The sequence below is a fragment of the Gluconacetobacter tumulisoli genome, assembly GCF_014174155.1.
Lineage (GTDB): Bacteria > Pseudomonadota > Alphaproteobacteria > Acetobacterales > Acetobacteraceae > Gluconacetobacter > Gluconacetobacter tumulisoli.
In genome coordinates, this window is record NZ_JABEQM010000002.1 from 115,344 (window position 1) to 172,470 (window position 57,127).

Below are 57,127 nucleotides of genomic sequence, written 5' to 3' on the forward strand. Positions count from 1 at the left end.
AAGCGCACCCATCGCAACCAGAACCTCGGCCCCTTCATCAATCACGAGATGAACCGCTGCATCGGCTGCTATCGCTGCGTGCGGTTCTATCGCGACTATGCCGGCGGCGAGGATCTGGCGGCCTTCGCCACCCATAACGACGTCTATTTCGGCCGCCATGCGGACGGCGCGCTGGAAAACGGCTTCAGCGGCAACCTGGTGGAAATCTGCCCCACCGGGGTCTTCACCGACAAGCCGTTCACGGCGGTCTACAGCCGCAAATGGGACCTGCGGGGCGCACCTTCGGTCTGCACGCATTGCGCCGTGGGCTGCAACACCATCGTCAATGCGCGGCAGGACCGCACGCGCCGGGTGCTCAACCGCTATCACGACGCGGTCAACCGCTATTTCCTATGCGACCGGGGGCGTTTCGGCCACGGCTTCACCGCCGCGCCGTCCCGCCTGCGCGCGCCCCTGGCCCGGATCGACGGCCGCCCGACCCCGGTACCGGCGCAGGACGCCCTGCGCCGTTTCCAGATGATGGCGCAGGACGGACCGGTGGTCGGCATCGGTTCGACCCGCGCGTCGCTGGAATCCAATTTCGCGCTGCGCGCGCTGGCCGGGCCGGCACGGTTTTCGACCGGCATGGCCGAACCGGAACACGGGCTTGCGCGTCTGGTCGCCGACCTGCTGCGCGCGACCCCCGCGCGCAACCCCACCCTGCATGACATGGAATCGGCCGACGCCGTGCTGATCCTGGGCGAGAACGTGACCGTCACCGCCCCCCGCGCCGGCCTGGCCCTGCGGCAGGCGGTGCGGCAGGCCGCCTTCGATATCGCCGACGCCGCGCGCATCCCGCGCTGGATGGACGCCGCCGTCCGCACCCTGGGGGCGGAGGCATGCTCGCCCCTGTTCGTCGCCACTCCCGGCCCGACCGACCTGGATCCGATCGCGCGCGCCACCTACCGCGCCGCGCCGGACGACCTTGCCCGCCTGGGCTTCGCCATCGCGCATGGCCTCGACGCCGCCGCCCCCGATGTCCCCGACCTGCCGGAAGACGCGGCCCGGCTGGCTGCGGACATCGCGGCGATCCTGCGCGCCGCCGCCCGTCCGCTGATCGTCGCCGGCACCCAGTACGGCACGGCGGCGCTGCCGCAGGCGGCGGCGGCCATCGCCACCGCCCTGGCGGCGCAGGGCGTCGACGCCGCCCTGTCGCTGGTCCTGCCCGATTGCGACAGCATGGGACTGGCGCTGATGGGCGGCCTGTCGCTGGACGCGGTGTGCGCCCTGGCGCGGGACGGCGGGATCGGCACGCTGGTGGTGATGGAAAACGACCTGACCCGGCGGCTGGACCCGACGGCGCTGGACGCCCTGCTGGCCGCCGTGCCGCATCTGGTGGTCGTCGACCACACCGCGACCCCCCTGTCCGCCCGGGCCGAGCTGACCCTGCCGTCGGCCAGCTTCGCCGAATGCGGCGGCACCCTGGTCAGCACCGAGGGGCGCGCGCAACGCTTCCTGCAGGTTCTGTTCCCCGACCTGCCCCTCCAGGCCGGCTGGCGCTGGGCGCGCGACCTGGCGCATGCGGCGGCCGTGGCGGAGGCCCCCGTCTGGCATGACCTGGACGATATCGTCGCCGCCATCGCCGCCGCGATCCCGTCCCTGGCCCCGATCGGCCAGGCCGCGCCCGATGCCGCCTATCGCCTGGACGGCGCGCGCCTGCGCAGCGAACCGCCCCGCATCAGCGGCCGCACCGCCGTGCGGGCCAACATCAGCGTCCGCGACCGCCCGCCCCCGGCGGCGCCGGACACGCCGCTGGCCCCGACGATGGAAGGCGCGTACGGTCCTGCCATCCCCGGCGCGCTGGTCCCCTATTACCAGGCGCCGGGCTGGAATTCGGTCCAGTCCCTGAACCGCTTCCAGCAGGAAATCGGCGGCCCGATGCGCGGCGGCGACGCCGGCGTACGCCTGCTGGACGGTACCAGGGGCGCAAGCCAGGACGGAACCCCGCGTCCGCACCCCGCCTACGCCACCGCCATCCCCGCCCCCTTCGCCGCACGGGCGGGCGAAATCCTGCTGCTGCCCGAACCCCGCCTGTTCGGGACCGAGGAACTCAGCACCCTGTCGCCCCCGATCGCCGCCCGAATCGAACCCGCCGCGCTGCGCATCGCCGACGACGGCGGCACCGCGCCCACGATCGCATTGCGCCTCGATGGCCAGACGGTGATCCTGCCCGTCATCCGCGATCCCGCCCTGCCGCCGGGCATCGCCCTGTGCCCGCCGCACATGGCCCTGCGCGCCTTCGCCGCCCCGGCCTGGGCGATCGTCCAGCCCGCCCCGGACGATGCGCCATGACGCCCCCACCTCTGGTCGTCATCGCCGGCACGCTGGCCGTGCTGCTGGGGCTGGCCACGATGCTGACCTGGGCCGAACGCCGGCTGCTGGGCCTGTGGCAGGACCGGTACGGCCCCAACCGCGTCGGGCCGGGCGGCCTGTTCCAGGCGGTGGCCGACGGGATCAAGATCCTGTTCAAGCAGGACTGGATTCCCCCCTTCGCCGACCGGCCGGTCTTCGTCCTGGCACCGGCCATCGGCATGATGACGGTCCTGCTGGCCTTCGGGGTCATTCCCGTCACCGCGCTGTGGAGCATCGCCGGCGACCTGAACGTCGGCCTGCTGTTCGTGTTCGCCACCATGGGGCTGGGGGTCTATTCCGTGGTGCTGGCGGGCTGGGCATCGAACAGCAAATACGCGCTGCTGGGCGGCATGCGGGCCGCGGCGCAGATGATCAGCTACGAAGTGTTCATGGGCCTGTCGACGATGGGCGTCGTCATGACGGCCGGGTCGTTCAGCCTGCGCGACATCGTGCAGGCGCAGGCGGGCCTGTGGTTCGTCATTCCGCAATGCCTGGGCTGCGCGGTGTTCCTGCTGGCCGGAATCGCGGAAACCCATCGCCTGCCCTTCGACCTGCCGGAAGGCGAGAACGAACTGGGCGCGGGCTTCCATACCGAATATTCGGGCATGAAGTTCGGGATGTTCTTCCTCAGCGAATATGCCGGCATCGTCCTGGTTTCCGCCCTGGTCACGACGTTGTACCTGGGCGGCTGGCAGGGGCCGGTGCTGCCGCCCGCCCTGTGGTTCGCCGCCAAGACCGGCGCGCTGGTCTGCCTTTTCATCCTGCTGCGGGCCGCCCTGCCGCGCCCGCGCTACGACCAGCTGATGGCGCTGGGCTGGAAAGTGCTGCTGCCGCTGTCGCTGCTCAACATCGTCGCGACCGGCGCGGTCCTGCTGCTGCGCGCGCCGGGCTGACGGGGGGACATGCCATGTTCGGAATCCTGCGCACCCTGTGGCTGACGTTCCTGCACCTGGGCCATCGGCGCGTCACCGTGGGCTATCCGGAAACCAGGCCCGCCCTGCCGCCGCGCTATCGCGGGCGGATCATCCTGTCGCGCGACCCCGACGGGCTGGAACGCTGCGTGGCGTGCAACCTGTGCGCGGTGGCCTGCCCGGTGGATTGCATCAGCCTGCAGAAGGCCGAGCAGGACGGGCGCTGGTATCCCGAATATTTCCGGATCAATTTTTCCCGCTGCATCTTCTGCGGATTTTGCGAGGAAGCCTGCCCGACCTACGCCATCCAGCTGACCCCGGATTTCGAGATGAGCGAGTACGTCCGTCCGAACCTGGTCTATGAAAAGGAGGACCTGCTGATCAGCGGCACCGGAAAATATCCCGACTACAGCTTCTATCGCGTCTCGGGCGTGGACATCCCGGGCAAGGCCAAGGGCGATGCGGAACGCGAGCAGCCGCCCGTCGACCTGCACAGCCTGCTGCCGTGACCGCCCTGCCGCCATGATCCTCAACGCGCCCTTCCTGCTGTTCGCCCTGGTGGCGGTCTGGGCCACGTTCATGGTGGTGACGCGCGCGGTCGCGATCCATGCGCTGCTGTACCTGGTGGTGGCACTGCTGGCGCTGGCCTGCATCTTCGACGTGCTGGGCGCGCCGTTCGCCGCGATCCTGGAAGTCATCGTCTATGCCGGCGCCATCATGGTGCTGTTCGTGTTCGTGGTCATGATGCTCAATCTCGGCCGGCCGGACCGCCTGCGCGAAAATACCTGGATCACGCCGCGCACCTGGGTCGGTCCGGGCATCCTGGCCGCCCTGCTGCTGGCCGCGCTGGCCGACGCGCTGGCGATGGCCCCGCCCGATGGCGGACCGGTCGTCGTCATCGACACGCGGCAGGTCGGGCTGGCGCTGTACGGGCCCTATGTCCTGATGGTGGAACTGGCGTCGTTCCTGCTTCTGGCCGGTCTGGTCAGCGCCTTTCGCATCGGCCGGCACATACGTGGCGAGGATGCGCCGTGACCGCCGCCCCGGCCCAGGCCCTGCTGCTGGCCAGCATGCTGTTCGCGCTGGGCCTGCTGGGCGTGCTGGTGCGGCGCAACCTGCTGTTCATGCTGATGTCGATCGAAATCATGCTGAACGCCGCCGCCCTGGCCTTCGTCGCCGCCGGAATGCGCTGGCACGCGGCCGATGGCCAGGTCATGTTCCTGATGATCCTGGCCCTGGCCGCGGCCGAGGCCGCCGTGGGGCTGGCGATCCTGCTGCGCCTGCATGCCGCCGGCCGCCCGACGCTGGACGCCGATACCGGCAACCGCCTGAAGGGATAAGGCATCATGCTCGCCCTCCTGCCGCCGCTGGCCTTCCTGCCGCCGCTGATCGTCCTGTGTCCGCTGGCGGCCGCCACGATCCTGCTGCTGTCGGCCGGGCGCATGCCAGCCCCGGCGACCCGCGTGCTCGCCGCCGGGGCGGTCGGGCTGGCGGCGGTGCTGACCCTGTGGCTGGCCGTCCGGTTCCTGTCGGCGCCGCCGCCCACGCATCGGCTGGACGTCGTGCTGTGGCACTGGCTGCGCGTGGGCGGGTTCGACGCCCGCATCGCCTTCACGCTCGACCCGCTGTCGCTGGTGATGATGCTGGTGGTGACCGGGGTGGGCTTCCTGATCCATCTCTACGCCTGCGGCTACATGCGCGGCGATCCGGACGTGGCGCGCTTCTTCGCCTGCATGACGCTGTTCGTCGCAGCGATGCTGGTGCTGGTGCTGTCGTCCGACCTGCTGTGCCTGTATGTCGGCTGGGAAGGGGTGGGGCTGTGTTCCTACCTGCTGATCGGCTTCTGGTACGCCGAGGCCGCGAACGGCGCCGCCGCGCGCAAGGCCTTCATCGTCACGCGCATCGGCGATGCGGCCCTGCTGTGCGGCCTGCTGCTGCTGGCCACCCGGGCCGGCGGGCTGGATATCACGATGCTGCTGCAACCCGGGCAGCCCGGCGGCCCGGTGGCCGAGGCCGCCGCCGCCCTGCTGCTGGGCGGCGCGCTGGCCAAGTCGGCGCAGGTGCCGTTCCAGATCTGGCTGCCAGACGCCATGGCCGGCCCGACGCCGGTGTCGGCGCTGATCCACGCCGCGACCATGGTCACCGCCGGGGTCTACCTGATCGCGCGGCTGCACCCGCTGTTCCTGGCCGCGCCGACGATCATGGCCGCCACCGCCGTACTGGGACTGGTCACGCTGCTGCTGGCCGCCGGCAGCGCGCTGGCCCAGACCGACATCAAGCGCATCCTCGCCTTCTCGACGATCAGCCAGCTGGGCTACATGTTCCTCGCCCTGGGCACCGGCGCGTGGGGGGCCGCGATCTTCCATCTGGTGACGCACGCACTGTTCAAGGCGCTGCTGTTCATGGCGGCGGGCGCCGTCATCCTGCGCGTCCATCACCAGCAGGACATCTTCCACATGGGCGGGCTGGGACGCGCGATGCCGGGCGTCTTCGCCGCGTTCGCGGCCGGGGCGGCGGCGCTGGCCGGCCTGCCGCTGGTCACCGCCGGATTCTACAGCAAGGAGGCTATCCTGCAGCAGGCCTGGCACGCCAGTCCCCTGCTGTGGGCGGGGGCGCTGCTGGGGGCCTTCCTGACCGCGCTCTATATCTCGCGCTGCGTCTTCATCGTGTTCCTGGGGCCGGTCCGCACCGCGCCCACGGGCCGGACGGAGGCGTCGATGGCCATCCCGCTGGCCGGCCTGTCGGTGCTGGCGATCACCGGCGGCCTGATCGAAATGCCCGATGCCATCGCGCCGGTGCACCTGCTGTTCCGCCTGCTGGCGCCCGTGCTCGGCCCCCCACCGGCGGAGGGTGGCGCGGAAGGGGGCGCCGGGCTGCTGCTGCTAACCGGGGCGCTGGCGCCGCTGGCCGGCATCGCCATGGCCTGGGTCCTGTGGCGTCCGCGTGCCGGGACCGCCGCCCCGGCCGCAGGCGAACTGGCGCGCGCGGCGCGTGCCGGCTGGGGGTTCGACGCCGCCTACGGGCTGCTGCTGGTGCGACCGTTCCTCGCATTGGGGTGGCTGAACCGCCGCGACCTGTTCGACCGCGTGCCCGACCTGCTGGCCGCCGCGACGCGATGGGGGGCGGCGGTGCTGGGCCGGATGCAGGACGGACGGGTCCGGCGCTATGCCGGATGGATCGCCGCCGGGACGGTCGCGGCGCTGTGCCTGGCGGTGCGGCCATGATCGCGCTGTATGGCCTGGTGCTGCTGCCGCTGGCCGGGGCCGCCGCCGCCTGGCTGGCCGGCCGGGCCTCGCCGCGCGCCCCATGGTCCGTCGCGATTGCGACCCTGGTCCTGCTGGCCGGCCTGCTGGCCTACGTCACCCATGCCGTGCCGGCGGGGGGCGGGCCATGGCTGGCCCACGTCTCCGCCCCGTGGATTCCGGCGCTGGGCATCACGCTGCGCTGCGACATGGACGGGCTGGGTCTCGTGCTGCTGTGGCTGACGGTCGCGCTCTCCTTCCCCTGCGTTCTGCTGTCGTCGCGCGATATCGCGGACGCGCCGGGCACGTTCCATGCCCTGCTGCTGGCGACCATCGCCGGGGTCGACGGCGTGTTCATCGCCACCGACCTGTTCCTGTTCTTCTTCTTCTGGGAACTGATGCTGGTGCCGCTGTATGTGCTGATCACCGTCTGGGGGCACGAGGACCGGACGCGCGCCGCCTTCAAATTCTTCCTGTTCACGCAGGGCAGCGGCCTGCTGATGCTGCTGTCGATCTTGGGCCTGGTGGTCGTGCACCAGCACCAGACGGGTGTCCTGACCTTCGATTACTTCACCCTGGCCACGACCCATCTGTCGCCCCCGCTGGCGATGGGGCTGATGCTGGGCTTCTTCGTCGCCTTCGCGGTGAAGCTGCCGGTGGTGCCGCTGCATGTCTGGTTGCCCGACACCCACACCCAGGCCCCCACGGCGGGCAGCGTCCTGCTGGCGGGGGTACTGCTCAAGACCGGGGGATACGGGCTGATCCGCTTCGTCGTCCTGCTGTTTCCCGACGCGGCGGTGCGCTTTGCGCCGGTGGCGCTGGCGCTGGGCGCGTTGGGCATCCTGTACGGCGCTTGGCTGGCGCTGATGCAGGACGACATCAAGCGGCTGATCGCCTACAGCAGCGTCAGCCACCTGGGCTTCGTCCTGCTGGGCGTGTTCTCGGGCTCGGCGCTGGGCATGGCCGGGGCGGTGGTGCAGATGGTGGCCCACGGGCTCAGCACCGGCGCGCTGTTCGTCATCGCCGGCGCCCTGCAGGACCGGCTGCACACCCGCGACCTGCGCCGCATGGGCGGGCTGTGGCCGGCGCTGCCGCATCTGTCCGCCACAGGGCTGGTCTTCGCCATCGCGTCGCTGGGCCTGCCGGGCCTGGGCAATTTCGTCGGCGAATTCCTGGTGCTGCTGGCCACCTGGCGCGTCAGCCCCCCGATCGCGATCCTGGGGGCGGCGGGGCTGGTGCTGTCGGCGCTCTATGCGCTGACGATGATCGGCCGCGCCTTCCTCGGTTCCCCGCCGGGCGACGGCTGGGCGGCCCTGCCGGATTTCGGGGCGCGGCACATGACGGTGCTGGGGGCGGCGATGGCGTTGCTGCTGGCACTGGGCCTGTATCCGCAGCCGGTGCTCGACCTGTCGCTGCCGGCACTGCCGCATGACGCGGCGCGGCCCATCGCATCCCCACCCGTCGCACCAGGGGGGCCGCGCCCATGATCGCCGCGCTGGTCGCCACCCTGCCCGACATGCCGATGCCGGTGCTGGTCCTGGCAGCGGGCATACTGGTCCTGCTGCTGGCCATCGCCTGTCGCGGATCCCGCCCGAGCGGGGCCGCCGGCGGGACGGATGACCGGACGGACGGCGGGACGGTCGCCGGGGCGATCATCTCGGCCGCCACGATCGCCCTCGCCTTCATCGGCCTGTGGTCCCCCGCCTCGCCGCCCTCCGGCGGCATGGCGCGGCTGTTCGCGGCCGATGCGTGGTTCGCCTACGGCACCGGGCTGATCCTGCTGTCGTCGGGCGGCATCCTGGCCATGTCCTGGCGCCGCATGGCGGGCGAACGCGCGGACGAGGCCCATCTGCTTCTGCTGCTGGGCACGCTGGGCGCGGTCGTCGCCGCCGGCAGCGCCAATGCCGTCGCGTTCTTCGTTGGACTGGAAACCCTCAGCCTGTCGCTGCTGGGGCTGATCGCCTATCGTCCCCGCGTGCCCGACGCCGCCGAGGCCGCCATGAAATACCTGGTGCTGTCGGGCACGTCCTCGGCGATCCTGCTGTTCGGCCTGGCCCTGGCCTATGCCGAAACCGGAGACCTGCGCTTCACCGCCCCGCCGGCCGCCAACCCGGCCGAACCGGCACTGGCCGTGGCGGCGACGATCCTGGTGCTGACCGGCCTGTTCTTCAAACTGTCGGCCGCCCCCTTCCATCTGTGGCTGGCGGACGTGCTGGACGGCGCGCCGACGCCGGTCTCGGCCTTCGTCGCCGTGGTCTCCAAGATCGCGCTGTTCGTGGCCCTGGCCCGCTATTTCGCAATGACCGACCTGACCGGCACGTCCCTGCCCGCCCAGGACCTGGCGGTCGTCGCGGTGCTGAGCATGGTCGGCGGCAACCTGCTGGCGTTCGGGCAGACGAACCTGAAGCGCCTGCTGGCCGGCTCGTCCATCGCCCATGTCGGCTATCTGCTGGTGGCGCTGCTGTCGGCGGGGCCGTTCGGCGCGGGCAGCGCCGCGTTCTATCTGGCGGCCTATGCGGCGGCCACCCTCGGCGCGTTCGCCGCCCTCGGCGCGGGGCCCGACCGGCCCGACCTGGCCGCGTGGCGCGGCATGTTCCACCGCCGGCCCGCCCTGGCGCTGGCCCTGTCGGTCATGCTGCTGTCGCTGGCGGGCATTCCGCCGGCCGTCGGCTTCTTCGCCAAGGCCTATATCGTCGCGGCCGGCGTATCGGCGCACCGGATGCTGCTGCTGGCGGCGCTGATCGTCAGCAGCATCATCGGATTGTGCTATTACCTGAACGTCGCCCGGATCATGATGGCGCCCGCCCCCGACACCGCGCCGGCAATGGCGGCGCGATCCGGCGGGACGACCGTCCTGCTGGCGGCGCTGGCGCTGGCGACCCTGCTGATCGGCCTGTTTCCCGGCCCACTGGTCCAGCGCACCACGGCGCTGTTCCTGCCCGCCGTTCCGGCAACGGAAACGGCCGCGCGCGCTCGGGGCCCATTTGAAAACATGCGCTGGTGAACCAGGGAACGGCGCGGCCTCATGCGCCGTCCGCCACGGCGCACCTATTCAGAAGGCTCTCACGACTTTCTGTACACCGGCATTCCCGCCCAGGAGGGCGCGCCTCTTGCAATAACACCGGACCATCCTATTTTCCCTTGTATATTCCAAGAGGCATCGCAATCGGCTACGCGCGCGATGCGGGGGGCTTCTGCCATGACCGCCACCGTCCTGCAGGTACTCGACCACAAGGGCCATCACGTGTTCACCGTCCGCGAGGACATGCCCGTCGGGCAGATCGCCGACGCGATGGTGCGGCACCATATCGGCGCGGTTCCGGTCACGAATGCGGCCGGACGGCTGATCGGCCTGGTGTCGGAGCGAACGCTGGTCACCGCCCTGTCCGCCCACGGCACCAATTTCGGCCGGCTGGCCGCCCGCGACATCATGATGCGCGACGTGCCGACCGCCACCCTGGACGAAAACATCATGGAGATCGGGCGCCGGATGACCGAACGCCGCACCCGCCACCTGCCGGTGATCGACGAAGGCGCCATCATCGGGCTGGTCAGCATCGGCGATATCGTCAAGGCCCGGCTGGAGGAAGCCGAACACGTGACCCACGAACTCAGCGCCTACATCCGCGACAGCGATCACACCGCTTCCGGCCCCCGGACCAACCACCGGGATGCCGTCGCCCCCGCCGACCCGCATCGTGCGCGTCCGGCGCGGACACCGGGATACGCCCGATAGCGTCACCGACAGCCGCCGCGCCGACAGCCACCGCCGATCGCCGCGTTGCGCTACGGCAGGCCCGTGCCCCCCGTTGCACCCACCACCTGTCCGGTGACGTAGCTTGCCTCGGTCGACGCCAGCTGCACATAGATCGGCGCCAGTTCCACCGGCTGGCCGGGCCGCCCCATGGGGACGTTCTCGCCGAATTTCTCCACATTTTCCATCGTCTGTCCGCCGCTGACCTGCAACGGCGTCCAGAACGGGCCGGGGGCGACGGCATTGACCCGGATGCCCTTCGCGATCAGCTGCTTCGCCAGGCCCTTGGCGTAATTCGCGATCCCCGCCTTGGTGATGGAATAATCGAGGATATTGACCGAAGGATTATAGGCGTTGGTCGACGCGGTGAAGATCATCGCCGATCCCGGCTTCATATGCGTGATCGCCGCCTTGGTCAGCCAGAACAGCGCATAGAGATTGGTCTTCAGGGTCCAGTCGAAATCCTCGGTGCTGACATCGAGGATGTCGTCGTGCGTATGCTGGCGTCCCGCGCAGTTGACGAAGATATCCAGCCCGCCGAGTTCCGACGCGGCACGGTCGACCAGCGAGGCGCAGAACGTCTCGCTGCGGATATCCCCCGGCAGGGTCACCACCTTGCGCCCGGCCGCGCGGATCAGGTCGGCGACCTCGCGCGCGTCGCTTTCCTCCTGCGGCAGGTAATTGATGGCGACGTCCGCGCCCTCGCGCGCATAGGCGATCGCGGCGGCGCGGCCCAGGCCGGAATCGCCGCCGGTAATCAGCGCCTTGCGCCCGGCCAGGCGCCCGCTGCCGCGATAGCTCCGCTCGCCATGGTCGGGGCGCGGGACCATGCGCGACGCCAGGCCCGGCCAGGGCTGCGGCTGGGCCTTGAACGGGGCGTGGGGATACAGGCCGCGCGGGTCGGCCAGCGGCGCGGCCTGCGCCACGTGCTCCTGGCCGAAAGCCGGCGACACGACGCCCGCCGCCACGCCGGCCATTGCGCCGCGAATCACCCCGCGACGGGATGTGCCGTTATCGTCACTCATGAATCCTCCTCTGCGCGGTTCGCGACGCACGCGCCGCACCGGCCGTCATGGCCATGCAGGCCACCAGACGACCGCGAACCTGTCAGAATCTGGTTTTAAATTCGTTCTGTCGGCGACGGGGGGCCACCAAGGCCGGCCATGCTCGAAAAAACATGCAGACCGGACCGCAGACAGGCCTTCCGGACCTGCCGCGCGCCACGCCGTTCGCCGAACCGCCGGCCGACATGGGGGATCGATACATCCCGCTCTTCCGATCGTTCCGGTCCGGTCGGCCGGAAAGGCCGCCGGGCGGACGTTTCGCGTGTATCAGGTGGTGTCCTCGCCCGCGGGAATGTCGTCGTCGAATGATCCGATCGCGTCGGCGGCATGCCGGCCCAGGACGATGGACTGCCCCGCGATTTTGACCGCGTCGCTCAGCGGCAGGAAATGATAGGTGCCATCGGCACTCGTCACCTGCAGGCGCGTCCGGCCTTCCACCGCCCGGGCGACGCCCACCTGTACACCGTCGGACCCGACGACGGCCATTCCTGGCCGCACTTCGTCCGCATTGATCATGTCGCACTCCTTCCCTGTCCGGTATCCGTCGCCGGCAAATCGTGAAACGATGCCGGCACGGTCCGGAATTTTCGGCCGGAACAACCTGACCGTCGGCCGTCCCTGTCCCTTCCCCGAACGGATACAGTGCGGCGAAAGTTGCGTTTTTCGATGGAACGGCCAGGATTCGCTTACGCGTCATTGCCCGGGGGCCCTTCATGCCATCACGCCGAACGATCGGCCGGCTCATGCCACTGGCCCTTCTTGTCGCCATCGGCGCGGCGATCGCGACCCATCGGGCCTGGCTGCCGGCCGCCTACGATCCGACCCGGCCACTGGACCTGACCGCCCCGCGCACCTTCATGACGCCGATCAAGCTGCGGCTGCTGTCCTCGGACCAGGGGATGTGCCAGGCGGCGCTCGCGACATCCGCGCTGCATTTGCGTCCTGTCCCCGTGGGGGGAACCGCGGCCTGCCCGGTACCGGACGGCGAACGGGTCGATGGCGGGCCGGCGCCGTCCCTGCCGGCCGGTTTCCTGGCCTCCTGCCGCCTTGCGGTCCGTTGGTCGATGTTCCAGACCGACGTGGCGGAACCGGCGGCGCGCGCGGTGTTCGGCATGGGCCTGCGCGGCATCCGCCAGGCCGGCAGCTTCGCCTGCCGCGATATCCGCGACCGCCCCGGCGCCATCAGCAGCCACGCCACCGCCGACGCGATCGACGTGTCCGCCTTCATCCTCGACGACGGACGGGAAATCCCCGTCAGCGCATGGCACGCGACGACCGCGCACGGGTCGGATCCGCGCATCGCCTTCCTCCATCGCGTCCGCGACGGCGCCTGCGGGATCTTCGGAATCGTCCTGTCCCCCGATTATAACGGACTGCACGCCGGCCACCTGCATCTCCAGGCGACCGGGTTCGGACTGTGCGACTGACCGTCCGGCCGATTTCGGGGCCCAGGACGCGCAGCCATGCGCCGAGCCGATGGATCGGGACGCGCACTTCCTTGATTTTTTTCGTTTTCTGGACTACAAAAATACGAACGCCTTCCTGTACTGTCATCATGTGAACCAATACAGGCGAAGGCCTTCATCCCGAAAAACAAAACCAACGAAACCAGATCGCCCGGGACGCCGCGTCATTTCGAACCGAGCCTTTCCCGCGCATCCCGGGCCTCGACCCGGGATGGATGACGCCTTCCCAGCATGCAGGACGGAGGATGTGCCATGACGACAGTGTTCCGGACGAAAGAGGCGAGCCGTCTCCGGCGGGCCGGGCCAGGGCTCGCCCTTGCGGCCGTCATGGGACTTGTCCCGGTCATCCCGATCGTGGCGACCCCCGCCCCGGCCCATGCGCAGGCCGCCGACGAATCGGAACAGATCACCGTCGAGGCGACGCACCACGTCCGGGTCGTCTATCATGCGCGGGACCTGCAGGACGTCACGCACGCACGGCGGTTCATCGGACGGCTGGACAAGGCGGCGCTGGTGGCCTGCGGCGACGATACCGCGATCGCGGAAGAACTCCGGCGCGCCATCGAACGGTCGGACTGCCGGCGCGACGGCGTCCTGCGGGCGATCGCGGACGTGCGCGACCCGATGCTGGACCAGGCCCTGGCCCGCTACGGACTGCCGACGTGACGCGGCGGCCGGCCGACGCCCCGCCGCCGGACGATCACCGCTTTTTTTCTTCTGCCGCGTAACAAAAAATGCCATGATCCCCCTGGCCGGCCGGAAATGCCGGCCAGTCAGGGGAAATGCCAGCCAGATGCCGATATCCGGCCCGTCGCCTTCCTTCGCCGACGAAAGCCGGCGGCTCGTCCCTGTCGCGCCCCCCGTACCCGAAATTCCCGTCCCGCAGCCGCCGTTTCCGGCCTCCCCGCTGCTGGAGGCCAGCGCCTGGCTGACGGCCATCGTCGCCAGTTCCGACGACGCCATCCTCAGCAAGACGCTGGACGGCACCATCCTCAGCTGGAACGCGGGGGCCGAGCGCATATTCGGCTATACCGCCGCCGAGACGATCGGCCAGCCCATCACCATGCTGATCCCCGAAAGCCGGCTGCAGGAAGACGCGGTCATCCTGGCCCGCATCCGGGCGGGCGAGGACGTGGACCATTACGAAACCGTGCGGCGCCGCAAGGACGGCACCCTGATCGACATCTCGCTGATGGTCTCGCCGGTCCGCGACCGGACCGGACGTATCCTCGGCGCGTCCAAGATCGCCCGCGACATCAGCGACCGCAAGCGTGCCGAGGCGCGGCGCGACCTGCTGCTGCATGAGATGAACCACCGGGTGAAGAACCTGTTCGCTCTGGTCAACGGCCTGGTCTCGCTCAGTGCCCGGTCGGCCCGGGACGTGGACGACCTCGCCATCGCATTGTCCCAGCGGATCATGGCCCTGTCGCGCGCCCATGAATTGACCATGCCCGACCTGTCCCATGCCCTGCCCGCGCCGTCGCAGACCTCGCTGCACGCCCTGCTCCTGGCGATCGTGGCCCCGCTGGACAATGACGAAGGCAGCCGCATCGCGATCTCCGGGCCGGATATCGCACTGCCCGGCGGGGTACTGACCTCCCTGGCGCTGCTGCTGCATGAATTCACGACGAATGCCGCGAAATACGGCGCCCTGTCCTGCCCGGACGGCCGGCTGGACGTCGCCATCGCCCGGACGGGCGACATGATGGAACTGACCTGGACCGAAACCGGCGGCCCGCCCGTCACGCCGCCGGCGCCCGAGGTCGGATTCGGCAGCCGGCTGGAACGGGCCACGGTCCAGGGCGCGCTGCAGGGACAGGTGCATCGCGAATGGCTGCCGGCCGGCGTCGTCATCACGCTGTGCATCCCGCTGGCGCGCCTGGCGCCCTGACCTCCCGCCACGTCCTCTCTTTCATGTGAGGGAACGGGCCCGCCTCCCCCGCGCTGGCTTCAGACAGGGCGGGACCGCACGCGGGCGACGACCGCGCACGCCGGTCGGCTCCGGCCGCAGAAGGGGCACGGCATGCGCCCCTTCCTCCCTGACGATTCACGGCACTCCCCCCTGGCACACCCGGCAGACGGAGAACGACGATGACCGACAATCCCCTCGACATGTCCCCGACCCGCGACGCCCGCATCCGCGCCCGGGCCCGCCTGCTCTGGCAGGAAGACGGATGCCCCGACGGCGGCGACACCGCCTATCTGGAGGCCGCCCGCGCCCTGATCGGCATCGCGGACAGCGCCGGTGCCGGACAGATCCGCCCGTCCGACGAACAGGACGGGGTGGAAGATGCCTTCCTGCAGGACAATCTGGGCGAATTTCCCGGCCGGCTGACCGACCAGGGCGACGACCGCCTGGTGCCTTTCCCCACCCGTCGCCAGGCGCATATGGCCGCGAGGGATGAGGGCGGCATCATGGGCGAACTGGACGGAAGGACGATCGCGATCCTGGCCACCGACGGCGTCGAGGAGGTGGAACTGACCGAACCCGTCAAGGCTCTGCGCGACGCGGGCGCCCGCACGGTGCTGGTGGCGCTGCATTCCGGCCAGATCCAGGCCATGAAAGCCGATGTCACGCCAACCAGGCGGTATGACGTCGACCTGCCGGTCGCCCAGGCGGCGGCGGTGGAATTCGACGGCCTGGTGCTGCCCGGCGGCACAACCAGCCCCGATCACCTGCGGATGGATGACGACGCCGTACGGTTCGTGCGGGAATTCGTGCAGGCCGGCAAGCCCATCGCGGCGATCTGCCATGGCCCCTGGACCCTGATCGACGCCGGCGGCGTGAACGGCCACACCATGACCTCGTGGCGGTCGCTGCGCGCCGACCTGACCAATGCCGGCGCCCATTGGGTCGATGAATCGGTCGTGACCGACGGGATGCTGGTCACTTCGCGCAATCCCGGCGACCTGAAGCTGTTCTGCCCGGCCATCGTCACCCTCTTCGCCGGCGCGGCGGCGCACCCCGCCTGACCCGGCCCCGCGGCGCGAGGACCGTTCCCATGACCGCCCGAAGGACACACCCCGCGCGGCGCCGGCGATGGTCCGCCGACGTCACGCGGCACAGCGACGCACTGGACCTCGAACCCGGCGTCTTCGCCAGCGACGACCCGCACCAGATCGCCGAATCCCTGAAGCGCTCGGCCGAGGCCAGCACGCGGCGCAAATCCTCCCCGTTCCGTTCGGCGATGTCGATGCTGGTGTTCTACACCAACCGCGCGGGCCGGCATCTGTCCCAGGCGCGGCTGCAGACCCTGGATCGCGCGAAGACGGAACTGCGCCGCCTGTTCGGCCGCCCCGGCTGACCTACGCTTCTTCCCGTCGATGGCAGCCCTTCGGCAGGCAGCCTGGACGCGGCGGAAAGCTGCCGCCGGCACGGTAAAGAAGCGATAGCCGGCGAAGGGCGGACGCCAATCCTTCACGCACGCGGACCAGCGGGCCATCGGTGCTTCCGCCGCCGGGTGATCTGCCGGGCCGTGTCGGCAGGATGACCGACGCCGAAGGTGCATAAGGCGCATGCGGTCCATCTGGCGGCAATCCGGCGGATGCGGGATACTTCACGTCCACCGCCGGATCCCCCAGGCGGTGTCCTGACGCGAAGGCAGGACCGTTCGCGGCACCATCGACGCCGATTTTCAAGGATCGCTCAACCGGACGGGGTCACGCGCCACGCCACCCCATCCGACGATCCTCCCTAGCCCGCCTTCTTCGGCCGGGTCGCAGCCCCGCCCAGCGCCCCGCCCTTGCGGGACGATTCGTGGGAGACCGGATGCCCCCGCCCCGACCCGCTCTTCTTGCCGCCGCCGGTTTCCTTGTTCACCGTGGCCCAGGCCCGGCGCTCGGCCTCCTGCTCATCGACGCCACGCTGCTCGTAGCCGGCCTCGATATGCTCCGCCTGTCGCTTCTGCTTGTCGGTGTAGGATGATTTGTCTCCGCGCGGCATGACACATGCTCCCTTGCGATTGATATCGCCGGTCAGACGGCGTGAACCCGGCTTTCACGCTCCCAGAACCGCAGGGCGCGGCAGGCCGTGACGAATCCCGCGACATCGCCGGCTTTCGCCAGCGGCAGGATCCCCCCGTCCATGTCCTGCGTCCGGATCCCCGCGCGCTTCATCAAGGGCTGGGCGGCGGCGGCATAGCCGATGAATTTCGCATGGGCGAAGGCATCCGCGACGAAATCGCGGGCCGTCGCTTCCTCGCACAGCACTGCCGTTCCCTCGGCGGACGGCAGCAGGATCACCGCGTCATACAGTACCGAGGGGGCACCCTTGATCTTCTGTCCGGCGGGGATGCGGACGCCGGCGCTCGTCACCACGCCACCGACCTGCGGCGCGACCAGTTCGACATTCGCCCCTTCGTCATCCGCCGCCTTCATGACGGCGTCCAGCAGGGCGGCATCGACGCCATCCGTTACCAGCACACCGAATTTACGGCCGGCGAAATCGGCCGGCCCGTTCTTCAGGATGCTCAGCGCGGGCGATGGCGGCAGGCCGTCCAGCACCGGACGCGCCGGGGCCGGGGCCTCGGGCAGGCCGTCCAGGCCCAGGCCTTCTGCGACGGCGGTGGCCAGTTCCAGGTCGACATGGACCAGATGCCCCACCATCCGCTGCCGGATGGCCAGGGTTTCCACCTTGCTCAGCTCAAAGGTGAAGGCCTGCTGGATATGGACCTGCTCCGTCGCCGTCTGGCTGAGGTAGAACTGCCGGGCCTGGCTGTAATGATCGGCGAACAGCTCGGACCGTACCCGCGTCTTCACGCCGTCCTCGTGCGCCGGGAACGACGTGAACCCCCGGGCCGCGTCCTCGCGCGGGCCGCCCTGCGCGCCGCCCCAGGAATTGGGTTCGTAATTGGCCCGGCCCTTCGGGTTGTGCATCGCCATGTGCCCGTCCTGCTGGAAATGATGAAACGGGCATTTGGGCGCGTTGATCGGAATATGCGTGAAATTCGGACCGCCCAGCCGCTTGACCTGGGTGTCGAGATAGGAAAAGTTCCGTCCCTGCAACAGCGGATCGTTGGTGAAATCCACGCCGGGCACGATATTCTGCGTGCAGAACGCAACCTGTTCGGTCTCGGCGAAGAAATTGTCGACCACGCGATCCAGCACCAGGCGTCCGACACGACGCACCGGGACCAGTTCCTCGGGGATCAGCTTGGTGGGGTCCAGCACGTCGAAATCGAAACTGTCGGCGAAATCGTCGTCGAACAGCTGGACGCCCAGTTCCCATTCCGGAAAACTTCCGGCCCCGATCGCGTCCCACAGGTCCCGGCGATGGAAATCCGGGTCCGCGCCATTGATCTTCACCGCCTCGTTCCAGACCACCGACTGCAGGCCCATCTTCGGCTTCCAGTGGAATTTGACGAAAGTCGACCGGCCGGCCGCGTTCACCAGGCGGAAGGTATGGACGCCGAATCCCTCCATGAAACGGAACGACCGGGGCAGCGCGCGGTCCGACATCACCCAGAGCGCCATGTTGACGCTTTCCGGCGACAGGGAAATGAAATCCCAGAAATTGTCATGCGCCGACTGCGCCTGCGGAAAGTCCCGGTCGGGTTCCGGCTTCACCGAATGGATGACATCGGGAAACTTGATGGCGTCCTGGATGAAGAAGACCGGGATATTGTTGCCGACAATGTCCCAGTTGCCTTCCTTCGTGTATAATTTGACCGCGAACCCCCGCACGTCGCGTGCCAGGTCGAACGATCCCTTGCTGCCGGCGACGGTGGAAAACCGCACGAAGGCCGGCACCCGCTCGCCGGGCCGCTGCAGGACATCGGCCCGCGTCACGTCGGACAGCGAATCCGTCAGTTCGAAGAACCCGTGGGCGCCGTACCCGCGCGCATGGACCACCCGTTCGGGGATGCGTTCGTGGTCGAAATGGAAAATCTTTTCGCGAAAATGAAAATCTTCCAGAAGAACCGGCCCGCGCGCCCCGGCCTTCAGGGAATTCTGGTCGTCCGCGACCGGCGCGCCCTGCTGGGTCGTCAGGATCGGAACGTCGCCACCGGCCCCCTGGTGGGTTTCCCCCCCCGTGCCACGCGTGATGCGTTCGGTCCCGATGGTGGCGCGCGTACGGGCGTTATCCGGTGTTTTCGCAGTCATGAACGGTTCTCCGGTTCGATCGGGCTGGCGGGGCGGAATCGGCCCCTTGATGCCTCATGACTCGGGAACAACGTGACGCAGGGACATGGGTTGCCCTGTCGCGGGCGCCATGCTGCCTCTTCCGTCACGCATGTGTGACCTCAATCGTTTTTCCGGAACCATGGTATCCGGGCCCGGTTCGGTTACGCGAAACGTGCATCGACCGGCCATTCCCGGCCGGACCGCTCCGTTTCCGACAGAGGAGACCCGCAATGTTCCGTTCCCACCCCGTCGCCAGGCTGATCCTCGCAGGGCTCCTCGCGGGAGGCGCAACCGGCGCCCTGCAGCCCGCGTCCGCGCAGACCTCCGACACGTCGCCCCCCGCTGGCGCCACGCCCTCCGCTCCCTCGCCCGCCCCATCGCCCGGGCCTGGCGCCAACCGGTCGACCGTGCAGCCGTCGGAACGGCTGCCGACCTGGCCCAACCAGAAGCGCGAACAGGTCTCCCCTACGCCGGCATCGCCGGGCACCAGTCGTCAATCGCTGTCCGCCGAGCAGGCGAAGCGACAGGCCCACCACACGATCCCGGGCACGAACACCGTTCCCGGTACGACGGGGCAGCCACGCAGCACCACGCCGCCCCAGCCGTAACGCCGGGCGACTACGGACACGACGACGGCGCCTACCCGGACCATGCCGGGCGGGCGCCGTTCGCCGGCCGGTTCAGGCGGCCATGTGGGTCAGCCGTTCCTCGGAAATGGTCGACAATTTCTTGTCCGCGCTCTTTTCTTCCTCCAGCGTTTCATGGAGGAGGGCCGCGCAATCCGGATGGCCGAGTTCCTTGGCCCAGGCGATCAGCGTCCCATATCGCGTGATCTCGTAATGCTCGACCGCCTGCGCGGACGAGGCGATCGCCGCGTCGAGGACGCTCTTGTCGTCGACCTCGTCGGAAATCTCGTCAGCTTCGTCGAGGATGCCGTCGATCGCCGGACATTTGACGGTCGAGAGCGCGACGCCGTGCATCTGGAACACCTGTTCCAGGCGCGCGATATGCGTGCGTGTCTGCTCCAGATGATCCCGCAGACAATCCTTGAGCTCCATTGACGACGCCTTGTCGATCATCGCCGGCATGGTGCTCGCAATTCTCCTTTCGGCATAAAGGATGTCCTTCAGCTGGTGTACGAACAGATCGTTCATCGAGTGGATATCCCGCGTGAAGAGTCCCATGATCTTTCCTCCTGACTGGCCGGACGTCCGGAACGCAATGCCGTTCGCCCCAGGCATGCCGCATGCCCTGGCGGAAAAATCATCATGTAGACACATGATGTAAAGCCCTTTTGACGAACACGTGAAATACGAAACCATGCGATTTTTCGACCCTTTTCCGGCCATGCCGGATAACCGACCGTTTCAAATGAATAATTTTTATTTTCCCTTGTTATATCATTTGTTTCACGAATTTTGTCATGTCCGTGGATTTGAGAAAAACGGGCGACATATTGAAATGCCGATCACGCGCCCGACTCCCTCCCCTCTGGGAGAGCATGCGTCCTGATGATAATAATGCGAAGTATTTCGATCATGACTCGTCTTTTCCAATATTTATCCGACGACCCGGCCACCCGGGTGGCCGAACGCGGCCATGGCACGGGCAAGACGCAGCATCATCCCCGCAAATTCGTCCAGGACCGGAAAAAGGCGGCGGCCGGGCGCAACGGCGGCCATCACTGACGCCATGCCCATAGGCCGGGGGGCCGGTGGCGCCCGCTCCCCGGATGCAGATACCCTCTCTATCCTTCGGTCGGCGCTACCTGGCCGTCCCGCTGGGCCTCGGTGACCAGGCGGATAACCTCCTCGTCCTCGACCTGGGCGAAATCGCGATAATACGCGCCGACGGCATAAAGCGGGCGCGGCTGCATCAGGCAGACGATGTCGTCACACTCGGCGGCGAGGGCCGCAATGCTGTCGGGCGGCGCCACCGGCACCGCCAGGATCAGGCGCGCCGGCCGCGCCCCGCGTACGGCCTGCAACGCCGCCCGCATGGTGCCCCCGGTCGCGATTCCGTCGTCGACGACGATCACGGTCCGCTCCGCCAGGGGCATCGGCGGCCGTCCTTTCAGGTACAGCCGGCGCTGCCGTGCGATTTCCCCAAGCTGGCGCTGCACGATGTCGCGGATCGCCCGGGTCCCGACCCCGAATTCCCCCACCAGCACCCGGTCCAGCACGATATGCGGCGCGGCGCCGTCCACAACCGCCCCCAGGCCGTACTCCTCATGCCCCGGCAGGCCGATCTTGCGCACGAACAGCAGGTCCATGTCGGTGTGCAGCGCCCGCGCGACCTCGAACGCTACCGGAACGCCGCCTCGCGGCAGCGCCAGGACAAGGGGGCGAGACGCGGCATAGGGCAGAAGGGCGGCGGCCAGCGCACGCCCGGCCTCCTGCCTGTCGCGAAACGGTTCCCGGCGGTCGGACATCGTCCTGTGGTCCCTCCTTCGCCTGCCCCGGGGTTACAGGCCGAACGGCCAGGTTTCCGGGGCGCCGTGCGGATGCGCGTGTCCCAGCGGCGTGACGGCCCGCGTTTCCTCGAACCAGACCCAGGCATCGAACTGCTCGGCCAGCGATGCCTCGAAATAATGGCTCGCCAGCTCGGTTTCGGGGCGATAGATCACGCCGATCGCCCGCTCGCGCAGCGGCCCGCGCAGATGCGCCCGCAACGGCGCCCGGCTGTCCCGCCAGTCCGTCAGGCTGCGCGGATGGCCCGCCCGGGCGAAGGCGTGTTCATAGCTGTCGAACCGCGCCGGGCGCACGTTCTTCACCTCCATGTCCCCGTCCCAGTCGCTGGCGGCCGCGACGGTGCCCCGGTCGGTGCCGAAGCCGATCAGCACGGCCTCGTCGCCATGGGCCATGCGGCACAATTCGCCGATGTTGAACTGGCCTTCCCACCCCATCGCAGTCGCGGCGGCATTGCCGACATGCGAATTATGCGCCCAGATCACGGCCTTCGCCGCATCGCCCCGATGGGCCAGCAGCGCCTGGATGGTCCCGAACATGTGCCGGTCCCGCAGGTTCCAGCTTTCGGTCGCGCCGCGATACATGACCCGGTAATACAGTTCGGCGGCACGGACGATGCGCGCGTTCTGCACCGCGTCGAACCAGGCCTCGCCATCGTGGTGCAGGTAGCGCAGGCGATGGATCAGCAGGTCGCGCAGCTGCGCCACCACCGCGTCCTCGCAACTGTCCTGCCCCCGCCCGATCACCGCCCGCCCATACCGGGCCGGATCGTCCTGCCATGGCGTCAGGCGCGCATAGCGCCGCCGGGCGAACGCCGCCGCGTCGGGATCGACATGGTCGAGATAGGCCAGAACGGCATGGATCGATTCACCCAGGCTGTACAGGTCGAGCCCGTGAAACGACACGCGCTCGGCCTCCGCCCGGGTTTCGTTGTGACGACGTAGCCAGTGCACGAAGGCGGCCACATCCTCGTTGCGCCACATCCAGGTCGGAAACCGGGTGAAGGCCGGTCCGCGCCACGGACGGGGCGCCCGATGCCGGGCATAATCGTCGATCCGCGCGCCGTCGGGCCAGTCGGCCTCGACCGCGACGATGGTGAAGCCATGATGTTCGACCAGCCGCCGGGTGATGGCGGCGCGCGCGCGGTAGAATTCCGACGTGCCGTGCGTCGCCTCGCCCAGCAGGACGACCCGGGCATCGCCGAAGCGATCGAAGGCCGCGCCGAACGCCTCGGCGTGATCCAGGCCCGGCAAGGGTTCGCCATGGTCGCGCAACGCCTCGACCAGGCCCGCGGAACCGTCAGGACGGGCCCCGCTCCGAACGGATATATCGGCCATAACAGGCCCCTTTCCCCCGTCGCATATCGGGGTACATGCAGCGCCCCATGACGGTGGGCACGCGCCGGCCGGAATGCAGGGGCACCGGCCATCACGAAGCGCGGAGCGACAGGGGGCCGCCCCTCTTATCAACACAAAGTGAGAGTCCGATTGGAAGACATGTTTTGTCTTGCTATTTCCAGAACCGGCCATTTATCAATATAAAGTATTTTTTTATATTTGTTAACGCCGATATTTAAAAACTTCCCTCTTTATTTTTCTACTTATTACTTACTTTCATTCAATACAGAATACTTTCATCTCGCGCATTCAAGAAAAACGAAGCCGACATGTCGGTTTTCGCCCAAAATTCCTGTCTTCTCCAAATTTGAATGACCCGCAACCGGGAGTCCGAAATATGAATAAGGAGTTCTCCGCAATAACAGGAGACGATACGACACCGGCATTATCCATCATCCCATCGCCCGACGATTCACCCATCCTGTCACCCATCCTGACCGCGAACCCCCATATCGATCCGCTCGCGGCGATCGCGCCCCGGACCGCGTTTCCGTCGCTGGCGGACGATGTTCTGGCCCGCATCGCCGACGACATGAACCGGCAGGGGTTCGGCGTCGCGACCGATTGCATCCATCCCGACGACCTGTCCGCGCTCCGCCGCTTCATCGAACAGGCGGTCGCGGCGGCCGGCGGCGAGTATGTGGCCTTCACCGGCCACGACAGCATCCGGGGCACCTTCCTCGAAACCCTGGCCCTCTCCCCCGAATTCATGCAGGCCTGCAGGACGATCTACCGGCACGGCACCGGCAGGACCCCGCCGACGGTGCCGTTCTACCAGGTCCTGCGGTGCCTTTCCGGAAAGACCGGTGAAAGGCACGCCTTTTTCTTTCATTACGATTCCTACGTCATCACCGCCCTGGTTCCGGTCATCATGCCGACCGAAGGCAAGCGCGGCGACCTGATGATGCTGCCCAATACCCGCCGGATCAGGACGACCTATTTCCGCAACCTGGTCGACAAGATCCTGCTCGACAACAAGGTGACGCAGGTCGCGCTGAGGCGGCTGATCTCCTGGGGGTACCTGCGCCCGACCCGGGTGCGCATGCGTCCGGGGAACGTCTATTTCTTCTGGGGCTACCGGTCCGTGCACGCAAACGAACCGTGCGATCACGACAAGACCCGGGCAACGGCCCTGTTTCATTACGCCAATCCCCATGCCGGCAGCCGCCTGCGCGGCGTGGCGCGCGGCACGCCGGCGCCGTAACCCGCACCGGCACGCGGAACCATGCGCATTGCCCATTTCCAGGGGAACGGAATGCCGGCGCCCGGCATGGCGACCGCCAATTCCACGGGTACGCACCGCCAGCCGTCTTTCCGGCGCCCGCGCCCTGCCCGCCTGAACATGGCGCGACGATTGATCGCGGCACTCCTGGCGGCGGCCCCCGCCCCCGCAGCCGCGGCGGTGCCGGAGGCCGCCCCGGGCGCCGCCTACGGCCCGGAACTGGAGGGATTTTCCTATCCCTACCCCGTCGCCTCGTACCGCTTCCCGTCGCAGCGCCAGACCCTGCGCATGGCCTATATGGACGTCCGGCCCGACCGGCCGAACGGGCGTGTCGCGGTCCTGCTGCACGGCAAGAATTTCTGCGCCGCGACGTGGGAGGCAACGATCGGGGTCCTGTCGCGCTACGGCTACCGCGTCATCGTTCCCGACCAGATCGGCTTCTGCAAATCCAGCAAGCCGGCCGCCTACCAGTTCAGCTTCCAGCAGCTGGCGCGGAACACGCACGACCTGCTGGACAGCCTGGGCATCCGGCAGGCGACCCTGATCGGCCATTCGACCGGCGGCATGCTCGCCATCCGCTACGCGCTGATGTACCCGGCCGCGACGCATCAACTGGTCCTGGTGGACCCGATCGGGCTGGAGGACTGGAAGGCCCGCGGCGTTCCCTCGCGCAGCGTGGACCAGTGGTATGCACATGAACTGCGGACCAGCGCCGACAGCATCCGGCAATACGAAATCCAGACCTACTATGCCGGCCAATGGCGGGACGGGTATGAAAAATGGGTCCAGATGCTGGCCGGCCTGTATCGCGGCCCAGGCAGGGCAGCCGTGGCCTGGGATTCGGCCCTGCTCTACGACATGATCTACACGCAGCCGGTCGTGTACGAACTGGGCGCGCTACGGGTGCCGACCGTCCTGATGATCGGCGACAAGGACAGGACGGCGATCGGAAAGGACGCCGCCCCGCCCGATGTCCGCGCACAGATCGGCAATTATCCCGCCCTGGGCCACGCGGCGGCGCAGGCTATCCCGCACGCGACGCTGGTGGAATTTCCGGACCTGGGACATTCCCCGCAGCTTCAGGACCCCTCCTCCTTCCATGATGCGCTGCTGAAGGCGCTGGACAACGCCCCGTCCCCCGCACCGTGACACGCGCCCCCGGTCACGCCGCATAGGCGTAGGCTCCGCCCCGCTCCACCGCCCGCCGATAGGCCGGGCGGGCGTGGATGCGCTCCAGGAAGGCAGGAAGGACAGGACCGGCGTCGCCTGTTCCGGCCCGGACGGCCGCGGTTTCCACCGGAAAGCTCATCTGGATGTCCGCGGCGGTGAAGGCGTCGCCGGCAAACCAGGCCCGTGTCGACAGTTCGCGGGTCCAATACTCCATATGAAGCCGGAGCTGCGGCCCCAGAAAGCGCGCCTGCACGGCCCCTGCGATGATCCTGACGACCGGCCGCAGAAAAAACGGCGCCTGGCTCGGCAGCATGTCGAAAACCCCCTTCATCAGCAGCAGGGGCATGGCCGACCCTTCGGCATAATGCAGCCAGTAGGTATAACGCAGCCGATCCGCCGTGCCGGCCGGCGGGATCAACCGTCCCTTCCCGTATGTTTCGATAATATACGTGATAATGGCACCAGATTCCGCGATGACCGTGTTGCCGTCGACCACGACCGGCGACTTGCCCAGCGGATGGATCGCACGCAGCGCCTGCGGCGCCTGCATCGTCTTCGGATCGCGCTGGTAGAACCGGATGTCGTAGGGCAGACCCAACTCCTCCAGCAGCCAGAGCACACGCTGCGAACGGGAATTATTCAGGTGATGCACGATGATCATCGATCGATCCTCCTGCCTCAAGACCCGGCGCCGGCATCGGCATAACGGGGACCGCGCATCCGGGTTGCCGCACCGCGCGGCCGGTCCGGAGCGGCGTAACAGAACCTTGTGCGCGCCGGTCGTCAACTTGCGCGGGTGAAACCCGTTCAGATCGTATCGTCAACCCACCAGACCTGATTGACCGGTAGATATTATGCAGATCACACATCATCGGCACACGCACGATGACGATGTGCCATTCGACCTCTGGCTGCGGCGAGAACTCCACGTCCTGTTCGACGCGGTCGCCCACGAACCCGTCCCGCCCGACCTTCTCCGCCTGGTCGAGCAGGGATCCGATGACCGGTGCCTGCAGGAACCATGCCGGTCCTGTTGACGGCGAACGGTCCGAAGAACCGCACGTCCCCGGCCGTCCATGAGCACGCGATCAGATGGAATGGAATGCATCGCGTGCCCTTGTTCCACAGGGGTACGCGCTTCCCTGCACTCCTTCACGCATTCAGGGCTTCCCGCTGCCGCGTCCTTTCCGCTCGACATGTCTCCGCCGTGTCCGCACTCCATCGATCCTCGACGCCAGCGTCCGAAGGGCTGCGGCCATGCTGCCGACAATGGTCGCCAGCAGCCTGACCCGCCGCTCCGCATCCTGCGGGCTGTATTTTTCGAGGGAGGTCACGATCTCGTCCAGCGTCCGCTCGACGGCGGCAAGGCGTCTTTCCAGGTCGGCGATCATGCTGTTTTCCAAGTCCACCATGCCCCCGAACGACGCCGGATCGTGACCGGCCAGTCCGGCGTCCTTACCCCGCACCGCCGGGCCGCCCGGCACCGGCCGCGATCCTGGTCTGGCGTTCGATCCATTTCTGCGCGTTGATCTTTCGCACCGGATCGAGCCTGCGATAGAGCATCACAAGGTCATGCTCGTCCGGCGACAGGACGGCCTCGATCTTCTCGTCGGCCATGCCCGTCAGCAGCGCCTCGGCGTCCACGCCAAGGATCCGCGCCAATTCGGCAAGATGTTTCTGGGCACCCCCCTCGCGCCCGGTTTCCCAGAATGCGATGGCCGAGCGCGACAGGCCCAGCCCGTCGGCCAGTTGCTGCTGGCTGAGCCCCGCGATTTTCCGAAGGATCCGGATCCGCTTGCCCAGTTCGGCGCTGGGGGAAGCCTTCCGGCCGGCCTCCGGATCGATACCCTGCAACCGGGCCTTCGCCTGCCGGACCCATTGCCGGAAACCGCCCTGGCTGACCCGCGACGGCGGTGATCCCGGCCCTTCGCCCGGGTCCCGATACAGCACGCCGTCGCGCAGCACGTCGACGACGACGCGCGACGGGCTGCCACGACCGGTGGGTGTCCAGATCTGGCCGGGCTGGAGGACGACGGCGTACTGCATGGCCAGGGCGACGTCCGGAAACCGGCCCTGGCCGGCGGGCCGCCCCCCGAACGCCTGTCAGCCCGCGGCTCAGCCGTGCCGGGCGCTGGCCAGGCCCTCGTCGTCGCGCACCACATACGGACCCGCCGCAAGGATCTTCACCGCCAGCAGCCCGATCGTGCTGGGCCGGCGCGCGCCCAGCGGCAGAAGCGCATTGCCGTCCGTCCAGCGGCAGGACGCACTGTCCGGCACGTGCCATCCGGCAAAGTCCCCGGCCGTCAGGTGATCATCGATCCGACGGGTGACATCGGCGTCGAACAGGGTGACCTCCCCCACCAGCACCCCGAGTTCTCGCCGATCGTCGAGGAACGGTCCCACGACGTCCGACGGCCTGCCGGCCCGCGAGACGATGCGGACCTGCGCGATTTCGGACGGGATCATGAACACGGCATGGCCATTGGCCTCGCGCGCCTGGCGGATAATCCGGCCGGTTTCCGTCACCAGATGCAACCCGGCATCCTGCGTCGTCTCCGGCGCGGCCGTCACGCGGGGCAGGCCCAGGGATACGGCACGGTCCTCGATCCGGCGGAACAGGGGCTCCACCACCTCCCGCGCCACGCAGAGCGGCGCTGCCGCGTCATCCGCCCAGGTCTTGCGCGGGCCGAACGGGCCGACAACCACGCTCCCCTCCTGGACCGGGCGAAAGGACTGGCGGTTTCCAGTCGCGAGGTAGCTTTCGGTTAGCAGGCCATCGGCCGTGACGACCGAATGCTCCTCCGTCTCGATATGGTAGACATCGAAACTGCTCAGGGATGTCTCGACAATGATCGACCGCCCGTTCACCAGCATGCGGGCCGGGATCATCCGGCCATCGACATACAGGCAATGTTCCGGTGTCACCAGCAGATCCTTGACCGGCATGCCCTCGGCGAAGGCATCCTTGCGGATCCGCACCGGATATTCGTCCCGGCCGGCGGCCGTCACACGCTGCATGCCGACCCAGATGATGGTGCGCACGACGTCGCGCCCCTCGACATGGGCCAGAACCGCATCGCCGATCCGCATGTCCTCGACGGCGCATGTCCCGTCCGGCGTGGCGATCAGCGTGCCCGGCAGGAAGCAGGTAATGATGCCGTTGGCACCATCGGACTGGGTGAAACTCTTCGAATAGCTCGTGATGTTCCCGAACAATCCTTTATGGGCCGTTCCTGTTCCCTTCAGGTTGAACGGATCTCCCTGCAGCGTAATGGTCCGTCCCGCACCCAGAAGGCCGAGCAGGCTGACACCATCGCCGATCGTGGTCGTGTTGGTCGCGACATCATAGGACGCGGAAATACTCGTCAGGGGAACGACCTGACCGAGCACATTGACGGTGGGTGGGAAATCCATCACGAAATTGGCGGGAATCGTGGTGGTCGGGTTTCCATTCGCATCCACGAAATCCACCGGCACATTCAGGACCCCCAGCGAAAGCCCGGTCGGATCGACCTTGATCTCGCCGCCGGCAGGCCCGACGGTCACGGTGCTCAGCGCCCCCACCCCGATCACATTGCCTTCGAGCTCCAGGATACCGCCATCGACGGTCAGGCTGGTCGCGGCCCCGACCCCGATCAGGCCGCCACCGACCTGCGCCGTGGCGCCGTTTTCGACGGTAACCGACGACAGCGCATTGATGCCGGTCAGGTTCGTCAGATTGACGACGACAGGATCCCCCGCGGGCGTTTCAGAATTTTTCGTGACGAGGATGGCACTGATCGCGTTCAGCCCGACCACGCCCGACAGGTCGCCGGAGCTGTATACGGTCGCCGTGCCGGCGTTAATGGAGACCAAAGCCGTCATGGACTTCCTCCTCGGATTCTGGGGATCTCTGCAATGACAGAAAAATACAAACAACAATCTGAGTCAAATAATTAAAGCCGAATGTTCCAAGTATTTAACTGACAAAATTTAATTACATGACGAAATACTTAATCATATATTTACCTTTCCATGATCGGGACATCATCGACCGATCGCGGTGGCAAAACCCCTCGTGGGGCCGGTGCCCTTTATCAGAGATCAGATCTTATGGAGAGGGCGACGGGCGCGGATCGGCCGGCGACACCAGCGCCGGATTGCCGCCTGGGGGCAGCCGTCGCCCTGCGTCGCCGCTCCGCCAGGACGGCATCGCACTCCACGAAAGGCAATGAAGGCGAGCGCCGGGGGGCGCAAGCAGCCATGCGCCGTTTCGATCCCCCGCCGCACGCCTCCCCTTTTGCTGCGGCGAAGACGCCGAGGAAGGCCGCAGCATGGCGGTCAGATGGGCGGACAGGCGCCCTCACCGGGCCTCATCCGGATGCCCGCGATGCCGGGGCAATCCTCGATTGAGGGAACGGCCCCGTGGGGTCCGGGGCCGCCCCATGCGGCTCAGGGCAGGTCTTCGTCCCGGTCGCGGACCCAGGCATCCAGATCCAGGAACGCCTCGACCATGCGCTCCACCGCCACGGCGCGGGTCGGCACGTCCGGCTGCCGGGTCCGCCAGGAATCGACCAGTTCCAGGACGGGTTCCCCCAGGCTGAAGCTGGCTGTCTCGGTCTCGGCGGGGGCGTGGTCGGGGCGGGCGGTCAGGGCCGAATGCAGGCCCGAAACCTGCGCACGCAGCGCGGTCAGGTGCGACAGGATCTCGATGGAGGTCAGATCAGGCATGGCCATATTCTCCGGAACCGCAGGGCATCGCGGACAATCCGCTCTTCAGCCCCTATCGCCCTGCGATGCGAATGGTTCCACCAGCCGGCCGGCAGCCCCTGCCCCCACCCGGACCGGGATGCGGTCTATGGCCCGTCGAGCGCCAGCCGCCCGATCGCGGGGTCGTCGGTGAAGAACCCGTCCAGTCCCAGGTCCAGATACCGCCTGATCTCGGCGATCGCGCCGGCCGGGTTGCGGGCGTTCTCTCCGGCGTCGTTGCGCAATTGCCGGGGCAGGAAACGATTTTCCGGCCGGCAGGTATAGGAATGGACCAGCAGGCCCGCCCGATGCGCGTCCGCGACCAGTGTCGAGGGCGCCTGCCACGCGCCGGTGTCGTCGCGCGGGATCAGGTCGGTATTGGACGGCCCGATGACATCGGCATAGGTCCTGACCTCGCGCAGCCCGGCGGGCGTCATCAGGTCGCCGAAACGCGTCCGGCTGCCCTGCGCCGCAAGGTCGGGCGGAACCTCCTGCCGTTCGCCCATCAGCAGCATCAGCCGCGCCTGCGGATTGACCGCCTGGACCCGCCCGCGCAGCGTGCGCAAATTCGTGGTCTCGAACGACTGGACCTCCAGCGGCGCGAAGCGCGTGTAGTCATGGGCGGCGATCACGCGCAGGAATGTTTCCTCGGGCGTATGGCCCAGCGCGTGGAAATGGGTCGAATTCTTGATTTCCGGAATCAGGCCGACCACCCGGCCGCGCGCCGCGGATTCGGCCGCGACGAAATCGATGATTTCCTCGAACGTCGGGATATCGAAATGCCCGTCATAGCGCGTGTTCTGCGGCCGGACATCCGGCAGGCGTTCGCGCGCCCGCAGGGTCTTGAGCTCCGCCAGCGTGAAATCGGTGGTGAACCACCCGGTCTCGCGCGTGCCGTCGATGACCAGCGTGCGGCGGCGCGCGGCGAATTCGGGACGGTCCGCGACGTCGGTGGTGCCGGCGATGTTGCTTTCATGACGCGCGACCAGCACCCCGTCGCGGGTCGGCACCAGGTCGGGCTCGACATAGTCGGCGCCGTCGGCGATCGCCTTGGCATAGGACGCCAGGGTATGTTCCGGCCGCAGCGCCGACGCGCCGCGATGACCGAAGACCAGCGGCCGCGGCGCCAGCGACGCGGCGGCCCACGCCCGGGTCGCCCGCATTGCCGTCCCGGCGGCGCCCGCCGCGCCGATGGCCCCTAGAATATGCCTGCGTGTCAGCATCGATCCGCCCTTGGAACGTCGCGCCAGGCGTGTGGATGACCATGCGCCGCGCGATCGGAAAGGCGGCATACTGTCCCGAAGCCCGGCCGATGTTCAAGGCACCCCCCGGCGATCATTGACCAGGCTGGTGGCGCTGCCGACGATCGCAATCGCCAGCAGGCGGTCGAAAAACGCGGCTGCTTGAACTCCTCGAACGCCTTCCGGCCGGGGACGCCCCCGGGAACCCGCCACCCTCTTTGGAACGAGCACGTGTTTTCCACGATGTTCGCAAATCGTCATTCCTGCGGCATGATGTTCCACAACGCCCTGTCCACCCCGCCACCGACAGGGCGCCGGCACCGTGGATCGATGCCGTTCTGCACCTGCGGGCGGCGTCCCCCGCGCCGGACGATGCGGCGCCGTTCTGGACAGGGCGGGACGTTCCCGGTCATATGCCGCCAAGAGAATGGGCCCACCCGGGACGGAAGGCGGATTTCGACGATGATGACGACATGCGGGATCCGCACCGGCGACCGGCCGGCCCCCGCCGCGCCCGCGCGGACGCCCCGATGAAGATCCTGTTCGCCTTCGAAAACCCGCTGCCCAGCACCGAGGCCGATGCCGAAGTCTTCGTGACCACCGCGCGCTACCTGGCGCGGCAGGCGTCGCGCGCGTGGCTGCATGTCCCGATGCGCGACGCGGCCGGATGCCAGGCGGTGGCCCGGACGACCGGCCTGTCGCTGCTGCGCGCCTGGGCGCCGGTCCGGCCCGCGCCGGCGCGGCACCTGTTCTGCGGCCTGACCCTGGTCTGGCGCCGGGCCTTCCGCCAGGCCGATTTCATCTACACCCGCAACCTGTGGATCGCATGGATGGCGATCCTGTTCCGCCAGCGGGTGGTATTCGACCATTACCGCCCGTGGGCCGAACAGATCCCGCCCCTGCGGCGCTGGCTGCATCGCCTGATGTGCAATCCGCGCTTCCTGCTGAACATCTGCCATTCCGACTATACCCGGCGGACCTATCTGGACCTGGGCATCCCGGCGGACAAGCTGCGCTGCATCCGCAACGGCTTCGAGCCCGGCCGCCTTCAGGCCCCGATCCCGGCGCAGGACGCCCGGCGCGAAGTAGGCCTCCCCGCCGACCGCAAGATCGTGGTCTATACCGGCCGGGTCAATCACAAGAAGGGCCTGCCGCTGGTGATCGAGGCCGCGAAGGCCCTGCCCGACCTGCTGTTCGTGCTGGTCGGCTCATACGGCCAGGGCCCGATCGAGGAAATGGCGCGGTCGGTCCCCAACGTCCGGATCGTGCCGTTCCAGCCGCCGGAAACACTGACCCGTTACGTCTACGCCGCCGACGTGCTGCTGATCCCGCCGTCGCTGCAGCCGCTGGCGCGGTACGGCTCGACGGTCCTGCCGCTGAAGCTGTTCTTCTACATGGCGTCGGGACGCCCGATCCTGGCCGGCAACACCCCCGATGTGCGCGAGGTCCTGCGCCATGGCGAAAACGCGTTCCTGTGCGCGCCGGATTCCCCCCGGGCGCTGATCGACGGGCTGGCCGCCCTGACCGCCGACCCGGCCCTGTCGGCCCGCCTGTCCGCGACGGCCCTGGCCGAAAGCGCCGGCCTGACCTGGGACGCGCGCGTCCGCCAGATCACCGCCGCCATCCAGGACCGTCTGGCCGCCCCCCCCGCCCCGCCCGGGGTCTGGGGCCGCAGCCGGCACCGCGCGTGGCTGCGCCAGTCCTGGCGCTGGCTGAACCATCTGGCGCGCACCGGATCGCCGGTCCTGCCCCCCGACCTGTCGGGCACGTAAGCCTCCGTTACGCGTGACGACTGGATCTCGAAGGCGCCGCCTCTGACGGGCCCACGGGGCAACGCAACGCCCCTTGAATCACGCCTACTCGGCCGCCACGGCGATCGCAGGCCGGGCAGTGGTCGGGTCGGGGATGTTCTGCCGGCCGCGATAGCGATCGAACAGGCTGACCTGGTGCACGCAGCTCAGCGTGCAGGTCGGGCTGCATCCTTTCTCGGTATGATATTCGCGCTTGATGTCCTCGCGCGTGTAGTCCAGCAGCGCGATGGCGGGATAGCCCCGCTGCTGCGAGCACCAATGCACGCTTCCGTCCTCGGTGACGTAGAGGTAGCGCGCGCCCGCGCGGCATTTCCAGTCATTGGACCGGCCATGCATCAGGTTCTTCTGGAACAGGCGGTAATTCAGCGTATGCACCAGCGACGGCGAGATCTTCGTCACGGTCTCATACGCCTGCATCTGCGCGGGGCTGAGCGGCTTGAGCGTCCCGTGATGGTCGTGCAGCACGCCCACCGAATGCTGCAGGCCGTACTTGGCCGCCGTTTCCGCCACGGTGATGACGTCCTGCGTGCGCTCGCCGCTGACCCCCAGCACCGAATTCACGTTGACCTTGAAGCGCGCATGCTTCGACAGCAGCCCCAGCCGGTTTTCCACCGACGACAGGCTCTTCATCGAAATCTCGTCAGGCTTCAGGTTGTCGATGCTGATCTGCATGCCCTGCAGGCCGGCGGCGTTCAGCCGGTCGATCCAGGCGCGCGACAGGCGGAAGCCGTTGGTGATCATGGTCACGATCATGCCGTGGTTCCGCGCGGCCCGGATCACCTTGTCCAGGTCCGGATGCAGCAGCGGCTCCCCCCCCGTGAAGGTGATCGACGCGGTCTTCAGCGCCGCCAGGTGATCGACCCGCGCCAGCAGGTCCGCCAGCGGCACCGGCGGGGAAAAATCGTCATATTCGTTGCAGTAGCCGCACGCCAGGTTGCAGCGCCGGGTCACGACGACCTGCGCCAGAAGGGGTGTATATCGCGACCCCACCGCCCGCGACAGGAAACGCACGCCGTCGCGCAGGGTGGCAAGACGGCGGGACAGGGAACTCTCGGACATGGGTACCGCGCTGAAGCCTTCGGGCAAACAATATAGGACAGGGAAGGCGATACTAGCCGCCCCGGCCGCCGGGCGATAGGTCCGGGCGGGCGGTCGGCGGGACCCGCGCCGCGACCATGCCGGCGGCTGGACGTTTGACCCTGGTGGAGCGGCTGAATATACTGCGGACACATCCGGAGTGGGCGGATGCCGGGATGTCCGCGACGCCCGGGCGGACGGGTGCCAGGCCCCGCCCCGCATGCCGCGCATGGGACCGCACGTCCAAGAATGGACCGTATGCCGCCTTGATTATCCGGGATTATCTGTTTCGCGAGATCGGCAAGCCGATGGCCGCCATGCTGGCCATCTGCGTCGCCCTGTTCGCCGGCTACAGCGCCGCCGACTTCCTGTCGGATGCGGTCAACGGCCTGCTGTCGACCAACACCATCCTGGAACTGGTGGCGCTGAAGGTCCTGATCGGGCTGGAGGTCCTGGTCCCGGTGTCGTTGTACCTGTCGATCGTCATGGCGTTCGGCACGCTGTACGGCAATTCCGAATTCACCGCCCTGCACGCGCTGCGCGTGACGCCGCCGATGATCATGCGGACGGTGCTGACCCTGGGCGCCTGCGTCGCGGTGGGGGTCGCCGTGCTGTCGCTGGTCGTCCGGCCCTGGGCCTATCACCGGCTGCACGAACTGTCCAAGGAGGCCGAGCTGTCGCTGGATGTCGACGCCATGCAGGCCGGAACGTTCTATATCGTCCAGCACGGCGCGCGCGTGATCTACCTGGCCGAACGGCGCGGACCGGGCAGCCCGGCGCGGGATGTCTTCGTGCAGGTCCGGCATGCCGACTATACCCAGATCATCCACGCGCAGCTGGCCTATCCGCTGATGGACGAGGGCCCGGGCCGGCACGACGTCGATGTCCGCCTGAAGAACGCCCATGTCTACGACCTGGCACGCAAGCCGGGCGGCCATGACCAGGTCCTGAACGTTCGCGAGGTCACCGAGGATCCAAGCAGCCGCGACACCGAGCCGCTGGGGTACAGTTCCGTCGCCGCCGGCACCCTGCGGATCGCCCGGTCGGCCGCGCCGGCGGATGTCGCCGAGATCCAGTGGCGGCTGTCCACCGGGATCACCGCCCTGCTGCTGGCCATGCTGGCGGTGCCGCTGGGCCGGGGCAAGCCCCGCCAGAACCGCCATGGCAAACTGGGGACCGCGATCCTGATCTTCTTCGTGTACTACCTGCTCTACACCTCCGCGCGGACCTGGGTGCAGCACGGCATGGTGGGGACGGTGCCCGGCATCTGGTGGGCGCCGGCGATGCTGGCCGTCGTTACCCTGGTCGTCGCGCGGGATTTCATCCCCGATCCCCGGACCTGGCTGCCGGCGCGCCTCCGGGCCATCCTCGGCGCCCGCGCGCCGGCAACCGGCGCACAGCGATGATCGGCCCGCGATGAAACGATTCGACCGCTATATCCAGCTTGTCACCCTGCGGGTCTTCCTGCTGGTGGCGACGGGCCTGGTGGCGCTGTTCAGCCTGCTGGAATTCGTCGACCAGATGGCCTTCGTCGGCCAGGGCCACTACCGGGTGGGCGACGCGTTCGAATACACGCTGCTGCTGGTCCCGGCGCGGTTCATGCAGGTCACGCCGATCTCGATGCTGCTGGCCTGCCTGCTGGGCCTGGGGGGGCTGGCGAAGCATTCCGAACTGACGGCGCTGCAGGGCATCGGCCTGTCCGAGGCCAGGATCGTCGGAGCCGCGCTCCGCCTGGTCGTGCCGATCGTCGCCGTGCTGTTCCTGATCGGGCAATTCGTGGTTCCACCGGCCCAGCAGCTGGCGCAGGCCAGGCGCACGGCCGCCCTGTCGTCCGTCGAAACGGCGTCGGACGGCGACGCGCTCTGGGCGCACAGCGGCAACGAGGAATTCCTGAGCGTGCACAGCTTCGGCAACGGCACCACGCCCGAGGACATCGACATCTACGCCTTCGGCACGGACGGCGGCCTGCGGCAGGCCATCCACGCCCGCAACGCCGACATCGGGGCGGATGGGACGTGGCTGCTGCATGACGTGACGCGCAAGGACATCACGTCGGACCTGTTCCATACCGACCGCCTGGACACGCTGCCGTGGCATTCGTTCCTGACCATGCAGCAGATCCATTTCCTGACCCTGCCGCCGGAAAGCGTGCCGCCGGTGGCGCTCTGGCGCTATATCCGCCATCTGAAGCGGCTGCATCAGCCCGCCACGCGCTACGAGCAGGAACTCTGGGCCAGGATCAGCATCCCGTTCGCGATGATCGGCCTGATCGCCTGCGCCGCCCCTTTCGTGTTCGGGCCGCCGCGCTCGCAGAATCTCGGCTACCGGATGGCGGTCGGGGTGGCGATCGCCATCGTCTTCTCGCTGGGGCAGGAAATCACCAGCAGGCTGGGCGTGCTGTTCGACCTGAACCCGGCGCTGACGGCGCTGACCCCGGCGGCGCTGCTGATGATCTCGGCCGCCTACCTGTTCATACACACGCGGGGATAGGGGCGGGGACGGGCTCGGCCCGCGTCACCGGGTCCGGGTCCGCCGGGTCCTGCCCCAGGGTCGCCAGTTCGATGCCGAACGCCGCGTCGCACGCGCGCTGCCGCACCATCAGGGCCAGCAGGACCAGGCCCAGCCCCACGATCTCGATCCCGAAATAGAGCAGCGGCGCCCGGGCCAGAGCGCAGATGAAAATGCCGATCGTGCGATAGTTGGCCGACAGGATCGACCAACGCCGCACTAGCGGCGCGAAGGCCTGGCGATAGCGCAAGCGAACGGCGGGCGCACGGTCCGGATGCGCCGCCAGGGTGGCCGACAGCCGGCGATGCAGCGCCACCGCGCCGCCCGCCGTCAGATGCTGTATCCGCGCATAGACGCCGAACAGGACATCCCCCGGCCCCCTGCGGCGCGAAACCGCCAGCTTCGGAAAGGCGGAGGATCCCCGGCCCCAGCCCCAGAAATTATATTCCTGGCGTTGCATCTCGTACGCCGCGGACTGCACCGCGTGGCACAGGCCGGCCAGGACGACGACGACCCAGACCCACGCCCCGTGATCACGGACCAGCGCCAGCGCCAGACCCGTATAGACCGCGATGAAGGTGACGTAGTCGCAGATCCCGTCCAGGATCTTGCCGGTGTGGGACTGGCTGTTCGTCAGGCGGGCCAGCTGCCCGTCCGCGCCGTCCAGCACGTGCCAGGCGATCATCAGCACGAACCCGGCCACGGCGCAGCGCGGGTCGCGATACTGGTGATAGGCCAGGCCGGCCAGCAGGCCCGATGCCATCCCGCTGACCGATACGGCATTGGGCGTGATGCCCAGCCGGGCGAAACGCGGCGTCAGGTAGCTTGAAATCGGATGGATGACGTGGAGATTGGTGATCTCCTCGATCTCCGACGTCCGGCGGACGGGCTCAGAAATGTCCACGATATCCGGACCTTCGCTTCATGATGGATCGCCTTGTGCACCGCCCGGAACGCGTTCAGAGGCGCCCCTGCGCCATCAGCCGGTCGGCCTTGTCGTAGGCGACCGGATCGTCGACATCGATCCACAGCCGGTCGCCGATATCCAGCACATGCGCGCGCCGCCAGCGCGCCAGCGTGTTCATGGCGCCGGAAATGCTGTCCTCGCCTTCCGCCTGGCTGCTTTCCAGTGCGTCGAACATGATCGGCGTGCACAGGAAGATGCCGGTGTCGAAGGCGTTGTAGTCCTCGATCGACTTGCCGATCCGCTCGATGCGCCCGTCCGTGCATTTAACGCGCGTCACGTCGTCCGGATCGTTGAGCATGCGGTCGATATCGAAATCGACGCCCAGCGTGACGGTGTCCGGCCGATGCGGCGCGGACACCATCAGGTGATTGATCTGCGGATCCAGCAGATGGTCGCACATCGTCAGCAGGAACGGCCCGTCCAGGTACGGCTTGGCGCACAGCACGGACACGCCGTTGGCGCGATCCCAGGCCGGATTGCGCACATGCGTGATCCCGACGCCCTCGGCCGCCGCCAGAATGTCGAGCTCGCGTTGCAGTTCGTCGCCGCGATAGCCGTTGACGACGACGAATTCGTCAATCCCGCCGCGCCGCGCCCGTTCGATGACATGCGCGATCAGCGGCCGCCCCCGGATGGGGACCAGGGGCTTCAGCGGCCCCTTGTCCCGCAGGCGGCTGCCCTGCCCCGCGGCAACGATCAGGCATTTCATCAGACGGGGACGGCGTCCGCGGTGTGCCCGTGGATGAAGGTCTCGACCATCTCATAGGCCTCGTCATCCGTGTACTGGACCGGCGGATGCTTGCAGAAATAGGCGCTGGGGCCGGCCAGCACGCCGCCGACGCCGTGATCCAGCGCCAGCTTGCAGCAGCGGATCATGTCGATGGCGACACCGGCGGAATTGGGCGAATCCTGCACCGACAGGCGCAGTTCGATTTCCATCGGCACGTCGCCGTACAGCTGGCCTTCCATGCGGATGAACGCCACCTTGTTGTCGTTCTGCCACGGCACGTAGTCGCTGGGCCCGACATGGATGGTGGTGTTTTCCAGCCGCGTCTTGGCAACCGCCTGCACGGCCTCGGTCTTCGAGGTCTTCTTGGACGCCAGGCGTTCCTGCTTCTTCATGTTCAGGAAGTCGGTGTTGCCGCCGGTGTTCAGCTGGTAGGTCCGCAGCAGCTTGACCCCGCGCTTGGCGAACAGGTCCGTCAGCACGCGGTGCACGATGGTCGCGCCCAGCTGCGACTTGATGTCGTCGCCGATGATCGGCAGGTTGCGCTCGGCGAAACGCCCCGCGAAATCCGGGTCGCTGGCGATGAACACGGGAATGTTGTTGATGAAGCCGACCCCGGCCTCCAGCGCGCATTCGGCGTAGAAGCGCGCGGCCTTCTCCGACCCCACGGGCAGGTAGTTCAGCAGGATCTCCGCCCCGCTGCGCTTCAGCTCGTCCACCACCTGGGCCTTCGTCAGCTCGGGCACGTCCGCGCACACGAAGGTACGGTCCTCGTCATAGGCGGCCATGTGCTCGGACACGCCGTCCAGCACCGGACCCATCTGCACGGTCACGCCGGCGTCGGGAATGTCCTTCTGGAAGACGGTGACGCAGTTCGGACGGGCGAAAATGGCGCGGTTCACATCCGTGCCGACCTTGCGGGCATCGACGTCGAACGCCGCCACGACCGCGATGTCGCAGGGACGATAGCCGCCGACCGCCTCGTGCATCAGGCCGACCACCTCCTCGCGGCAACGCTCGGGAGTGTAGAAATGAATGCCCTGTATCAGCGCGCTGGCACAGTTGCCCACGCCTGCGATCGCGATACGGATGCCGCCTTTAGTCTTCATAATCGATCCCGTGTCTCTTACGGTGTAGGAAAGGCTCCGCGCCCGGCCACTCATTTGGCCGACACGCTTCGATATGCAGAATGTCCGTCTGAAGAGGACCATCCCGAGGCCCGCACGGCGCGTGACTGCTGTGCCCCGTCGTTTCGTACCGCAGAACCCGATGGCGCGGCCTTCGCGGACCGGTCAACCTTTCCGGGTCCGAACAGCCGTCAATGTCTCAAAGCCTCCCGTGACGCTGGCAGGCACCATCATGGAAAACCACAGTAAAATCAAGATCCGGCCCCTCTCCCCGGCCCTGCGGCCATGGCCGGCGGCGGGTCGTCCCGCGTTACGCCTTGATCTGTAACACTATCCTGTCCCCGCACCGCCGGTCCGCCCTCCCCACGGGCCGCCCGGCGGCCCCCTCGGCGGGATCGGGCCCGCGCCGGCGGCATGCTTCCCGGCCCACGCAGACCGCATGAAGCGGACCGGTCCGCCAACCGCCGACGGTCCCCGCCCGGGGGGTGGAAGATCCCAAAATCCACAACCAGGACAAGCATGTCTCCCCGTTCGCGGCCCCGCGACGCAGGGCAGGACAGGCCGGCACGAGCCCGCCGGGACCCGGCCGGGGCACCCGTCCCCGCCGGCCCGGAACCGGCAGGAAAGACGACCGTCCCGGTTCACCGGACGACGGTAAAATTCTGTGTCTTTATGTTACAAGTTGCCGGCGACGGGCACGCCGACGGCGGGACCGGGCGGCCCGCTTGCGAAGCCGCGAGGACCGCCCGCCATGATCCGCAACCGCAGGGCCGGCCTGCGTGTCCGGGCGCCGGATCGGGGCTGCCCTCCGGACCGTGCCCGCCGGAAAACGCGCCTCCCCGCGCCGGCGGACCGAGTTTTAAAACAGGCTCTTAACCTGCCTTTAACATCGATGCCGGACATCTCGGCCTGCCTGTTACATCACCTGCGCCGGAACGTTCCTTGTCCGGCATGAAAAGAGGACGCGGTGTCCAATCGATCGGAAACACACGGCCATGCAAGCGCGCACCGCACCGCCCCCCGCCGGACCCGGGCGCGGGCGGGCCGGCATCGCGCTGTGCCTGGCGGCGATCACATGCCTGTCCATGCCTGACGCCCGCGCCGCGATCATGGCCGGACAGATCCACACGCGCCTGGTCATCCGTCCCGGATGCACGGTGACGCGCGACGCCCTGTTTCCCGACGCCCCTGGCCGCGACCTGGGATCGCTCGATTTCGGCGAGGTCCCCCCGACTTGGACGCGCCCGCTGACCGCGCAATTGTCCGGGCCGGACGGCGGGCAGGGCCTGCGGGTCGCCTGCAGCCGCGACATCGGCGGTTTCGCGGTCGCGATCGACGGCGGCCGGCGCGGCGACCGGACCCTGGCCGCCGGGTCCGGCCGTGTGGCGTACGGCCTGTATCGCGACGCGGCGCGCCTGCACCCCTACCGCGTCGACCAGCCGGAACGTTTCGCGGTACCGCCCACCGGCATCGCGGTCGACGTGCCCGTCTACGGCATGGTCGCGCCCGCCCCCGTCCCGCAGGCCCCCGGCCGCTATACCGACATGCTGCTGGTGACGCTGGATTTCTGACCGTGCCGCGACCGCCCGGCCCCGGTGCATGCCTCCCCTTCCCCACCCGGCGACGTTCCCCGAACGCGCGCGAAAACCCTCGACAGGACAAGAGCATTCCATGACGAACCGCCTTACGACAGCCGCGCTCCTGGGCATGGCGGCAGGCTTCCTGCCCATGACACCCTCCCCGGCCGGAGCCGCCACGATCAACGGCACGGTCGAGGCGCACCTGGCCCTGACCAGCGCCTGCAGCATCAACGGCGCCGCGCCGAATGACGGCTCGGGCACCGGCTCGGTCGATTTCGGCACGCTGGAATTCGGCACGCAGACCTCGCTGTTCTCCCAGGCCGACGGGCAGGTGACCGACAGCGGGACGCAGGGCATCGCGATCCAGTGCACTCCCGGCACCGACGCCACGCTGACCTTCGTCAGCGGCGCCAACGACACCAACGCCAGCGCGGGCCATGTCCACGCCCTGACGGACGGCAACAGCCATTACGTACCCTACGACATCTTCGCCACGTCGCAGCGCACGACGCCGCTGGCCAATGCCGGCACGGTCCTGCTGACCGCGGACGGCACGCAGCAGGCCATCCCGCTCTATGGCCGCGCCTACGGGGCCGCCGGCCTGGCGGCCGGCACCTATGCGGACACCATCAGCGTCACCCTGACATTCTGAAAGGCCGCCCGCCATTTCCCCGCCCCTGCCGCGGGCGGCGCGGCTGCTGCCGATCCTGGGCGCCGTCCTGCCGCTGACGGCGCCCGCCCACGCCACGACCAGCACCACCATGGCCGTGTCGGCCATCGTGACCGCCGGTTGCGAAATCGACGGCCAGGTCCCCGCCGACGGCGGTTCGGTCGGCAGTTTCGGCACGCTGGATTTCGGCAGCCAGCCGTCGCTGTCGACCGAAACGCTGACCGGAACGCTGCTGGGCGGATCGGGGGTGACCATCAGCTGCACCCCGGGCGTCGCGGCCAGCATGCAGGTCGATGGCGGCCGGCACGACGACGGCACCACGCGCAACCTGCAACTGGCGGCCGGCTCGGCGCAGGTGCCCTACCGGCTGTACAGCGACAGCGCCGAAACCGCCGAAATCCCCCCCGGACTGGCGGTGACGCTGGACACCTCGACCACGCCGGGGGCGGTGACGCTGCCGCTGTACGGACGGCTGGCCCTGCCCGGCACCGGGCCGGCCGGGACCTATGCCGACACGCTGACCATCACCCTGCAATGGTAGAAGACCGGACGCCGACATGAGCCTTTTTTCTTTCCCCGCCTCCGTCCCGTCCCGGCGGTTGGCCCGGATGCCGGCGCGGGCCCTGGCGGGCATGCTGGCGGCCGCGCTGCTGCTGGCGTCGTGGGGGGCGCGGGCCGGAACGTCGATCGTGATCTGGCCTATCGATCCGGTCATTACCGCCGACCGGACGGCAGCGGCGTTGTGGCTGGAAAACCGGGGCCGGCAGCCGGCGCTGATGCAGGTCCGCCTCTTTCGCTGGGACCAGGACCGGCAGGACGACCGGTATCACACGCAGGCGGACCTGATCGGCAGCCCGCCGATGGTGCAGATCGCGCCGGGCGCCCGGCAACTGGTCCGCCTGATCCGCACCGCCGACCTGCCACCCCGCACCGAGACCGCATATCGCATCATCGTCGACGAGGTCCCGATCCCCGGCGGCCCCGACGCGTCCGGTCCGGCCGGCCGCCATGCCGCCGCCATCACCTTCCAGATGCGCTATTCGATCCCGCTCTTCGTCTATGGCGACGGGCTGGGGCCGCAGGGCGGGCGCCCGGCGCTGGACTGGCGGATCGTCACCGATGCCGGCAGGCCGGTGCTGGAGGTCCGCAACCAGGGGCCGATCCATGCCCGCCTGACGCGGGTCGCGTTCCGCCGGCCCGGCGGCAGCGTAGCGGTCGCCGACGGATTGCTGGGCTACGTGCTGGCGCACGGGACGATGCGCTGGCCACTCGCCGCGCCGGGCGCCTCCATCGGCGGGCAACTGGTCGCCGTCGTCAATGGCGCGCCGCAGGCATCGACGATTCCGCAGCGGCACTGATGCGCGTATCGGGCCTGCGCGCCCTGGCGGTGGCCTTGGGCCTGTCCCCGCTGGGGGCGCCCCTGCCACCCCCCGCGCGTGCCTCCGCCCCGCCCCCGGCCGACGGGCGCCTGCCCGCGGCGCCACGCGCGACGGGGGCGATGCCGGACGCCAGCCTGTACCTGGAACTGATCGTCAACCAGCGCGACACCGGCCTGCTGGCCCCGGTCCTGGACCGGCGGGGACATTTCCTGGTCGCCCCGTCCCTGCTGCGCCGGGCGGGGTTGCCCGTCACGGCGCCCGCCGTCGCGGCCGCGATGGCGGGCCGCTCCCCGGGGGACGACGTCCCGGTGGCGCTGGACGATGTCGCCGGGCTGCGGGTCGCCTACGATTCCGCCGGCCAGCGCCTGCTGCTGACGGTGCCGGCGGCGTGGCTGCCGCGCCAGACGATCGGCGGCGACCGGATCATGGACCGCCACCACGCCCGCAGCTCCATGGGTGCCCTGTTCAATTACGACGTCTATGGCAGCACGACCGGCACCACGGGCGCCCTGTCGGCCTGGACCGAGGCCCGGGCCTTCGGCCGGTTCGGCGCCCTGTCCAGCACCGGCGTCGCGCAGATGGCTCTCGGCGGTGCGGCCGGCGCATCGTTCCGCCGGTACGACACCACCTGGCGCTGGTCGGACGAGGACCGGGTCATGACGATCGAGGGCGGCGACCTCGTCACCCGCGCCCTGCCCTGGAGCAGCGCGATCCGGCTGGGCGGGGCGCAGGTCGCGCGCGATTTCGCGGTGCGGCCCGACATCGTCACCTATCCGCTGCCGCGCTTCTCGGGCCAGGCGGCGGTCCCCACCGCCGTGGACCTGTTCATCAACGGACGCCAGGCCAGCCGCAGCCAGGTTGATCCCGGCCCGTTCACCCTGACGGATGTGCCCTACATCAACGGCGCGGGCGAGGCCACGGTGGTCACCACCGACGCGCTGGGCCGGCCGGTGCAGACCTCGGTGCCGTTCTATGTCGCCAGCACGCTGCTGCGGCCGGGCCTGTCGGACTATACCGTGGCGGCGGGGGCGATCCGGCGGCGCTACGGCATCGCCGATTTCGATTACGGCACCCCGACGCTCAGCGGGTCCTACCGGCGGGGCATCCTGCCGGTCCTGACGCTGGAGGCCCACGCCGAATTCGCCCCGCAGCTGGCACTGGGCGGGGTTGGCGCGCTGGTGCAGGCCGGCGCCCGGCTGGGCGTGTTCAACGCGGCGGTCAGCGAAAGCCGCCGCCGCGACAACGGCTATCGCGCGCTGGGCCTGTCGGGCGCGGGCCCGGGCGCGAATGCCGGATGGACGTCCCTGCCCGCCCAGGGCCGCCAATACGACGTCGGCTACCAGTACACCGCGCGCCGGGTGAACATCAGCGTCCAGCGCATCTGGCGCACGGCGGGCTATACCGACCTGTCGGCGGACGACGCGTCGTCCTACCGCCTCAGCCGGTCCAGCCTGCAGGCCACCGCCAGCCTGTCGCTGGGCCGCTTCGGCACGCTGGCGGCCGGATATTTCGACATCCGCTCGGACAGCACGGAACGGACGCGCCTGATGAACGTCAGCCACACGATCCCGCTGTGGGGCGGGGCCAGCCTGTACCTGTCGGCCAATCGCGCGTTCGGCGCGACGGCCGGGGGATACCGCGGCGGATCGGGCGGCGGCGCGTGGTCCGGCACCGCGCAGCTGGTCGTGCCGCTGGCCGGCCTGGGCACCGTCGGCGCCGGGTTCGGCCACGACGCGACCGGCCAGGACGACGAACAGGCCAGCATCAGCCGCGCGACCCCCGCGCGCGGCGGCCTGGGATGGAATGCGGCCTATGTCCATTACAACGACCGCAACCGCGACGGCACGATGCAGGCCAGCCTGACCTGGCGCACCCGCGCGGCGCAGCTCCAGGGCGGGATCTACGGCCCGGTCGCGCAGACCACCGAATGGGCCGAGGCCAGCGGATCGGTCGTGCTGATGGATGACGATCTGTTCGCGGCCAACCGGGTGCAGGACGGCTTCGTCGTCATCAGCACCGACGGCGTGCCGGGTGTGCCCGTCCGCTACGAAAACCAGGCCATGGGCCGCACCGACCGGTCGGGACATCTGCTGATGCCCTATGCGACGTCCTATTATCCCGGGAAATACGAGATCGATCCCCTGGACCTGCCCGCGAACATGCAGGCCACGACCGTGGCGCAGCGGATCTCGGTCCGCAACGGCAGCGGATATCTGCTGCGCTTTCCCCTGCGGCGCGTCGTCGCCGCGACCATCCGGCTGGTCGACGCGCCGGGGCGGCCCCTGCCGATGGGCAGCGTGGTCCATGCCGCCGGCGCGACGGCCTATGTCGGCTGGGACGGCATCGTCTATCTGGACAACATGCAGGCGCGCAATCGCCTGTCTGTCGACCTGCCCGGCGGCGGACACTGCACGGCCGGCGTGACGCTGGACCCCGCCAGCCCCCGCATCGCGCAGATCGGCCCGCTGCCCTGCGTCGCAGGGGGCACGCCATGACCGGCCGTTGGCGACGGCTCCGGCGGACGCTCCTCCTGCTGCCGGTCTTCATCCTTCCCGCACTGGCCACGCTCCCCGCCGGGGCCCGGGCGGCGTGCGCCGTCAACAATCCGGGCGCGGCGTCGCTGGGCGCGATCTCGTCGCTCGAAATCAGCCAGGCGGGCAACCACACCGAAATCAACACCGGATTCACCTGCCCCGGCTCGCTGCTGAGCATCGTATATCCCCAGACGATCCAGGCGCAGATCACCGCCGCCACCGGCCTGACCGACACGGCCAGCGGCGACACGCTGCCCTTCGCGATCTGCCAGGACAGCGCATGCGCCACGCAGTACGCCGTCGGCCAGACATTGACCTGGCAGAAGACCAACCTGCTGGACCTGCTGGGCCTGTTCGGGGGCCCGGGCGGCACGCTGCCGCTTTATGTCCAGGTTCCGTCGGGCAACTACAATGTCGCGGCGGGCACCTATGCCGGCAGCATCACCATCCGCTGGAGCTGGAGCCTCTGCGTCCTGCTGGGCATCGGAAATTTATGCCTGGCGCCCGACACCGGCAGCACGACCGAAACGCTCGTCCTGTCCCTGACCATCACCGCGGATTGCGACATCGACGCGCCGAACCTGAATTTCGGCGCCGCCCCCCTGGTGTCCGGCTTCGCCCCGGTCTCGCAGGGCCTGAACGTGCGCTGCACCAGGGGATCGGCCTACAGCGTCGGGCTGGGCGACGGCGGGGCCTATGACGGCACCAGCCGCCGCATGCAGGATCCGGCGGGCGATTTCCTGCGCTACGAGATCTACAAGCAGGCGGGCGCCGAACGCTGGGGCGACCAAGGCACGGCCCGGCGCGCCAGCGCGACCGCCGATTCCAACGCCGGATTGCTGGATGGCGTCACCGCGCAGCAATTCACCTATACCGCGGCCATCCTGACCGGCCAGACCACCCCGCCCGCCGGAACCTATGCCGACACCATCGTCGTGGATGTCCAGTTCTAGGACGGCCACGACCGGGGCGGTCGCCCCTGCCCCGCAGCGCCGTTCAGGTGATGGGTCCCCGCATCTCCGCGGCGCCGCTCCGCTTCAGGACGACAACGGCGAGGACATAGACCAGCAGGCCCGTCACGGACAGCAGCGCCCCTCCGGTCCCCAGCGCGCCGTACCCGAACTGCCGCGCCAGGAGCATGCTGCCGAGCGAGGCGCCCAGGGCGTTCGCTATGTTGAACGCGGAGTGGTTGAGCGAAGCGGCCAGCGTCTGCGCGTCCCCCGCAAAATCCATCAGCCGCGTCTGAAGCGCGGGACCGAGCGCATTGACGAAGGCCGGAACCAGGAAGACGTCGATCATCAGGCCGGCGCCGTTATGCAGGACGGCCGGAAAGGCCGCCATCGCAACGGCGCTGCCCGCCAGGGCAAGGACCGCGGCGAGATCGAGATTGCGGTCCACGAGCCAGGCGCCGGTATTCGTGCCCGCGAGCATCCCGGCCCCCCAGATGATCATGTAGAGCATGACCGCCCATTCCGGGACATGCGTGACGTTCTGCAGCACGCTCGTCAGATAGGTATAGACCGCGAACATGCCGCCAAAACCGATGGCGGCGGTCAGGAGCGTCAGCATCACCTGCATGTTGCCCAGCGCCGTCACTTCCCGCAGGGGCGAGTTCGACCGGTTGGGGCGATCGGCGGGAATATAGCGCCAGACGCCCAGGAAAGTGACGAAGCCGAAAACGCCGATGATCAGATAGGCGACCCGCCAGCCGAGATGGTTGGCCGCGAAGGTCGAGAACGGCGCGCCGACGAGCGTCGAGATCGCGATGCCGGACAGCACGCGCCCCACGGCCCAGCCGCGCCGCGATCGTTCCACCATCGAGGCCGCGACGAGCGCCGAGATCCCGAACAGCGCCCCATGCGGCAGTCCCGTGATGAAGCGCGCGACCTCGACCAGGCCCGCCGTCGGCATCAGGACGCTCAGGACGTTCCCCAGGCAGAACAGAAGCAGCAGGCAGAGCAGGAGCTCGCGGCGGGACAGCCGCGCGCCGAGAATGGTGATGAGCGGCGCACCGACCACCACGCCGAGCGCATAGGCCGTGATCGCATAGCCCGCGTCGGCCGGCGAAAGACGAAGCGACGACGCAAATTCCGGCAGCATGCCCATGATGGCGAACTCCCCTGTCCCGACAACGAACGTGCCGAACGTCAGGATAAGGAGGGCGGCCGTTTTCCCGTGCGGCGGCGCAACCTGGGCGACGCCGTCTTCAGGCAGTACGGTTTCTGATGTCATGGGGAAGTCCGGGAAGAAGGGAAGGGATCAGGCTGCGAGGGCGGTCGCGGCGACGCGCGCGATGGCGATATCGTCTTCCGTGCTGGCGCCGGACACGCCGATGGCGCCGAGAAACGTTCCGTCACCCGACTTGAGCACGACGCCGCCACCGAAGCTGGTCAGGCCGCCATTGGTGTTTTCCAGCGAATAGGCGTCCCCGCCCGGGCAGGCAATCCGCGCGAAATCGGAACTGTCCATCTGGAACAGGGCCGCCGTCCGCGCCTTCCGGTTGCTGACATCGATCGCGCCGAGGATGGTGCCCTCCATGCGGATGAACGCCACCGGCCAGGCAGCGGCATCCACGATGGACACGCAGACGGTGACGCCTAGCCGTTCCGCCTCCGTGCGGGCGGCGGCAAGCATGGCGGTGGCGGAGGAGAGATGCATGCGATATGGCCTTCGGTCTTCGCGTAAAAGGCGCACATTAGCTGCCATCACCGGCGAGGGAATGCGCGACAGGGCGAAATCCGCGTTTATTCAACATTGTTGAACGGTCGCGCGCTCGACATGTTTCATCATCATCCAGCCCAGGCGGGTGAGCCTGTCGCGCGGCAGGCCGGACGCCGGGCCCGTCAGGCTGATGCTGGCCCGCACCTCCCCGTTTTCCCGCCACGGGATGGCCACGCAGTTCCAGCCGGGGCGGTAGGCCTCGATATCGAGCGCATAGCCCTTGGTGCGGACATCCTCGATACGGCCCAGGATGTCGTCGCCCAGCGCATCGGCGCGGGTCGCCAGGACGCGTTTGCTCAGGCCGGGAACGAAGGCGAGAAACACCAGCCCGACGGCGGACCGCTCCAGCTTGTCGCGATAACGCATATGCGAGGCATCGGCCTCCTGCCCGCCCGCCTCCAGGATGTCGAGATAGGCAGCCTCGTCGCCGCTCGGCACGGCCAGGAAGACGGTCGCCCCGCTCTCGCGGGCAATGGCCTCCAACGCGGGGCGCATGCGCGTGCGCAACGCATTGTCGTCCCCCGCGATGCGGGCGAGGTTCAGGATCCGGCCGCCCAGATGATACCGCATGTCGCCGGGCCGGCGTTGCACATACCCCAGGTGGTCTAGCGTCTGGAGGATATTGTGGGCCGTCGTCTTTCCAAGCCCGGAGATCGCGGCGATCTGCTGCAGCCGCGCGCTCCCGCCCGCCTGCGCGATGATCTCCAGGATGGCCGCGGAGCGTTCGATGGACTGGATCAGCTTCGGCGCCTTTTCCACGTGGCCGTCCCCCTGTCGCCAGACGGCGTCGCGCGGCGCATGATTTCGGCCGATGTCCGAAAGTTCAACATAGCTGAACATAGGGGCGTTTCGGGGTCAATGCCCGTCCCCCCGCCGCCCCCGTCCCCCTTGATGTCAGACCGCCGATGATCCCGGCCCGCCGCGCGGCGCCGAAAAACCACGTCGGGTCGCCAACGGGGGCGGATTCAGAACCCGCCCCTCAGTACCGGCCTCTCAGTCGAAATGCTTGCTCAGGGTGAAGAACACCATCTGCGGCGCCCCGGCCTGGAGGGTCTGGTAGGTGCCGCCGGGGTCGGTCGCGACGAAGCCGGTGCTGCCGACGGTCGCGACATACTGCTTGTTGAACAGGTTCGTCACGTTCAACTGCATGTCCACCCCGTGCAGGACGCCATGCGGCTGCTGGAAGCGATAGCCCACGGCAAGGTTGAAGATGGCATTGGGCGCGACATGCTGGTCGTTGGTGTAGGTATAGTACCGCTTGCCCTGGTACTGCATCAGAATATTGCCCCACCACGCGCCGTCGTCATAGGAAAGCTGGACATTGGCCATGTTGCGCGGCGTGGCGACCACGTCGCGGCCCTTGGTGGCGATTTCAAGCTGGCCCGAACCGCTATAGACATTGCTGTCATAGAAGGAATTGTTGAACGCATAGGACCCGTACAGCGACCAGTTCCGCGCCAGGCGCCAGGTCGCCGCGGCCTCGACGCCGCGCGCGGTGACGCCGCCGACATTGGCCAGCGCCGTGGGGGTGCCCACGATGGCCGAGGACGTCTGCGTCGCCAGCAGCCGGTTTTCGAATTCGACGTAATATCCGGTCAGGCTGGCCTGCACGATCCGGTTGTGGAAACGCCAGCCCAGCTCCTCGGTGTTCGACATTTCGGGCTTCAGCTTGCCGCGGATGGCATCGAACCCGGCCTGCGACGTGGAAAACGGACCGGCGGTGGCGGCGCTGGTGAAGGCGTTCATGTTGCGCGAATAATCGACGAACACCTCGTTATGGGCGTCCAGCCGGTCGTTCAGCCCGACCTGCGGCAGGAAGGCGTTCGCCGCCCCGATCGTGCCGGCGGCGAACTGGCTGCCGACGCCGGTCTGCGGATAGACGCTGCGCGAGCTGTTATCGACGATCAGCGACTTGAAACCCGCGTATCCCTTCAGGGCCTTCGTGATCTGCCATGTATCCTGCAGATGCGTCTGGTAGGTGCGGGTCCCGAAGACATAGCCCCACTGGACGACGAACGGGTTGGTGTACCAATGCATCACCGCCGGCCCGGACGTCGCGTCCAGCGGATAGAAGGCGCGCGATTCCTCGAATATGTTGTTCTCGAACCAGAACCCGCCTTCGATCGTATGATGGCCGACATGATAGGTCAGGCCCGTCAGCAGGCCCTCGCGATGGATGTCGTAATTGGTGTTCCGCGCGGAAATCGCCCCGCCGCCCAGCGCGGCGGGGGTCGGAACGAACGGGGTGGCGAACAGGCCCTGCCCCTGGTCCAGATGGCCGTAGACGGTCGCGAACCCGGTCAGGCCGTGCGCCAGGTCCGCATCGACCCGCCCGTAGGACAGCACGTCGTTGCGCTTCCCATCCGAATTCCAGTAGACGTCGTTGGGGTCGGTATAACCGCTCGGCAGCGGCCGCCCGGCCTGGTAGGCCCGGGCGACCTGCTGCGCCAGGGCGTAATTTCCCGTGATGTTGTCGACGTCGTAGCCGAATTGCCGGATCATCGACGGCGACAGGTCCTGATAATCGTTCTGCCGCAGTTCGGACCAGTCGGCGAACAGCGTCACCTTCACATGTTCGCCGACGGGCTGGATATATTTCGCGTTGGCCTGCTGCTGGCGCTGGATGCCCGACCCCTTCCATTTATTGGCGTCCGACCAGTCATAGCCGACATAGAACCGGCCGCCGCCGGCCAGCTCCCCGGAATTGACGCGCATGAAGGTGCGATAGGTGCCGGCCGACCCCACCGTGCCCGACACGTCCACGCCGAACCGGCGCGTCGGGTCGATCGACGAAAAGGTCAGCGTACCGCCCAGATTGTTCGACGCCGCCGTCCCCAGGGCGCCCGCCCCCTGGGCGATCGTCGCGGGACCGTTGTTTTCCGTCTGCAGGGCGCGGTTGATCGACAGCCCGTTGTCGTTGCCGTAATTGAGGTCGCCCAGCGGCACCCCATCCATGGTGAAGCCCAGCTGGTTCTGCGTGAACCCCCGGATGATGATCTGCTGCGACCATTCGTAGGCGCCCATCGGGTCGGACGCGCTGAACATGACGCCGGGCAGCTTGGACAGGGTCTTGAACGGGCTTGTTCCCGGCGCCGTCTTCTGCAGTTCGGACCGCGACAGGGTCTGGACCTGACGCGCCGCGCCCGCACCCAGCACGACCATCGCCTCCATCGCGGGCGCGGGCTCTTTCGCGGCCGCGACGGGGGGCCGGGCCGGGGATCTGGCGGGCGATCCGGCGGGGGTGGACACCGGCCGCGTCGTGCCGTTCTCCGCCGCCCCGGCCGCGGAAGACCACAGCACCATCGACGACAGGGCCGTGGTGACGAATAAATTTTTCATGTCGATCCGAATCCGTGCAGTCATGATCAATGAAATCCGAAAATCCGTCGCGCATTACGCCGCGGATCCTCACAACATTTCTTATCAAGACCCTTATACACAAACCGGAGTGGTCTATTTTTATAGTTTTATGACGTTTTAAATACTTATTGTCGATCCTATATACCAAATAAATACGAATATCGATTTATCTTATGCTTCCCCCGGCGCTTCGCCACGCGCACCGGCCGCATCGAACGCGCGGATAACCGGCAGCAGGTCGGCGACGCTGTCGATCACGGCATGGGCGCCGGCCGTGCGCAGCGTGTCATGGGCCCGGGCACGCCGATCGGCGAATTCCGCCGCATCCATCGCCCGGATCTCGTCCTCGGTGCAGCCGAAGCTGTTTCCGCTGACCGCGACGCCGACGGTCCATGCGCCGGCCGCAAGGCCCTCGCCGATGCCGACGCCGGTATCGTCGACCTTGACCACCCGCGACGCCGGCCAGACATCCAGGTCGATCATCGCGCGCCACATCATCATCGGGCTGGGCCGGCCCTGCGGGGTGTCGCCGGTGCACACCACGCAGTCGGCCGCGAACCCCTGGGCGCGGGCCAGCGGAATGATTTCGGCCATGATCTCGTGCGTGTAGCCGGTCGTCGACCCGATGCGCAGGCCCATCGCCCGCAACCGGGCCACGACGTCCGCCGCCCCGGGGATCAGCGTCGCGTACCGCCGCGCCGCCGCGACGTTGCGGGGCAGAAACATGGCATACAGCGCGTCGATCTCCGCCTCGCCCGGCGGGGTACCGTGCCGGGCGGTCCAGGCGGCACGGATGCGCGGCTGCGCCAGCAGGGCGGCGATATGCGGGCGCTTGGCCATCCCCATCGGAACCCGCGCCTCGGCGATGGAGATCTCGACCCCGAAGGCGGCAAAGGTCTCGACGAAGGCCCCCATCGGCGCGCACGACCCGTAATCGATGACCGTCCCGGCCCAGTCGAACACCACCGCGCGCAGGTGCGCCAGCGGCCTCTCCCTCGCCGGGATCACGACCCGTCTCCCCGACGCCCGCGCCGCCGGATGCGGACGCGCGCCGCGCCGGAGCTGTGATGGAAAAGGACGCGACGCCGGACCATGCGTGTTCTCCCTGCCTGGCCTTGATTCTGCCTGGCCCTTGATGCCCGACTCCGTTTAATTTATGAAATCGATAATGATTATATTAGTATCGATTTAATTTATAATCTGGTGGACCCATGCAATATGTCCAGCTTCGCGCCTTCCACGCCGTGGCGGAACATGGCGGCTTTTCCCGCGCGGCCGAGGCGCTGGGCCTGACCCAGCCGGCCATTTCCGACCAGGTCCGCCGGCTGGAACAGGAATTCGGCGTCGCCCTGTTCCATCGCAAGGGACGGATGGTCGAACCCACCGACCTCGGCCGCCGCCTGCTGTCGACCACGCGGCAGCTCTTCGCATGCGAACAGAACGCCCGCACCCTGCTGTCCTCGGCGGGGGCGCTGACCCTGGGCACGCTGGCAGTGGTGGCGGACGCGCCGGACCTGGCGGTCAAGCTGATCGCGGCGTTCCGCGCGGCCCATCCGAACGTCACCGTGTCGCTGTCCATCGCGAACGCCGAATCCTGCGTCACGCGGGTACTGGACAGCAGCGCCGACGCCGCGGTCACCGCCGCCCCGCCGATCGACGGCCGCGTGATGGGGATGGAACTGCGCCGCGAACGGCTGATGGCGCTGGCCCCACGGGACCTCGCCCTGCCGGAGGGCGGCCTGCGCCTGTCCGACTTCGCCGCCCACGGCGTCATTTTTCGCGAGAGCCGCTCGCTGACGCAACGCCTGCTGGCGTCGGAACTGGCCCGGCATGGATTGCAGGTCACGCCCGCCATCCTGGTCGAGGGCCGCGAGGCCCTGGTCGAGGCGGTGGCGCAGCGCCTGGGCATCGGCGTCATCGCGCCCAGCGAATTCCCCGGCCATCCCGGCGTGCGCCTGGCACCGATCGCGGACATGGAGGCCGAGATGATCGAACATCTGGTCGCCCTGGCCGACACCCCCCGCACCCGGGCGGTCGACGCCCTGTTCGCGCTGGCCGCGCCGCCTTCCCTCGCGCTCACGAACGGATCGGAACAATCCGAGGGCAGGGAGGAAGCGGCATGTCCGGTCCCGGGATGTGACGAAGCTTCCGCGCGTAACACGGTGGCTGCCGGGACAAAATGAAAAGCGGGAGCCCCTTCAGGACGCCACGACCCGAAGGCCGCCTGATGCAGAGACGGCAGGAGAGCCGCCTCCCCCATCGTTCGACACGCGCGCCGCCTGCGGTCCTTTGGCCGTCCAGCGGTTTTCGGGAACCGGCAGGCCCAGATGGCCCCGAAGGGTGTCCTGTTCGTAGTCCGTCTTGAAAAGACCGCGCTGCTGGAGGATCGGAATGACGCGTTCGCGGAATAGCGTGAAATCGTGGGAAGCCGACACACGGATATTGAATCCGTCGGCGGCGCCGTCGCGGAACCAGCGCTCAATCTCGTCCGCGACCGTCTCCGCCGATCCGACGAAGGAAAGGCGCCAGGTCCCGTAGCGCTCGGCGGCCTGCCGCAGCGTGAATCCATTCGTCCGGACGCCACGCAGGATACGCTCGGCATGCCCCTTGTAGCTGTTGAGCGTCAGACCACTGACGTCCGGGAATGGCCCGTCAATCGGATATTGACGGAAATCGTGATAATTGAAGGCACGGCCAAGCGCGACGAGCTTCTGCTCGATCGTGATGTCCCCGACGCGCGCCTGGGCGATGGCCTGCGCTTCCTCGTCGGTATCCGCGATGATCGGCGCGATGCCGGGCAGAACGGTGATCAGGTCCGGATCGCGGCCGGCGGCCTGCGCCCTGCGCTTCAAATCCTGGTAGTAGTCGCGGGCGCCGTCGAAATCCTCGACGCCGGCGAAGGTCACGTCTGCGATTTCCGCGCCGAGCTGCCGCCCGTCATTGCTGTCGCCCGCCTGGAAGATCACCGGATAGCCCTGCCTCGAACGGCTCAAGGCGAGCGGGCCGGCGACGGACAGGAACTCGCCCTTGTGGTTCAAGGCATGCTGCTTGGATTTGTCCAGGAAGATGCCCCTCTCCTTGTCGCGGGGAAAGGCATCGTCCTCGTAGCTGTCCCACAATCCCTTGACGACTTCGACGAACTCCTTCGCGCGGCGATAGCGGACGGCGTGATCCAGGTGCTTGTCGTGTCCGTAATTCCGGGCTGCCCCTTCAAGCCCGGTGGTCACGACGTTCCAGCCCGCCCGGCCACGGCTGATATGGTCGAGCGAGCCGAACAGCCGCGCGACATTGTAGGGTTCCCAATAGGTGGTGGTCAGCGTGCCGACCAGGCCGATCTTCGACGTCGAGACGGCCAGCGCCGACAGAAGCGTCAGCGGCTCCAGACGGTTGAGGAAATGCGGCGCCGTATCGGGCGTGATGAACGGGCTGTCGACGATGAAGACGAGATCGAATTTCGCTTCCTCCGCCAGCCGGGCATTCCGGATATACCAGTCGATATCGATGCTGGCGTCGGATTGCAGATCCGGACGGCGCCACAGGGAGAAATCGGTGCCCACACCCGCCAGGATGGCGCCGAGCTTGAGGGTGCGCCGCTTGGAGTGGCTCATGATGGCCTTCCTCGAATGCTGTGATGGGTCGTCAGGCGCCGATCTTTCGATCTCCGCCTTCCCGCCGCCAGCAAAAAATATTCAATCGATCCATGTGGAAATCAAAACCATCGGGACGAACTCAGGACTAAAATTTAAGAATATAAAATCGACGTGCAAAGAAAACTCGCTTGCGAGGGAACCGACCCTCATACGACGTTCGCCGACATCTGCCGGAGTCTTCAAGGAGCGCCTGCGTTGTTTCCGTCTTCGGCCAGGTTCCGCCCGGGAAAGGCATCGGTGCATATCTATGGGGGCCAGCCAACAGCGACGTGCCGGGAACGCGCCGGATGCACGATGGCGCGACCGGCATGTGCGTCCTGCAGGGTTAGGGATATCCGGGAACGTACGTCCTCCCTCCGGCGGTCCGCGCATGGCGTTGCCCGGCGCCCACATCGATTTCTCAGGATATGACAGGACATGAAGGCAATAGACGCGGACGTTCTGGTCGTCGGTGGCGGCATGGCCGCGGGCTGGGCGGCCATTTCCGCCGCGAAGACGGGTGCTTCGGTGGTCGTGGTGGACAAGGGCTTCATGGGGACGAGCGGCGTCACCGCCCCGGCCGGGCCGAACCATTGGTGGGTTCCCCCCGACACGGCACAGCGCGAAGCGGCCATCCGACGACGGCTTGAAACCGCGTTCGGCCTGGCGGATCCGGAATGGATGGAACGGATCATCGACATCACCTGGCGATCCATCCCCGAACTGGACCCCTATTACCCGTTTTCGGGCGACGGCAAGGGGGGCCTCTTCCGTTCCGGCCTGCGCGGGCCGGAATATGTGCGGGCACTGCGCCGTTACGCGACGGACCTGGGCGTGCGCGTGCTCGACCATCACCCGGTTCTGGAACTTCTGGGGCGGCGGGATGGCTCGGTCGGCGGCGCGGGCGGCTACGACCGCCTGGGCGGCGTATCATGGCGCGCCCGCGCCGGGGCGGTGATCCTGGCGACCGGAGGCTGCGGCTTTCGCTCCGGCCTGATCGGCAGTTATTCCAATACCGGCGACGGCTACCTGATGGGCGTGGAGGCCGGCGCGGACCTGTCCGGCATGGAATTCTGCGTGTCCTATTCCATTTCCCCGGCCTGGCTGAGCACGCGGACGCTTCCCTATACCGGCGCACGCTATTACGACGCCTCGGGCGCGGAGATCGACGTTCCGGCCGGGGCGAACCGCACCCGCGAACATCTGCTCGTCCTTGCGGACGCATTTCGCGCCGGACCGGTCCATGCGGATCTGCACGAGGCGCCGAAGGCGCTGCGGGGGGTGGTGCGCCAGATCCAGCCGGCGACGGTCGCGGCCTTCGAACGCCGGGGGCTGGACATGTTTCGTGACCGGTTCGAGGTGAAGCTGTTCGGCGAAGGCACGATCCGCGGCACCGGGGGCTTGCGGATCGTCGATACGGGCTGCGCGACATCGGTGCCCGGGCTTTTCGCGGCAGGAGACGCCGCCACGCGCGAGCATATCGCCGGCGCGACGAGCGGCGGCGGCGCACAGAACGCCGCCTGGGCGCTCTCGTCCGGCGTCCTGTCGGGCCAGGCCGCCGCCGCCCTGGCGCGCAGGCAGGGCAAGGGGGCGCCTGACGCGGCGCTGGAACCCCTGGGGCGGGCGGGGCTGCGGCCGGCGGGCGGCAGTCGCGCGGTCGACCGGAAAGCCCTCCAGAAGGCCGCCGGAGACGAAATCCTCGATCTCGACAAGGCGTTGCGGCGCCGCGCGGACGGGCTGGAAGCCTCGGCACGGACGCTTGAGGACGGATGGACGGAGATCAGCCAGCACCTGCGCGGCGACGGGCGCGACGCGGTTGCGGCCCGCGAGACGGCGGCGATGGTCGCCACGGCCCGCTGG

General features: G+C 68.2%; 52 protein-coding genes and 1 pseudogene (2 of these 53 only partly in view). 30 read left to right on the forward strand and 23 right to left on the reverse strand.

What is annotated here, in order from left to right; genetic code table 11:
- The 9 genes from nuoG to HLH28_RS02905 form a co-directional block, all read left to right on the forward strand.
- Window positions 1–2,331, forward strand: partial view of an NADH-quinone oxidoreductase subunit NuoG gene (gene nuoG, locus HLH28_RS02865; RefSeq protein WP_182954221.1) — the 3' portion only. Its footprint begins 393 nt before the window's first position; the window shows 2,331 of its 2,724 coding nt (coding positions 394–2,724); the start codon falls outside the window, past its left edge; the stop codon is at window positions 2,329–2,331.
- Window positions 2,328–3,284, forward strand: a complete 957-nt coding sequence (gene nuoH, locus HLH28_RS02870; RefSeq protein ID WP_182954224.1) for an NADH-quinone oxidoreductase subunit NuoH — start codon at window positions 2,328–2,330, stop codon at window positions 3,282–3,284. Before nuoG ends, nuoH begins: the two co-directional genes overlap by 4 nt.
- Before the next feature lie 14 nt (window positions 3,285–3,298).
- Window positions 3,299–3,811, forward strand: a complete 513-nt coding sequence (gene nuoI, locus HLH28_RS02875) for an NADH-quinone oxidoreductase subunit NuoI (RefSeq protein WP_182954227.1) — start codon at window positions 3,299–3,301, stop codon at window positions 3,809–3,811.
- A gap of 13 nt (window positions 3,812–3,824) precedes the next feature.
- Window positions 3,825–4,337 carry an NADH-quinone oxidoreductase subunit J gene (gene nuoJ / locus HLH28_RS02880; RefSeq protein ID WP_182954231.1) on the forward strand — a complete coding sequence of 171 codons (513 nt, stop codon included), beginning with the start codon at window positions 3,825–3,827 and terminating at the stop codon, window positions 4,335–4,337.
- Entirely contained in the window at window positions 4,334–4,642 is a 309-nt protein-coding gene (gene nuoK / locus HLH28_RS02885) for an NADH-quinone oxidoreductase subunit NuoK (protein ID WP_182944187.1), read from the forward strand. Before nuoJ ends, nuoK begins: the two co-directional genes overlap by 4 nt.
- Before the next feature lie 6 nt (window positions 4,643–4,648).
- Window positions 4,649–6,526 (forward strand): NADH-quinone oxidoreductase subunit L, encoded by a 1,878-nt coding sequence (gene nuoL, locus HLH28_RS02890; protein WP_182954234.1) that lies wholly within the window; start codon window positions 4,649–4,651, stop codon window positions 6,524–6,526.
- The gene (locus tag HLH28_RS02895) at window positions 6,523–8,031 is read left to right on the forward strand and encodes a complex I subunit 4 family protein (RefSeq protein WP_182954237.1); all 1,509 of its coding nucleotides are present in this window, start codon (window positions 6,523–6,525) and stop codon (window positions 8,029–8,031) included. The genes nuoL and HLH28_RS02895 overlap by 4 nt, the downstream gene beginning before the upstream one ends.
- Entirely contained in the window at window positions 8,028–9,548 is a 1,521-nt protein-coding gene (locus tag HLH28_RS02900) for an NADH-quinone oxidoreductase subunit N (protein ID WP_182954240.1), read from the forward strand. Before HLH28_RS02895 ends, HLH28_RS02900 begins: the two co-directional genes overlap by 4 nt.
- 195 nt (window positions 9,549–9,743) lie before the next feature.
- Window positions 9,744–10,280, forward strand: a complete 537-nt coding sequence (locus HLH28_RS02905; protein ID WP_182954242.1) for a CBS domain-containing protein — start codon at window positions 9,744–9,746, stop codon at window positions 10,278–10,280.
- 50 nt (window positions 10,281–10,330) lie between these two features.
- Here the strand turns inward: HLH28_RS02905 and HLH28_RS02910 are convergent, their stop codons facing one another.
- A complete protein-coding gene (locus HLH28_RS02910) occupies window positions 10,331–11,323 on the reverse strand; it encodes an SDR family oxidoreductase (RefSeq protein WP_182954246.1) in 993 nt (330 codons plus the stop codon).
- Between the two features lie 306 nt (window positions 11,324–11,629).
- Window positions 11,630–11,878 (reverse strand): DUF2171 domain-containing protein, encoded by a 249-nt coding sequence (locus HLH28_RS02915; protein WP_182954249.1) that lies wholly within the window; start codon window positions 11,876–11,878, stop codon window positions 11,630–11,632.
- Between the two features lie 227 nt (window positions 11,879–12,105).
- Between HLH28_RS02915 and HLH28_RS02920 the strand changes: the two genes are divergently transcribed.
- From HLH28_RS02920 to HLH28_RS02940, 6 genes and pseudogenes are all read left to right on the forward strand, one after another.
- Entirely contained in the window at window positions 12,106–12,789 is a 684-nt protein-coding gene (locus HLH28_RS02920; protein ID WP_182954252.1) for an extensin-like domain-containing protein, read from the forward strand.
- Between the two features lie 291 nt (window positions 12,790–13,080).
- Complete coding sequence (locus HLH28_RS02925; RefSeq protein WP_182954254.1) at window positions 13,081–13,494, forward strand: UrcA family protein; 414 nt, start codon at window positions 13,081–13,083, stop codon at window positions 13,492–13,494.
- Window positions 13,495–13,621: 127 nt separating this feature from the next.
- The gene (locus HLH28_RS02930) at window positions 13,622–14,719 is read left to right on the forward strand and encodes a PAS domain S-box protein (protein WP_182954256.1); all 1,098 of its coding nucleotides are present in this window, start codon (window positions 13,622–13,624) and stop codon (window positions 14,717–14,719) included.
- A gap of 221 nt (window positions 14,720–14,940) precedes the next feature.
- Window positions 14,941–15,042, forward strand: a pseudogene (locus HLH28_RS18215) (DUF2934 domain-containing protein); the annotation flags it as partial.
- A 201-nt stretch (window positions 15,043–15,243) separates the two neighbouring features.
- A complete protein-coding gene (locus HLH28_RS17955; RefSeq protein WP_246395664.1) occupies window positions 15,244–15,801 on the forward strand; it encodes a type 1 glutamine amidotransferase domain-containing protein in 558 nt (185 codons plus the stop codon).
- A 29-nt stretch (window positions 15,802–15,830) separates the two neighbouring features.
- On the forward strand, window positions 15,831–16,133 hold the full coding sequence (locus HLH28_RS02940; protein WP_182954265.1) for a DUF3175 domain-containing protein: 303 nt from the start codon (window positions 15,831–15,833) through the stop codon (window positions 16,131–16,133).
- Window positions 16,134–16,522: 389 nt separating this feature from the next.
- Here the strand turns inward: HLH28_RS02940 and HLH28_RS02945 are convergent, their stop codons facing one another.
- Both HLH28_RS02945 and HLH28_RS02950 read right to left on the reverse strand, forming a co-directional pair.
- Window positions 16,523–16,771, reverse strand: coding sequence for a plasmid stabilization protein (locus HLH28_RS02945; protein ID WP_182954268.1), 249 nt, complete (start codon window positions 16,769–16,771; stop codon window positions 16,523–16,525).
- Between the two features lie 32 nt (window positions 16,772–16,803).
- Window positions 16,804–18,930, reverse strand: a complete 2,127-nt coding sequence (locus tag HLH28_RS02950) for a catalase (protein ID WP_182954270.1) — start codon at window positions 18,928–18,930, stop codon at window positions 16,804–16,806.
- 251 nt (window positions 18,931–19,181) lie between these two features.
- On the opposite strand from HLH28_RS02950, the gene HLH28_RS02955 reads away from it, so the two are divergent.
- Window positions 19,182–19,559: a hypothetical protein gene (locus HLH28_RS02955; protein WP_182954272.1), complete on the forward strand. Its 378-nt coding sequence runs from the start codon at window positions 19,182–19,184 to the stop codon at window positions 19,557–19,559.
- Window positions 19,560–19,631: 72 nt separating this feature from the next.
- Here the strand turns inward: HLH28_RS02955 and HLH28_RS02960 are convergent, their stop codons facing one another.
- Window positions 19,632–20,135 (reverse strand): YciE/YciF ferroxidase family protein, encoded by a 504-nt coding sequence (locus tag HLH28_RS02960; protein WP_182954275.1) that lies wholly within the window; start codon window positions 20,133–20,135, stop codon window positions 19,632–19,634.
- A 354-nt stretch (window positions 20,136–20,489) separates the two neighbouring features.
- Between HLH28_RS02960 and HLH28_RS02965 the strand changes: the two genes are divergently transcribed.
- Window positions 20,490–20,639, forward strand: coding sequence for a hypothetical protein (locus tag HLH28_RS02965; RefSeq protein ID WP_182954279.1), 150 nt, complete (start codon window positions 20,490–20,492; stop codon window positions 20,637–20,639).
- Window positions 20,640–20,698: 59 nt separating this feature from the next.
- On the opposite strand, the gene HLH28_RS02970 is transcribed toward HLH28_RS02965, so the two are convergent.
- Both HLH28_RS02970 and HLH28_RS02975 read right to left on the reverse strand, forming a co-directional pair.
- Window positions 20,699–21,382 carry a phosphoribosyltransferase gene (locus HLH28_RS02970; protein WP_182954282.1) on the reverse strand — a complete coding sequence of 228 codons (684 nt, stop codon included), beginning with the start codon at window positions 21,380–21,382 and terminating at the stop codon, window positions 20,699–20,701.
- A gap of 33 nt (window positions 21,383–21,415) precedes the next feature.
- Window positions 21,416–22,756, reverse strand: coding sequence for an erythromycin esterase family protein (locus HLH28_RS02975; RefSeq protein ID WP_182954285.1), 1,341 nt, complete (start codon window positions 22,754–22,756; stop codon window positions 21,416–21,418).
- A 397-nt stretch (window positions 22,757–23,153) separates the two neighbouring features.
- Between HLH28_RS02975 and HLH28_RS02980 the strand changes: the two genes are divergently transcribed.
- Both HLH28_RS02980 and HLH28_RS02985 read left to right on the forward strand, forming a co-directional pair.
- Window positions 23,154–24,020 carry a hypothetical protein gene (locus HLH28_RS02980; RefSeq protein WP_246395625.1) on the forward strand — a complete coding sequence of 289 codons (867 nt, stop codon included), beginning with the start codon at window positions 23,154–23,156 and terminating at the stop codon, window positions 24,018–24,020.
- Window positions 24,021–24,071: 51 nt separating this feature from the next.
- Window positions 24,072–25,187, forward strand: coding sequence for an alpha/beta fold hydrolase (locus HLH28_RS02985; RefSeq protein WP_246395626.1), 1,116 nt, complete (start codon window positions 24,072–24,074; stop codon window positions 25,185–25,187).
- A 13-nt stretch (window positions 25,188–25,200) separates the two neighbouring features.
- On the opposite strand, the gene HLH28_RS02990 is transcribed toward HLH28_RS02985, so the two are convergent.
- The 6 genes from HLH28_RS02990 to HLH28_RS03015 form a co-directional block, all read right to left on the reverse strand.
- Window positions 25,201–25,869 carry a glutathione S-transferase family protein gene (locus HLH28_RS02990; protein ID WP_182954288.1) on the reverse strand — a complete coding sequence of 223 codons (669 nt, stop codon included), beginning with the start codon at window positions 25,867–25,869 and terminating at the stop codon, window positions 25,201–25,203.
- A 499-nt stretch (window positions 25,870–26,368) separates the two neighbouring features.
- Window positions 26,369–26,692, reverse strand: coding sequence for a hypothetical protein (locus tag HLH28_RS02995; protein ID WP_182954292.1), 324 nt, complete (start codon window positions 26,690–26,692; stop codon window positions 26,369–26,371).
- Window positions 26,664–27,254 carry a helix-turn-helix domain-containing protein gene (locus HLH28_RS03000; protein ID WP_182954295.1) on the reverse strand — a complete coding sequence of 197 codons (591 nt, stop codon included), beginning with the start codon at window positions 27,252–27,254 and terminating at the stop codon, window positions 26,664–26,666. Before HLH28_RS03000 ends, HLH28_RS02995 begins: the two co-directional genes overlap by 29 nt.
- A gap of 69 nt (window positions 27,255–27,323) precedes the next feature.
- A complete protein-coding gene (locus tag HLH28_RS03005; protein ID WP_182954299.1) occupies window positions 27,324–29,072 on the reverse strand; it encodes a Hint domain-containing protein in 1,749 nt (582 codons plus the stop codon).
- 567 nt (window positions 29,073–29,639) lie between these two features.
- Window positions 29,640–29,918, reverse strand: a complete 279-nt coding sequence (locus HLH28_RS03010; RefSeq protein ID WP_182954301.1) for a hypothetical protein — start codon at window positions 29,916–29,918, stop codon at window positions 29,640–29,642.
- Window positions 29,919–30,043: 125 nt separating this feature from the next.
- Window positions 30,044–31,159 (reverse strand): glycerophosphodiester phosphodiesterase, encoded by a 1,116-nt coding sequence (locus HLH28_RS03015; protein ID WP_182954304.1) that lies wholly within the window; start codon window positions 31,157–31,159, stop codon window positions 30,044–30,046.
- Window positions 31,160–31,650: 491 nt separating this feature from the next.
- Here HLH28_RS03015 and HLH28_RS03020 point away from each other — a divergent pair, with 491 nt between their 5' ends.
- Entirely contained in the window at window positions 31,651–32,949 is a 1,299-nt protein-coding gene (locus HLH28_RS03020; protein ID WP_246395627.1) for a glycosyltransferase family 4 protein, read from the forward strand.
- Between the two features lie 84 nt (window positions 32,950–33,033).
- Here the strand turns inward: HLH28_RS03020 and HLH28_RS03025 are convergent, their stop codons facing one another.
- Window positions 33,034–34,047 (reverse strand): radical SAM protein, encoded by a 1,014-nt coding sequence (locus HLH28_RS03025; RefSeq protein ID WP_182954308.1) that lies wholly within the window; start codon window positions 34,045–34,047, stop codon window positions 33,034–33,036.
- Window positions 34,048–34,331: 284 nt separating this feature from the next.
- Here HLH28_RS03025 and HLH28_RS03030 point away from each other — a divergent pair, with 284 nt between their 5' ends.
- Both HLH28_RS03030 and lptG read left to right on the forward strand, forming a co-directional pair.
- A complete protein-coding gene (locus tag HLH28_RS03030) occupies window positions 34,332–35,471 on the forward strand; it encodes an LptF/LptG family permease (RefSeq protein ID WP_182954310.1) in 1,140 nt (379 codons plus the stop codon).
- 10 nt (window positions 35,472–35,481) lie between these two features.
- Complete coding sequence (gene lptG, locus HLH28_RS03035) at window positions 35,482–36,555, forward strand: LPS export ABC transporter permease LptG (RefSeq protein ID WP_182954313.1); 1,074 nt, start codon at window positions 35,482–35,484, stop codon at window positions 36,553–36,555.
- Here the strand turns inward: lptG and HLH28_RS03040 are convergent.
- From HLH28_RS03040 to HLH28_RS03050, 3 genes are read right to left on the reverse strand one after another with little or no spacing between them, the layout of a single operon-like run.
- Entirely contained in the window at window positions 36,536–37,477 is a 942-nt protein-coding gene (locus HLH28_RS03040; protein ID WP_182954317.1) for a CDP-alcohol phosphatidyltransferase family protein, read from the reverse strand. The genes lptG and HLH28_RS03040 overlap by 20 nt on opposite strands.
- A gap of 55 nt (window positions 37,478–37,532) precedes the next feature.
- Window positions 37,533–38,249, reverse strand: a complete 717-nt coding sequence (locus HLH28_RS03045; RefSeq protein ID WP_182954319.1) for a phosphocholine cytidylyltransferase family protein — start codon at window positions 38,247–38,249, stop codon at window positions 37,533–37,535.
- A complete protein-coding gene (locus HLH28_RS03050; protein WP_182954322.1) occupies window positions 38,249–39,376 on the reverse strand; it encodes an inositol-3-phosphate synthase in 1,128 nt (375 codons plus the stop codon). Before HLH28_RS03050 ends, HLH28_RS03045 begins: the two co-directional genes overlap by 1 nt.
- Before the next feature lie 1,013 nt (window positions 39,377–40,389).
- On the opposite strand from HLH28_RS03050, the gene HLH28_RS03055 reads away from it, so the two are divergent.
- From HLH28_RS03055 to HLH28_RS03080, 6 genes are all read left to right on the forward strand, one after another.
- Window positions 40,390–40,965 carry a Csu type fimbrial protein gene (locus HLH28_RS03055; protein ID WP_182954325.1) on the forward strand — a complete coding sequence of 192 codons (576 nt, stop codon included), beginning with the start codon at window positions 40,390–40,392 and terminating at the stop codon, window positions 40,963–40,965.
- 100 nt (window positions 40,966–41,065) lie between these two features.
- Window positions 41,066–41,626, forward strand: coding sequence for a spore coat protein U domain-containing protein (locus HLH28_RS03060; RefSeq protein WP_220789909.1), 561 nt, complete (start codon window positions 41,066–41,068; stop codon window positions 41,624–41,626).
- Between the two features lie 109 nt (window positions 41,627–41,735).
- Complete coding sequence (locus HLH28_RS03065) at window positions 41,736–42,185, forward strand: Csu type fimbrial protein (protein WP_182954329.1); 450 nt, start codon at window positions 41,736–41,738, stop codon at window positions 42,183–42,185.
- 16 nt (window positions 42,186–42,201) lie between these two features.
- On the forward strand, window positions 42,202–43,002 hold the full coding sequence (locus tag HLH28_RS03070) for a fimbrial biogenesis chaperone (RefSeq protein ID WP_220789910.1): 801 nt from the start codon (window positions 42,202–42,204) through the stop codon (window positions 43,000–43,002).
- Complete coding sequence (locus tag HLH28_RS03075; protein WP_182954332.1) at window positions 43,002–45,518, forward strand: fimbria/pilus outer membrane usher protein; 2,517 nt, start codon at window positions 43,002–43,004, stop codon at window positions 45,516–45,518. The genes HLH28_RS03070 and HLH28_RS03075 overlap by 1 nt, the downstream gene beginning before the upstream one ends.
- Window positions 45,515–46,510: a Csu type fimbrial protein gene (locus tag HLH28_RS03080; protein ID WP_182954334.1), complete on the forward strand. Its 996-nt coding sequence runs from the start codon at window positions 45,515–45,517 to the stop codon at window positions 46,508–46,510. Before HLH28_RS03075 ends, HLH28_RS03080 begins: the two co-directional genes overlap by 4 nt.
- A 43-nt stretch (window positions 46,511–46,553) precedes the next feature.
- On the opposite strand, the gene HLH28_RS03085 is transcribed toward HLH28_RS03080, so the two are convergent.
- The 5 genes from HLH28_RS03085 to phnX form a co-directional block, all read right to left on the reverse strand.
- Window positions 46,554–47,789, reverse strand: coding sequence for an MFS transporter (locus HLH28_RS03085; RefSeq protein ID WP_182954336.1), 1,236 nt, complete (start codon window positions 47,787–47,789; stop codon window positions 46,554–46,556).
- A 27-nt stretch (window positions 47,790–47,816) separates the two neighbouring features.
- A complete protein-coding gene (locus tag HLH28_RS03090; protein ID WP_182954339.1) occupies window positions 47,817–48,215 on the reverse strand; it encodes a GlcG/HbpS family heme-binding protein in 399 nt (132 codons plus the stop codon).
- A 90-nt stretch (window positions 48,216–48,305) separates the two neighbouring features.
- Complete coding sequence (locus HLH28_RS03095; RefSeq protein WP_182954341.1) at window positions 48,306–49,118, reverse strand: IclR family transcriptional regulator; 813 nt, start codon at window positions 49,116–49,118, stop codon at window positions 48,306–48,308.
- Window positions 49,119–49,271: 153 nt separating this feature from the next.
- A complete protein-coding gene (locus tag HLH28_RS03100; RefSeq protein ID WP_246395628.1) occupies window positions 49,272–51,641 on the reverse strand; it encodes a TonB-dependent receptor in 2,370 nt (789 codons plus the stop codon).
- 168 nt (window positions 51,642–51,809) lie between these two features.
- Window positions 51,810–52,646, reverse strand: a complete 837-nt coding sequence (gene phnX, locus HLH28_RS03105) for a phosphonoacetaldehyde hydrolase (protein WP_338029639.1) — start codon at window positions 52,644–52,646, stop codon at window positions 51,810–51,812.
- A gap of 203 nt (window positions 52,647–52,849) precedes the next feature.
- On the opposite strand from phnX, the gene HLH28_RS03110 reads away from it, so the two are divergent.
- Window positions 52,850–53,821: a LysR substrate-binding domain-containing protein gene (locus HLH28_RS03110; protein WP_182954344.1), complete on the forward strand. Its 972-nt coding sequence runs from the start codon at window positions 52,850–52,852 to the stop codon at window positions 53,819–53,821.
- A 15-nt stretch (window positions 53,822–53,836) separates the two neighbouring features.
- On the opposite strand, the gene HLH28_RS03115 is transcribed toward HLH28_RS03110, so the two are convergent.
- Window positions 53,837–55,246: an LLM class flavin-dependent oxidoreductase gene (locus HLH28_RS03115; RefSeq protein WP_182954348.1), complete on the reverse strand. Its 1,410-nt coding sequence runs from the start codon at window positions 55,244–55,246 to the stop codon at window positions 53,837–53,839.
- 459 nt (window positions 55,247–55,705) lie between these two features.
- Between HLH28_RS03115 and HLH28_RS03120 the strand changes: the two genes are divergently transcribed.
- On the forward strand, window positions 55,706–57,127 hold the 5' portion of the coding sequence (locus HLH28_RS03120) for an FAD-dependent oxidoreductase (protein ID WP_182954358.1). 174 nt of this gene lie beyond the right edge of the window; the window shows 1,422 of its 1,596 coding nt (coding positions 1–1,422); the start codon lies at window positions 55,706–55,708; the stop codon falls past the right edge of the window.

Coding starts and splice junctions, on each gene's coding strand:
- HLH28_RS02990 (WP_182954288.1), bottom strand. CDS start 25,869: ATGATCATCGTGCATCACCTGAATAATTCCCGTTCGCAGCGTGTGCTC.
- HLH28_RS02915 (WP_182954249.1), bottom strand. CDS start 11,878: ATGATCAATGCGGACGAAGTGCGGCCAGGAATGGCCGTCGTCGGGTCC.
- HLH28_RS03075 (WP_182954332.1), top strand. CDS start 43,002: ATGCGCGTATCGGGCCTGCGCGCCCTGGCGGTGGCCTTGGGCCTGTCC.
- HLH28_RS03090 (WP_182954339.1), bottom strand. CDS start 48,215: ATGCATCTCTCCTCCGCCACCGCCATGCTTGCCGCCGCCCGCACGGAG.
- HLH28_RS03085 (WP_182954336.1), bottom strand. CDS start 47,789: ATGACATCAGAAACCGTACTGCCTGAAGACGGCGTCGCCCAGGTTGCG.
- HLH28_RS02925 (WP_182954254.1), top strand. CDS start 13,081: ATGACGACAGTGTTCCGGACGAAAGAGGCGAGCCGTCTCCGGCGGGCC.
- HLH28_RS02910 (WP_182954246.1), bottom strand. CDS start 11,323: ATGAGTGACGATAACGGCACATCCCGTCGCGGGGTGATTCGCGGCGCA.
- HLH28_RS03010 (WP_182954301.1), bottom strand. CDS start 29,918: ATGCCTGATCTGACCTCCATCGAGATCCTGTCGCACCTGACCGCGCTG.
- HLH28_RS03095 (WP_182954341.1), bottom strand. CDS start 49,118: ATGTTCAGCTATGTTGAACTTTCGGACATCGGCCGAAATCATGCGCCG.
- HLH28_RS02905 (WP_182954242.1), top strand. CDS start 9,744: ATGACCGCCACCGTCCTGCAGGTACTCGACCACAAGGGCCATCACGTG.
- HLH28_RS02920 (WP_182954252.1), top strand. CDS start 12,106: ATGCCACTGGCCCTTCTTGTCGCCATCGGCGCGGCGATCGCGACCCAT.
- HLH28_RS03050 (WP_182954322.1), bottom strand. CDS start 39,376: ATGAAGACTAAAGGCGGCATCCGTATCGCGATCGCAGGCGTGGGCAAC.
- HLH28_RS03110 (WP_182954344.1), top strand. CDS start 52,850: ATGCAATATGTCCAGCTTCGCGCCTTCCACGCCGTGGCGGAACATGGC.
- HLH28_RS03055 (WP_182954325.1), top strand. CDS start 40,390: ATGCAAGCGCGCACCGCACCGCCCCCCGCCGGACCCGGGCGCGGGCGG.
- HLH28_RS02975 (WP_182954285.1), bottom strand. CDS start 22,756: ATGGCCGATATATCCGTTCGGAGCGGGGCCCGTCCTGACGGTTCCGCG.
- HLH28_RS17955 (WP_246395664.1), top strand. CDS start 15,244: ATGGGCGAACTGGACGGAAGGACGATCGCGATCCTGGCCACCGACGGC.
- HLH28_RS03000 (WP_182954295.1), bottom strand. CDS start 27,254: ATGCAGTACGCCGTCGTCCTCCAGCCCGGCCAGATCTGGACACCCACC.
- HLH28_RS03070 (WP_220789910.1), top strand. CDS start 42,202: ATGAGCCTTTTTTCTTTCCCCGCCTCCGTCCCGTCCCGGCGGTTGGCC.
- nuoH (WP_182954224.1), top strand. CDS start 2,328: ATGACGCCCCCACCTCTGGTCGTCATCGCCGGCACGCTGGCCGTGCTG.
- HLH28_RS03020 (WP_246395627.1), top strand. CDS start 31,651: ATGCGGGATCCGCACCGGCGACCGGCCGGCCCCCGCCGCGCCCGCGCG.
- HLH28_RS03060 (WP_220789909.1), top strand. CDS start 41,066: ATGACGAACCGCCTTACGACAGCCGCGCTCCTGGGCATGGCGGCAGGC.
- HLH28_RS02930 (WP_182954256.1), top strand. CDS start 13,622: ATGCCGATATCCGGCCCGTCGCCTTCCTTCGCCGACGAAAGCCGGCGG.
- HLH28_RS03115 (WP_182954348.1), bottom strand. CDS start 55,246: ATGAGCCACTCCAAGCGGCGCACCCTCAAGCTCGGCGCCATCCTGGCG.
- HLH28_RS02895 (WP_182954237.1), top strand. CDS start 6,523: ATGATCGCGCTGTATGGCCTGGTGCTGCTGCCGCTGGCCGGGGCCGCC.
- HLH28_RS03025 (WP_182954308.1), bottom strand. CDS start 34,047: ATGTCCGAGAGTTCCCTGTCCCGCCGTCTTGCCACCCTGCGCGACGGC.
- HLH28_RS02965 (WP_182954279.1), top strand. CDS start 20,490: ATGACTCGTCTTTTCCAATATTTATCCGACGACCCGGCCACCCGGGTG.
- HLH28_RS02900 (WP_182954240.1), top strand. CDS start 8,028: ATGATCGCCGCGCTGGTCGCCACCCTGCCCGACATGCCGATGCCGGTG.
- lptG (WP_182954313.1), top strand. CDS start 35,482: ATGAAACGATTCGACCGCTATATCCAGCTTGTCACCCTGCGGGTCTTC.
- HLH28_RS02985 (WP_246395626.1), top strand. CDS start 24,072: ATGCCGGCGCCCGGCATGGCGACCGCCAATTCCACGGGTACGCACCGC.
- HLH28_RS03065 (WP_182954329.1), top strand. CDS start 41,736: ATGGCCGTGTCGGCCATCGTGACCGCCGGTTGCGAAATCGACGGCCAG.
- HLH28_RS03005 (WP_182954299.1), bottom strand. CDS start 29,072: ATGACGGCTTTGGTCTCCATTAACGCCGGCACGGCGACCGTATACAGC.
- nuoJ (WP_182954231.1), top strand. CDS start 3,825: ATGATCCTCAACGCGCCCTTCCTGCTGTTCGCCCTGGTGGCGGTCTGG.
- HLH28_RS02960 (WP_182954275.1), bottom strand. CDS start 20,135: ATGGGACTCTTCACGCGGGATATCCACTCGATGAACGATCTGTTCGTA.
- HLH28_RS02980 (WP_246395625.1), top strand. CDS start 23,154: ATGAATAAGGAGTTCTCCGCAATAACAGGAGACGATACGACACCGGCA.
- HLH28_RS03045 (WP_182954319.1), bottom strand. CDS start 38,249: ATGAAATGCCTGATCGTTGCCGCGGGGCAGGGCAGCCGCCTGCGGGAC.
- HLH28_RS02970 (WP_182954282.1), bottom strand. CDS start 21,382: ATGTCCGACCGCCGGGAACCGTTTCGCGACAGGCAGGAGGCCGGGCGT.
- nuoL (WP_182954234.1), top strand. CDS start 4,649: ATGCTCGCCCTCCTGCCGCCGCTGGCCTTCCTGCCGCCGCTGATCGTC.
- HLH28_RS02950 (WP_182954270.1), bottom strand. CDS start 18,930: ATGACTGCGAAAACACCGGATAACGCCCGTACGCGCGCCACCATCGGG.
- nuoI (WP_182954227.1), top strand. CDS start 3,299: ATGTTCGGAATCCTGCGCACCCTGTGGCTGACGTTCCTGCACCTGGGC.
- HLH28_RS03080 (WP_182954334.1), top strand. CDS start 45,515: ATGACCGGCCGTTGGCGACGGCTCCGGCGGACGCTCCTCCTGCTGCCG.
- HLH28_RS03100 (WP_246395628.1), bottom strand. CDS start 51,641: ATGACTGCACGGATTCGGATCGACATGAAAAATTTATTCGTCACCACG.
- HLH28_RS02955 (WP_182954272.1), top strand. CDS start 19,182: ATGTTCCGTTCCCACCCCGTCGCCAGGCTGATCCTCGCAGGGCTCCTC.
- HLH28_RS02940 (WP_182954265.1), top strand. CDS start 15,831: ATGACCGCCCGAAGGACACACCCCGCGCGGCGCCGGCGATGGTCCGCC.
- HLH28_RS03015 (WP_182954304.1), bottom strand. CDS start 31,159: ATGCTGACACGCAGGCATATTCTAGGGGCCATCGGCGCGGCGGGCGCC.
- HLH28_RS02945 (WP_182954268.1), bottom strand. CDS start 16,771: ATGCCGCGCGGAGACAAATCATCCTACACCGACAAGCAGAAGCGACAG.